The 56,426-nt window shown below is 62.7% G+C and carries 49 protein-coding genes, 3 tRNA genes, 3 pseudogenes and 1 riboswitch; of the genes and pseudogenes, 33 read left to right on the forward strand and 22 right to left on the reverse strand.

The features are described from left to right. The first annotated feature begins 247 nt into the window (after positions 1 to 247). Positions 248 to 1,501 carry a tyrosine--tRNA ligase gene (tyrS, locus tag IQ26_RS23885; RefSeq protein WP_145720779.1) on the forward strand — a complete coding sequence of 418 codons (1,254 nt, stop codon included), beginning with the start codon at positions 248 to 250 and terminating at the stop codon, positions 1,499 to 1,501. 90 nt (positions 1,502 to 1,591) lie between these two features. On the opposite strand, the gene IQ26_RS23890 is transcribed toward tyrS, so the two are convergent. After that, positions 1,592 to 4,969: a YhdP family protein gene (locus IQ26_RS23890; RefSeq protein ID WP_145720780.1), complete on the reverse strand. Its 3,378-nt coding sequence runs from the start codon at positions 4,967 to 4,969 to the stop codon at positions 1,592 to 1,594. Between the two features lie 95 nt (positions 4,970 to 5,064). On the opposite strand from IQ26_RS23890, the gene IQ26_RS23895 reads away from it, so the two are divergent. The 8 genes from IQ26_RS23895 to IQ26_RS23935 all read left to right on the forward strand — a co-directional run bounded on the left by IQ26_RS23895 (position 5,065) and on the right by IQ26_RS23935 (position 12,767). Further along, positions 5,065 to 5,532 carry a peroxiredoxin gene (locus tag IQ26_RS23895; protein ID WP_145720781.1) on the forward strand — a complete coding sequence of 156 codons (468 nt, stop codon included), beginning with the start codon at positions 5,065 to 5,067 and terminating at the stop codon, positions 5,530 to 5,532. Between the two features lie 189 nt (positions 5,533 to 5,721). Next, positions 5,722 to 7,008: a M23 family metallopeptidase gene (locus IQ26_RS23900; RefSeq protein WP_145720782.1), complete on the forward strand. Its 1,287-nt coding sequence runs from the start codon at positions 5,722 to 5,724 to the stop codon at positions 7,006 to 7,008. A gap of 194 nt (positions 7,009 to 7,202) precedes the next feature. Further along, positions 7,203 to 8,369 (forward strand): ROK family transcriptional regulator, encoded by a 1,167-nt coding sequence (locus tag IQ26_RS23905; RefSeq protein WP_145720783.1) that lies wholly within the window; start codon positions 7,203 to 7,205, stop codon positions 8,367 to 8,369. Further along, entirely contained in the window at positions 8,366 to 9,130 is a 765-nt protein-coding gene (locus IQ26_RS23910) for an ATP-binding cassette domain-containing protein (RefSeq protein WP_145720784.1), read from the forward strand. The genes IQ26_RS23905 and IQ26_RS23910 overlap by 4 nt, the downstream gene beginning before the upstream one ends. Positions 9,131 to 9,169: 39 nt before the next feature. Further along, positions 9,170 to 10,210 (forward strand): sugar ABC transporter substrate-binding protein, encoded by a 1,041-nt coding sequence (locus IQ26_RS23915; RefSeq protein ID WP_145720785.1) that lies wholly within the window; start codon positions 9,170 to 9,172, stop codon positions 10,208 to 10,210. Positions 10,211 to 10,367: 157 nt separating this feature from the next. Beyond that, on the forward strand, positions 10,368 to 11,363 hold the full coding sequence (locus IQ26_RS23920) for an ABC transporter permease (RefSeq protein WP_145720786.1): 996 nt from the start codon (positions 10,368 to 10,370) through the stop codon (positions 11,361 to 11,363). Further along, a complete protein-coding gene (locus IQ26_RS23925; RefSeq protein ID WP_145720787.1) occupies positions 11,360 to 12,130 on the forward strand; it encodes an SDR family NAD(P)-dependent oxidoreductase in 771 nt (256 codons plus the stop codon). The genes IQ26_RS23920 and IQ26_RS23925 overlap by 4 nt, the downstream gene beginning before the upstream one ends. 220 nt (positions 12,131 to 12,350) lie before the next feature. Then, on the forward strand, positions 12,351 to 12,767 hold the full coding sequence (locus tag IQ26_RS23935; protein WP_162458057.1) for a gamma-glutamylcyclotransferase: 417 nt from the start codon (positions 12,351 to 12,353) through the stop codon (positions 12,765 to 12,767). Positions 12,768 to 12,825: 58 nt separating this feature from the next. On the opposite strand, the gene IQ26_RS23940 is transcribed toward IQ26_RS23935, so the two are convergent. Then, a tRNA-Val gene (locus IQ26_RS23940) sits at positions 12,826 to 12,901 on the reverse strand. Between the two features lie 215 nt (positions 12,902 to 13,116). Here IQ26_RS23940 and IQ26_RS23945 point away from each other — a divergent pair. The 4 genes from IQ26_RS23945 (at position 13,117) to IQ26_RS23960 (ending at position 14,794) form a co-directional block, all read left to right on the forward strand. Continuing rightward, positions 13,117 to 13,193, forward strand: a tRNA-Asp gene (locus IQ26_RS23945). Positions 13,194 to 13,321: 128 nt separating this feature from the next. Continuing rightward, positions 13,322 to 13,383: riboswitch (Fluoride riboswitch) on the forward strand. Positions 13,384 to 13,571: 188 nt separating this feature from the next. Further along, on the forward strand, positions 13,572 to 13,973 hold the full coding sequence (gene crcB / locus IQ26_RS23950; protein WP_145720789.1) for a fluoride efflux transporter CrcB: 402 nt from the start codon (positions 13,572 to 13,574) through the stop codon (positions 13,971 to 13,973). Continuing rightward, on the forward strand, positions 13,970 to 14,452 hold the full coding sequence (gene crcB, locus IQ26_RS23955) for a fluoride efflux transporter CrcB (protein ID WP_145720790.1): 483 nt from the start codon (positions 13,970 to 13,972) through the stop codon (positions 14,450 to 14,452). The genes crcB (IQ26_RS23950) and crcB (IQ26_RS23955) overlap by 4 nt, the downstream gene beginning before the upstream one ends. A 3-nt stretch (positions 14,453 to 14,455) precedes the next feature. After that, positions 14,456 to 14,794: a DUF190 domain-containing protein gene (locus IQ26_RS23960; RefSeq protein ID WP_145720791.1), complete on the forward strand. Its 339-nt coding sequence runs from the start codon at positions 14,456 to 14,458 to the stop codon at positions 14,792 to 14,794. 103 nt (positions 14,795 to 14,897) lie between these two features. Here IQ26_RS23960 and rbsK read toward each other — a convergent pair whose 3' ends face one another. From rbsK to IQ26_RS23975, 3 genes are read right to left on the reverse strand one after another with little or no spacing between them, the layout of a single operon-like run. Further along, positions 14,898 to 15,827 carry a ribokinase gene (gene rbsK / locus IQ26_RS23965; RefSeq protein ID WP_145720792.1) on the reverse strand — a complete coding sequence of 310 codons (930 nt, stop codon included), beginning with the start codon at positions 15,825 to 15,827 and terminating at the stop codon, positions 14,898 to 14,900. A 4-nt stretch (positions 15,828 to 15,831) separates the two neighbouring features. After that, on the reverse strand, positions 15,832 to 16,284 hold the full coding sequence (locus IQ26_RS23970; RefSeq protein WP_145720793.1) for an RbsD/FucU family protein: 453 nt from the start codon (positions 16,282 to 16,284) through the stop codon (positions 15,832 to 15,834). A gap of 35 nt (positions 16,285 to 16,319) precedes the next feature. Beyond that, complete coding sequence (locus tag IQ26_RS23975) at positions 16,320 to 17,378, reverse strand: ABC transporter ATP-binding protein (RefSeq protein WP_145720794.1); 1,059 nt, start codon at positions 17,376 to 17,378, stop codon at positions 16,320 to 16,322. Between the two features lie 294 nt (positions 17,379 to 17,672). On the opposite strand from IQ26_RS23975, the gene IQ26_RS23980 reads away from it, so the two are divergent. From IQ26_RS23980 to IQ26_RS23990, 3 genes are all read left to right on the forward strand, one after another. Continuing rightward, positions 17,673 to 19,337 carry an ABC transporter substrate-binding protein gene (locus tag IQ26_RS23980; RefSeq protein WP_145720795.1) on the forward strand — a complete coding sequence of 555 codons (1,665 nt, stop codon included), beginning with the start codon at positions 17,673 to 17,675 and terminating at the stop codon, positions 19,335 to 19,337. Between the two features lie 101 nt (positions 19,338 to 19,438). Further along, on the forward strand, positions 19,439 to 20,560 hold the full coding sequence (locus IQ26_RS23985) for a carbohydrate ABC transporter permease (protein ID WP_145720796.1): 1,122 nt from the start codon (positions 19,439 to 19,441) through the stop codon (positions 20,558 to 20,560). A 13-nt stretch (positions 20,561 to 20,573) separates the two neighbouring features. Beyond that, the gene (locus IQ26_RS23990) at positions 20,574 to 21,491 is read left to right on the forward strand and encodes a carbohydrate ABC transporter permease (RefSeq protein WP_145720797.1); all 918 of its coding nucleotides are present in this window, start codon (positions 20,574 to 20,576) and stop codon (positions 21,489 to 21,491) included. A 42-nt stretch (positions 21,492 to 21,533) separates the two neighbouring features. Here IQ26_RS23990 and IQ26_RS23995 read toward each other — a convergent pair whose 3' ends face one another. Continuing rightward, complete coding sequence (locus IQ26_RS23995; protein ID WP_145720857.1) at positions 21,534 to 22,277, reverse strand: creatininase family protein; 744 nt, start codon at positions 22,275 to 22,277, stop codon at positions 21,534 to 21,536. A gap of 222 nt (positions 22,278 to 22,499) precedes the next feature. Between IQ26_RS23995 and IQ26_RS24000 the strand changes: the two genes are divergently transcribed. Next, positions 22,500 to 23,522, forward strand: coding sequence for an aldo/keto reductase (locus IQ26_RS24000; RefSeq protein WP_145720798.1), 1,023 nt, complete (start codon positions 22,500 to 22,502; stop codon positions 23,520 to 23,522). A 142-nt stretch (positions 23,523 to 23,664) separates the two neighbouring features. On the opposite strand, the gene IQ26_RS24005 is transcribed toward IQ26_RS24000, so the two are convergent. The 4 genes from IQ26_RS24005 to clpP all read right to left on the reverse strand — a co-directional run bounded on the left by IQ26_RS24005 (position 23,665) and on the right by clpP (position 29,135). After that, positions 23,665 to 23,937: an HU family DNA-binding protein gene (locus tag IQ26_RS24005; RefSeq protein WP_006201846.1), complete on the reverse strand. Its 273-nt coding sequence runs from the start codon at positions 23,935 to 23,937 to the stop codon at positions 23,665 to 23,667. 306 nt (positions 23,938 to 24,243) lie between these two features. Beyond that, the gene (gene lon, locus IQ26_RS24010; protein WP_145720799.1) at positions 24,244 to 26,655 is read right to left on the reverse strand and encodes an endopeptidase La; all 2,412 of its coding nucleotides are present in this window, start codon (positions 26,653 to 26,655) and stop codon (positions 24,244 to 24,246) included. A gap of 281 nt (positions 26,656 to 26,936) precedes the next feature. Next, entirely contained in the window at positions 26,937 to 28,211 is a 1,275-nt protein-coding gene (clpX, locus tag IQ26_RS24015) for an ATP-dependent Clp protease ATP-binding subunit ClpX (RefSeq protein WP_029353486.1), read from the reverse strand. Positions 28,212 to 28,505: 294 nt separating this feature from the next. Beyond that, positions 28,506 to 29,135 carry an ATP-dependent Clp endopeptidase proteolytic subunit ClpP gene (gene clpP / locus IQ26_RS24020; protein ID WP_145720800.1) on the reverse strand — a complete coding sequence of 210 codons (630 nt, stop codon included), beginning with the start codon at positions 29,133 to 29,135 and terminating at the stop codon, positions 28,506 to 28,508. A 333-nt stretch (positions 29,136 to 29,468) separates the two neighbouring features. On the opposite strand from clpP, the gene IQ26_RS24025 reads away from it, so the two are divergent. Next, entirely contained in the window at positions 29,469 to 30,059 is a 591-nt protein-coding gene (locus tag IQ26_RS24025) for a hypothetical protein (RefSeq protein ID WP_145720801.1), read from the forward strand. Position 30,060: 1 nt separating this feature from the next. Here IQ26_RS24025 and IQ26_RS24030 read toward each other — a convergent pair whose 3' ends face one another. Next, positions 30,061 to 31,164, reverse strand: a complete 1,104-nt coding sequence (locus tag IQ26_RS24030) for an NAD(P)/FAD-dependent oxidoreductase (RefSeq protein WP_145720858.1) — start codon at positions 31,162 to 31,164, stop codon at positions 30,061 to 30,063. Positions 31,165 to 31,269: 105 nt separating this feature from the next. Between IQ26_RS24030 and IQ26_RS24035 the strand changes: the two genes are divergently transcribed. Continuing rightward, positions 31,270 to 32,517, forward strand: coding sequence for a cytochrome P450 (locus IQ26_RS24035; RefSeq protein ID WP_145720802.1), 1,248 nt, complete (start codon positions 31,270 to 31,272; stop codon positions 32,515 to 32,517). 42 nt (positions 32,518 to 32,559) lie between these two features. Here the strand turns inward: IQ26_RS24035 and IQ26_RS24040 are convergent, their stop codons facing one another. The 6 genes from IQ26_RS24040 to IQ26_RS24065 all read right to left on the reverse strand — a co-directional run bounded on the left by IQ26_RS24040 (position 32,560) and on the right by IQ26_RS24065 (position 36,913). Beyond that, positions 32,560 to 32,910, reverse strand: a complete 351-nt coding sequence (locus IQ26_RS24040; protein ID WP_145720803.1) for a cupin domain-containing protein — start codon at positions 32,908 to 32,910, stop codon at positions 32,560 to 32,562. Positions 32,911 to 32,931: 21 nt separating this feature from the next. Next, complete coding sequence (locus IQ26_RS24045; RefSeq protein WP_145720804.1) at positions 32,932 to 34,212, reverse strand: O-acetylhomoserine aminocarboxypropyltransferase; 1,281 nt, start codon at positions 34,210 to 34,212, stop codon at positions 32,932 to 32,934. 146 nt (positions 34,213 to 34,358) lie between these two features. Further along, positions 34,359 to 34,880: a CoA-binding protein gene (locus IQ26_RS24050; protein WP_145720805.1), complete on the reverse strand. Its 522-nt coding sequence runs from the start codon at positions 34,878 to 34,880 to the stop codon at positions 34,359 to 34,361. Continuing rightward, positions 34,877 to 35,653, reverse strand: coding sequence for an AAA family ATPase (locus IQ26_RS24055; RefSeq protein ID WP_145720806.1), 777 nt, complete (start codon positions 35,651 to 35,653; stop codon positions 34,877 to 34,879). Before IQ26_RS24055 ends, IQ26_RS24050 begins: the two co-directional genes overlap by 4 nt. 13 nt (positions 35,654 to 35,666) lie before the next feature. Next, positions 35,667 to 36,089 carry a VOC family protein gene (locus tag IQ26_RS24060; protein ID WP_145720807.1) on the reverse strand — a complete coding sequence of 141 codons (423 nt, stop codon included), beginning with the start codon at positions 36,087 to 36,089 and terminating at the stop codon, positions 35,667 to 35,669. 2 nt (positions 36,090 to 36,091) lie between these two features. Beyond that, a complete protein-coding gene (locus IQ26_RS24065) occupies positions 36,092 to 36,913 on the reverse strand; it encodes an enoyl-CoA hydratase (protein ID WP_145720808.1) in 822 nt (273 codons plus the stop codon). 150 nt (positions 36,914 to 37,063) lie between these two features. Here IQ26_RS24065 and IQ26_RS24070 point away from each other — a divergent pair, with 150 nt between their 5' ends. From IQ26_RS24070 to rpsI, 3 genes are all read left to right on the forward strand, one after another. Next, the gene (locus IQ26_RS24070) at positions 37,064 to 37,558 is read left to right on the forward strand and encodes a PaaI family thioesterase (protein WP_145720809.1); all 495 of its coding nucleotides are present in this window, start codon (positions 37,064 to 37,066) and stop codon (positions 37,556 to 37,558) included. Positions 37,559 to 37,789: 231 nt separating this feature from the next. Further along, positions 37,790 to 38,254: a 50S ribosomal protein L13 gene (rplM, locus tag IQ26_RS24075; protein WP_145720810.1), complete on the forward strand. Its 465-nt coding sequence runs from the start codon at positions 37,790 to 37,792 to the stop codon at positions 38,252 to 38,254. 1 nt (position 38,255) lies between these two features. Next, positions 38,256 to 38,738, forward strand: coding sequence for a 30S ribosomal protein S9 (rpsI, locus tag IQ26_RS24080; RefSeq protein ID WP_145720811.1), 483 nt, complete (start codon positions 38,256 to 38,258; stop codon positions 38,736 to 38,738). Between the two features lie 103 nt (positions 38,739 to 38,841). On the opposite strand, the pseudogene IQ26_RS24085 reads toward rpsI, so the two are convergent. After that, positions 38,842 to 39,749 (reverse strand): annotated as a pseudogene (locus tag IQ26_RS24085) (LysR family transcriptional regulator). A 92-nt stretch (positions 39,750 to 39,841) separates the two neighbouring features. Between IQ26_RS24085 and IQ26_RS24090 the strand changes: the two are divergent. After that, a pseudogene (locus tag IQ26_RS24090) lies at positions 39,842 to 40,716 on the forward strand (aldo/keto reductase family oxidoreductase). Between the two features lie 106 nt (positions 40,717 to 40,822). Here the strand turns inward: IQ26_RS24090 and IQ26_RS24095 are convergent. Then, positions 40,823 to 41,872, reverse strand: coding sequence for a glycerophosphodiester phosphodiesterase family protein (locus IQ26_RS24095; protein WP_145720812.1), 1,050 nt, complete (start codon positions 41,870 to 41,872; stop codon positions 40,823 to 40,825). Between the two features lie 417 nt (positions 41,873 to 42,289). On the opposite strand from IQ26_RS24095, the gene speB reads away from it, so the two are divergent. The 3 genes and pseudogenes from speB to IQ26_RS24110 all read left to right on the forward strand — a co-directional run bounded on the left by speB (position 42,290) and on the right by IQ26_RS24110 (position 45,101). Next, on the forward strand, positions 42,290 to 43,297 hold the full coding sequence (gene speB / locus IQ26_RS24100) for an agmatinase (RefSeq protein WP_145720813.1): 1,008 nt from the start codon (positions 42,290 to 42,292) through the stop codon (positions 43,295 to 43,297). A gap of 30 nt (positions 43,298 to 43,327) precedes the next feature. Next, on the forward strand, positions 43,328 to 44,260 hold the full coding sequence (gene argC, locus IQ26_RS24105) for an N-acetyl-gamma-glutamyl-phosphate reductase (RefSeq protein ID WP_145720814.1): 933 nt from the start codon (positions 43,328 to 43,330) through the stop codon (positions 44,258 to 44,260). After that, a pseudogene (locus tag IQ26_RS24110) lies at positions 44,261 to 45,101 on the forward strand (aminoglycoside phosphotransferase family protein). On the opposite strand, the gene IQ26_RS24115 reads toward IQ26_RS24110, so the two are convergent. Next, a complete protein-coding gene (locus tag IQ26_RS24115; RefSeq protein WP_145720815.1) occupies positions 45,091 to 46,179 on the reverse strand; it encodes a COX15/CtaA family protein in 1,089 nt (362 codons plus the stop codon). The pseudogene IQ26_RS24110 and the gene IQ26_RS24115 overlap by 11 nt on opposite strands. A 152-nt stretch (positions 46,180 to 46,331) precedes the next feature. Here IQ26_RS24115 and IQ26_RS24120 point away from each other — a divergent pair, with 152 nt between their 5' ends. Then, entirely contained in the window at positions 46,332 to 46,550 is a 219-nt protein-coding gene (locus IQ26_RS24120) for a DUF2842 domain-containing protein (protein ID WP_145720816.1), read from the forward strand. 9 nt (positions 46,551 to 46,559) lie between these two features. Here the strand turns inward: IQ26_RS24120 and IQ26_RS24125 are convergent, their stop codons facing one another. Beyond that, positions 46,560 to 47,618 (reverse strand): polysaccharide deacetylase family protein, encoded by a 1,059-nt coding sequence (locus IQ26_RS24125; protein WP_145720817.1) that lies wholly within the window; start codon positions 47,616 to 47,618, stop codon positions 46,560 to 46,562. A 91-nt stretch (positions 47,619 to 47,709) separates the two neighbouring features. Here IQ26_RS24125 and IQ26_RS24130 point away from each other — a divergent pair, with 91 nt between their 5' ends. Continuing rightward, entirely contained in the window at positions 47,710 to 48,936 is a 1,227-nt protein-coding gene (locus IQ26_RS24130; RefSeq protein ID WP_145720818.1) for a GNAT family N-acetyltransferase, read from the forward strand. A gap of 41 nt (positions 48,937 to 48,977) precedes the next feature. Here the strand turns inward: IQ26_RS24130 and IQ26_RS24135 are convergent, their stop codons facing one another. Next, positions 48,978 to 51,209, reverse strand: coding sequence for a GumC family protein (locus IQ26_RS24135; protein WP_145720819.1), 2,232 nt, complete (start codon positions 51,207 to 51,209; stop codon positions 48,978 to 48,980). Between the two features lie 362 nt (positions 51,210 to 51,571). On the opposite strand from IQ26_RS24135, the gene IQ26_RS24140 reads away from it, so the two are divergent. The 5 genes from IQ26_RS24140 (at position 51,572) to IQ26_RS24160 (ending at position 56,295) form a co-directional block, all read left to right on the forward strand. Beyond that, entirely contained in the window at positions 51,572 to 52,135 is a 564-nt protein-coding gene (locus tag IQ26_RS24140; RefSeq protein ID WP_145720820.1) for a polysaccharide biosynthesis/export family protein, read from the forward strand. Between the two features lie 5 nt (positions 52,136 to 52,140). Continuing rightward, complete coding sequence (locus IQ26_RS24145; protein WP_145720821.1) at positions 52,141 to 53,271, forward strand: glycosyltransferase; 1,131 nt, start codon at positions 52,141 to 52,143, stop codon at positions 53,269 to 53,271. 89 nt (positions 53,272 to 53,360) lie between these two features. After that, complete coding sequence (locus tag IQ26_RS24150; protein ID WP_145720822.1) at positions 53,361 to 54,896, forward strand: undecaprenyl-phosphate glucose phosphotransferase; 1,536 nt, start codon at positions 53,361 to 53,363, stop codon at positions 54,894 to 54,896. Continuing rightward, the gene (locus IQ26_RS24155) at positions 54,893 to 56,182 is read left to right on the forward strand and encodes an O-antigen ligase family protein (protein ID WP_145720823.1); all 1,290 of its coding nucleotides are present in this window, start codon (positions 54,893 to 54,895) and stop codon (positions 56,180 to 56,182) included. The genes IQ26_RS24150 and IQ26_RS24155 overlap by 4 nt, the downstream gene beginning before the upstream one ends. A 36-nt stretch (positions 56,183 to 56,218) precedes the next feature. After that, positions 56,219 to 56,295: transfer RNA gene (locus tag IQ26_RS24160), tRNA-Pro, on the forward strand. Positions 56,296 to 56,426: the final 131 nt, after the last annotated feature.

A 56,426-nucleotide genomic window follows, 5' to 3' on the forward strand; every position in this document is an offset into this window, starting at 1 on the left:
GCGGCGCGTGGCAACATCTTCACTCATGGCTTCCTCCCGAATCTCCGGAAGCCTCTTGAATCACGCTAACCTACGTCGTGCCACAAATTACAACCCGCCGTTAACCTGAGCTCGTTGCCCTCGATCTCGTCCACGTTGGCCGCAAAACCGGATTCCCCTTTTGCTGATCGCGCTTGGATGCTAAACGCCCGCGTTCACGCATACCACGCCCTGGCAGCAGCCGCCGGGCGCTTTCGGGAAAGATAAAATGTCCGCCTTCAAATCCGATTTCCTGCGCGTCATGAGCGAGCGCGGCTTCATCCACCAAATTTCGGATGATGCCGGCCTCGACCAGCTTTTCGCCAAGGAAACGGTGACCGCCTATGTCGGCTACGACGCCACGGCGACCAGCCTGCATATCGGCAATCTGATTTCGGCGACCATGCTCTATTGGCTGCAGGAGACCGGCCACCGGCCGATTGCCCTGATGGGCGGCGGCACCTCGATGATCGGCGATCCTTCCTTCCGCGACGACCAGCGCCAGCTTTTGACGCCGGAGGCCATCGCCACCAACATCGAGGGCATCAAGCGCATCTTCGGCCGCATCCTGCATTTCGGCGACGGTGCGAGCGAGGCGATCATGGTCAACAATGCGGACTGGCTGATGAAGCTCAACTATGTCGAGTTCCTGCGCGATGTCGGCCGGCATTTTTCGGTCAACCGCATGCTGACCTTCGACAGCGTCAAGCTGAGGCTCGATCGCGAACAATCGCTGTCGTTCCTCGAATTCAACTACATGATCCTGCAGGGCTATGATTTCGTCGAGCTCAGCCGGCGATATGGCTGCCGCCTGCAGATGGGCGGATCCGACCAGTGGGGCAATATCATCAACGGCGTCGATCTCGGACACCGCATGGGCACGCCGCAGCTTTACGCCCTGACCACACCGCTGCTGACGACGTCGTCAGGCGCCAAGATGGGCAAATCGGCCAAGGGCGCGGTCTGGCTGAACGGCGATCTGTTCTCGCCTTATGATTTCTGGCAGTACTGGCGCAACACCGAGGACGCCGACGTCACGCGCTTCCTGAAGATTTTCACCCGCCTGCCGCTCACCGAGATCGCACGGCTCGCCGCCCTTGGCGGCTCGGAGATCAACGAGGCAAAGAAGGTCCTGGCCACGGAAACGACGGCCATCGTGCACGGCCGCGAGGCAGCCGAGCAAGCCGAGGAAACCGCGCGCAAGACGTTCGAGGAGGGCGCGCTGGCCGAAACGCTGCCAACCGTCGAGGTCGGCAAGGCCGATCTGGAAAGTGGCGTCGGCATATTGTCGCTGTTCGTCGCCGCCGGACTTGCCGCGTCCAATGGCGAGGCGCGGCGACTCGTCCAGGGCGGCGGCGTGCGCCTGAACGATCGGCCCGTGTCCGACGACCGCCAGGTGGTGACGCTTCAGGATTTGAGTCCGGAAAACGTCATAAAGCTTTCACTAGGCAAGAAAAAACACGTTCTGGTGCGGCCGGTCTGACCAGAGCCTGACCCATCCCGATAGAATCGGATGGGGTCCATCTTCTTGTTAACGATGATCTTTTCCGAACCGAAAGTTCGGGATCGTCGTCTACCGATACTCAAAGATCGACCTGAAAATTCCGGGCGCGATCACCGACAGCGGATTGACGTCCAGTTTCGGCTTGTTGGCGTCGCCCCTGAGCCGGTAGGTCACGCCGATCAGGCCGCGATCGCGGCCGTTGCCGAGCAGCGCCCCGAACAGCGGCAGCTCGCCGAAGATGCGGTTGAGGCCATAGGCCGGCATGAAGGTGCCGGTCATGTCCATGTTGTTGTTCTGGTCGTAAAGCGTGCCCTGGAAGGTGGTGCCGATGCGTGGGCCGCGCAGCACGCCATTGGCCAGCTTGAGGTAGCCGGTGCCCTTCTCGATCTGGGAAAAGCCGCGCTCAAACTTCACGCGCGACGTGTCGATGTCGGCTTTGACAGCTTCGTTGAGGCTGCGGCTGTCGCCCGCCGGCGTCGTCGAGACGAGCGAGGCGAGTTTCGGCTCGTTGACCACAAAGAAATCCCTTGAGTCGACCTGGCCCTTCATCGGCCCATCGCTTGGCCCGGCGAGCGCAAGCGTTATCGAACCGCCCTCCATATGCTCGTAGATGTTGAGGAACCGCAGGATGGCGCCGGCATCGGCCGACGTCATGTTGAGCGCGCGCCTGCCGGCGCCGGTCGTATTGCTGATGCTTATGGCAGCACCCTCACTTGCCGTGGCGCTCACCTTGAGCCCGTTCACCCTGGAGCCGGCGGCGCTGTAGTCGAGCTTCAGGCCCGACAGCGTCTCGTTGTGGAAGCCGGTCAGGGAATTGACATCGGCGCTGACGGAAATTGCGTCGGATCCGGTGGCCTTGGTGGCGGTGTCGACGTCGGATGTGAATTGCCTGATCAGCGAGCGCGCGTCCAGCGCGTTACCGCTGATGTCGATCGCGTAGCCCTTGCCCGATCGTTTCACCGTCACGGCGACGTCGTCTCCCCGGTTCAACCTGACCTTGCTGAACCGCGCCGAGGACAGGGCGCCGTTGACCAGCACCATGTCGCCGTCGATCGAAAAGGTCTTTCCCTTCAGGTCGAAGTCGGACAGCGTCGTGGTGCCGCCGGACTTGGTCATGGCAAATGTGACGTTGGCGGGAATGCCGGGTCCCTTGCTCCAGCCAGCCCAGGGAATGTTCAGCCTGGCATTGGTCAGGTCCGCCGAAACAGTCTCGCCGTTGCCGCCGCTCTTGTCGATCGCAACCTTGATGGTTCCGGAAAGCAGCGCCGACAGGCCAGGCATGGCGGTTGCACGCACCTTGTCGTCGAGCACCAGCGCCACTTTCCGGCTGCGTGGCGGCCCGGCCTTGTTGAGCGGCTCGATCAAGTCAAGCTCTGCTGGAATGCCGTTCAGCAGCGCCTTGGCGGAGATTCCGGCCCGATCGGGCTCGACGGTGATCGAACCGTCGGCGTCCGTCACCGCCTGGCCTTCGAACGGCTTGGCCAGCGACAGGCCCTTGTAATCGAGCGCCACCCGCCAATCGAGCTTCGAGGTATCGACGCCGGACTGCAGCGGAATGTCCGCTCTCACGTGGCCGGTCACCGTGCCGGACAGGTCGTCCGCCAGCAGGCCGACATGGCGCATGGCGTTGATCGGCTCATAGGAGGCGAGTTCGGCGATTGCGGATGCCTCGCCGGCGACATCGATATCGAGCGCGCCGATCACCGGCGGGCGGTTCGCCGCCTTGACTGTCATCGTGCCGTTGCTTGCCGCCACCGTACGGCCGCTGGTCATATAGACGCTGCCCGAGGACAAAGCGATGTCGACATCGTTGCCGTGGAATTCGACAACGCCCACGGCATCGCGTATCGGCGGAATGTGGCCGGCCGTATCGAAGCGCGAACCTTCGATCTGGAAACGGCCGAACACTTCATCGGCGGAAAGCGGAATCCCATTGCCCAGGCGCCCGGGCACGACCTGGAACTGCAGGCTGGCGTCGACGACGCGGCCGCCGAACAGGTTCTTCAGCACCCAAAGGCGGGCCTTGCCCGCAGAAAACCAGGGCCACAACTGCTTGACATGCGAGACCGGCATGTCGTGTACGTTGAAGGCAACAGATATGCCGGGCGCCTTTCCCTCGACGAACTCGACCGAAGCCGTACCCAGCGCCTCGCTGGCGGAGCCGGACCTGATCCCGATCTGCTCGGCCACGAGCTTATGGCTCCTGGTCTGGTAGACGCCGGCGACGCGGGCGATGAAATCGAGCGCGGGTTCGGACGATTCCGAAGGCGCCAGCGTCGAACGGTCGCTGGTCAGGTCATAACGGTAGGACGGCTCCTCGCCCGCTGTCCCAGTCGCCGGCTTCGGCCCGATCGAACCGGCGAAATCGAATGTCGAGCGACCGGTCTTCACCTGCAGCCGGTCCACTTGGATCTTGTTGGCGCCGGCGATAAGCGTCGCATCGAGATCGACGTCGGCCGAAAGCTCCCCGAAACGCGGGCCGAGATCGAGCACGGAACCGGCGAACGACAACGACGCCGTCAGCCGTGACGCGTTCTCGCCGGAGCCCTCCGATCCCGTCAGCTTCAAGGCAATCGCGCCCGTCTTGCCGCCTGAAGCGGCCGCATCGGCCTCGGCTATCTGGACGCTGGCATCCAACGCCGTTACGCGCCGCGTCGTATCGCGGGTGGCTGAGGCAGCGATGGTGAGCGTCCTGCCGTCGACATCCGCATCCGACGAGAACGTCATGCCGCCTGGCCCCGACTGGGCAACGGTGGCATCGGTGATCCTGACCAGTTCGACCAACCCGCCCTCGGGCAGAACGAGGTCGACATTGCGGAGATCGATCCGGCGCATCGAATCCTCCTGCACTGTGTCGAGCGCGTGATTGATGTTGCCGAAGATCGCATCGGCCAGTCTTTCCGGATCGACGAGGCCGTCTTCATTGCGCAGCGCCACCGTCCAGTCGCCACCCGACGGCATCGCCGCCATCACGATGCGCGCATCGGAAATCCTGGCGCTGGTGAGCCGCACCTCGCCCGAAAGCAGCGGTATCAGCCGCATGCCGAAGCGGACCCGTCCGGCATCGGCCATCGGCTTGCCATCGGCGGTCTTGAGGTTGACGTCGCTGACCTGCAGCGCGATGAAGCTCGATCCGTCGAGCGTGAGGCGGGCAGGCCCGACCGCAACATCGACGTCGACGCCGGCCAATTTCTCGATAGCCGTTTCCGCTTCGGCCCGCAGCCGCTCGGCGCCGAAACCTGACATGCCAATCGCATACACGGCGACGGCGACCAGCAGCACAAGAGCAACAAGGCCGACAACCAGCCGCGCAAGAATACGAACGCCGCGGCCAATCGACGCCTGGCCGAGCGGCGGTACGCGGCACGCGGACGGTAGGGCCCCCAGGTCGGTGATCTCGTCACGCCTGAATCTGATCTTCTCGTGCTGCGGCTGCTCCTGATCCACACAATTTTCCGTTGAACGAACTCGACCGTGGACGAATTCCAGTTTGACATTATATCGATGCGGCTTGGCGCGTAACCACAAACAAGGGCATCGATATGGCTGACCTCGACGTGGGCGATCTGGCGCCGCAATTCGACCTTCCCCGCGACGGCGGCGGATCGCTCAGCCTCGCGGCATCGCTGGGAAGGCCGGTCGTGCTTTACTTCTACCCGCAGGACGACACCACAGGCTGCACCAATGAGGCGATCGGCTTTTCGCAGCTGAAGCCGGAATTCGAGAAGGCCGGCGCCGTTGTGATCGGCCTGTCGCCGGACAGCGTTCGCAAGCACGACAAATTCAAATCGAAATATGGCCTCACCGTCGACCTTGTCGCCGACGAGGAGCGCAAGGTGATCGAAGCCTACGGTCTGTGGGTCGAGAAGAAGCTTTACGGCCGCCGCTATATGGGCGTCGAGCGCGCCACCTTCCTGATCGGCAGCGACGGACGGATTGCCAGGATTTGGCGGAACGTTCGCGTCAAGGGCCATGCCGAGGCGGTGCTGGAAGCCGTCCGCGCGCTTTGACGGTGACGCCCGCAGCATAGCCTGAAAGCCTCATGTGAATCGTGAGGCGCCGAAATCTGCACCTCGTGTCCTCACGCCAATTCGGCTGCAACCCATGGGCTGCAAGGGATTGAGCGCAAGCAACCGACCGTTAACCTTAATGATGTGTAATGAGGCTTGTCGTTGGTGTCGTAACGAAAGCTTGGTCCCGTGAACGCAGCCAGTCAGTCAACAGTCTTTGGCAGGCGCAAGGAGCCCCACACGGTCATTATCGCCCGGGGCAACGAGATAAGGCATTTCACGATACGGCCATGGGTGGCCGCGTTTTGCGGCTCCGCGCTGGCGGCGATGGCGATAGGCTATCTGCTGGCGACCTCCTACCTCGTGCTGCGCGACGACCTGATCGGCGCGACCACGGCACGGCAGGCGCGCATGCAGCAGGCCTATGAGGACCGCATCTCCGCGCTGCGAGCCCAGGTCGACCGGATCACCAGCCGCCAGTTGCTCGACCAGCAGCTCATGGAAACCAAGGTTGGCGAACTGCTGGAACGACAGAGCCAGCTCAGCCTGCGTCATGGCCGCCTCGCCCCGATCCTCGAACGCGCCGGGAGCGACGTCGGAACGACGCCTGCCGTGGGTGCCACTGCGTCCGCAAAGCCGGACCAACGCGCCGATGCGACCGAAGCCCAGCCGCAGGCCTATTCGGTTGCCAGCGTCGGCGCCCTTGGCTCACGCGATATCAAGCCGTTCTCCTTGTGGTCGACCCGCTCCGATCCGGCGCCGAGCGACACGGCGGCCGATCGTGCCGACAAGCTCTTCGTGTCGATCAACGAGTCGCTCAAAGCCATTGAAGGCCAGCAGCTCACCCGCATCACCGCGCTTGCCGACAACGCCTACAGAAACGCCGATGCGATTTCACAAGCGCTCGGTTCGGCGGGCTTGCCGGTCGACAGCGACTTCGGCAAGAGCGATGCTGGCGGCCCGCTGATACCGCTCGACAGTTCGATGGTGTTCGACAGCAAGGTGAGGGAACTCGACGAGGCGCTGGACGTGCTCGACCGCCTGAAGACGGAGGCGCGACGGTTGCCGCTCGCCAATCCCGCCCCCGGCCGCTCCGTCACCAGCCCGTTTGGCGTACGCACCGACCCGCTCCTCGGCACCGCCGCGTTGCATTCGGGGATGGATTTCAGGGCGCCAACCGGCATACCTGCCAAGGTCACGGCGCCTGGCGTCGTCGTCAAGGCCGGCTGGAACGGCGGCTATGGCCGCATGGTCGAGGTCGACCATGGCAATGGCTTTGCGACGCGCTACGGGCATCTCAGCAAAATCAGCGTGACCGTCGGCGAGAGGCTCAACGCCGGCGACGTCATCGGCAAGACCGGCAGCAGCGGCCGATCGACCGGCCCGCATCTGCATTACGAGGTCCGCCACAAAGGCGAAGCCATCGACCCCCTGCGCTTCCTGAGGGTCGGCAAGAAGGTCGCGCAGTATCTTTAATTCTAATTTCCCGGCATAGTTGCAGCCTATCGGCTGCACCTGCTTTTTGGCGCTGGCGGGACAGCGCCCCCTTCTGTCCTGCCGGACAGAGAGGGGGCACGAAGGATCGCTACAGAACGGCTTAATTTATTTTTGAATTCCATTTGACTGAATAAATCTTTGGTGCGAACCTATGTCTCCTAGGAGCGCGAGAGATGGCACTGCGGGGGACCAATCAGGAATTCGGGCGGCCTTACAACAGGCGCATCGTGCTCGAATCCATCCGCCTTCACGGACCGATCGCCCGTGGCGACATTGCCAGGCGGGTCGGGCTCACCGTGCAAACAGTATCGACCATCGTTCGCGAGTTGGAGGAGCACGGCTATGTCCTGTCCATGCGCGAAGAGCCGCGAGGGCGCGGGCTGCCTCCGGCGACCTTGCGGATCAACCCGGAGGGCGGCTATGCCGTCGGCATCCACGTCACTCCCCTCGGGATCAATGCAGCGCTGATCAATCTGAGCGGAGACGTGATCGAGAGCACCTACCGCGGAGCCCTCAACGCAACGCCCGATCATGCCTTCGAACTGATCGGCGCGATGGTGCTTGAGTTGACCGGACTGCGGCCTGGCGGTCGCGTTCTCGGCATCGGCATGGCGCTGCCCGGCCCTTTCGGCGTGGAATCGATGAGCTTTATCGGCCCGACGACGATGGCCGGCTGGAAAGACGTGGCGCTTCGGGAACGGCTGGAAGCCTCGACCGGGTTGCCGGCGTTTTTTGAAACCGACATGGCGGCTGCCGCCATGGGCGAGCGCCTGTATGGCCTCGGAGCGGGATATTCCGAATACTACTATCTCTATTTCGGGGTCGGCCTCGGCGGCGTCATGGTGCATGACGGAAGCGCCTTGCGCGGCGCCTGGGGAAATGCCGGCGAGATCGGGCACATTCCCGTCGTGCCAGGTGGCGAGCCTTGCCCCTGCGGCAATCGCGGCTGCCTCGAAAGATACCTCTCGCTCGAAGCGTTGCGGCGCCGGAACGTCAGCGACGCCGAATGGGTTGATGAGGTCGAGCCGATCTTCCGCAACGCCATCACCATCATCGAGAACCTGTTCGACCCCGAAACCATCATCCTCGGCGGACTGGCGTCCACCGACCTGCTTGAACGGCTGGCCGGCTCGGCCGCGAACCTTCCCAACTCGATCTCGGCGCGAGGAGACCGCACGACGCCCCGTGTCACCGTCGCACGTGGCGGGCAGCATGCGGTGCTGCGCGGGGCCGCAGCCCTCGTTGTTTCCGGCGTGCTTTCGCCGCGCTTCGGCCAGATATTCACGACCGAACGCGAACGCGGGCGCGATCTCCTGCATAGCAAGGGGATCGCAGCATGAGCGAACCTTTGCTGGTGCTCGACAACGTCACCAAGAACTATGGCGCGATCGAAGCGCTCAAGGGGATCAGCTTTTCAATCGGCAAGGGCGAGGTGGTGGCGCTTCTGGGCGACAACGGCGCCGGCAAATCCACATTGGTCAAGATCATCGCCGGCGGGCTGGAGCCGACCTCCGGCCGCATGCTGTTCGAGGGTAAGGAATTCCTGGCCAAGTCCCCTGCCGAGGCCAAGGCCGCGGGGATCGAAACCGTCTACCAGGACCTCTCGCTTTGCACCAATGTCGACGTGGTGGCCAATTTCTTCATGGGCCGCGAGATCACCAGGAAGTTTCTTGGCGTTCCCGTGCTCGACGAACCCGCCATGGAGGACGTGGTCAAAAAGGCCCTCGCCAGCGCCGGCACGCGCATTCCTTCGCTCAGAACCAATGTCGAGCACCTCTCGGGCGGCCAGCGGCAGGCGATCGAACTCAACCGCTTCGTGCATTTTGGCGGCAAGCTCGTGCTTCTCGATGAGCCGTTCGCGGCACTCGGCGTCGAGCAGACGCGGCGCGGCCTCGACATGATCCGCCAGGTGGCGAGCCAGGGCATCGGCGTCGTTATCATCACCCATATCATGCAGCAGGCCTTCCAGGTCGCCGACCGGATCGTGGTGATCCGGCAAGGCGTCGTGGCAGGCGATGTCGCGCGCAACAAGACAAGTCCCGACGCGGTGATCAGCATGATCACCGGCGAGACGCTCGCCGGTGCCGGACCGGCTGGCTGAGGGACAAATGAGGGGTCCGGCGCAAAAGGAGCGAACGACATGAAGAAAATACTTCTTGCTGTCTTCGGTATCCTGGCACTGGCCTTTGCCACGCTCACGCCGGCATTCGCCCAGTCCAAGGGCACCGTCTACTATATGGTGCCGACACTGCTCGACGAATTCCAGACCGGCTCGGTGAGCGCGCTGGAATTGTTCCTGAAGCAGGTCGGCTACGAGATGAAGACGCTGAACGCCGATAACAAGACCGACGCTCAGCAATCCCAGATGAACGACGTCATCGCGCTCAAGCCGTCGGCGATCATTCTTGCCGCCGTCGATTTCAATGCGCTCAAGCCGTCCATCGAGGCTGCCCGCGCCGCCGGCATTCCGGTTGTCGAATTCGACCGCCAGATCACCTCGACTCCCTCCGACTTCACCTCAGTGGCGGGAACCGTTGAGATCGGCTACGTCGCCGCCGACCAGACTGAGAAGCTCTTGAAGGCAAAGAACGGTTCTGTAAAAGGCAAGATACTCCAGGTACTCGGCGATCCCGGCGATCCCTACACGCTCGACATCCAGAAGGGTTTCGAGGAGAAGATGAAGGCGTTCCCGGACGTCAAGATCATCTCGGTTCCGGCCATGCAATGGGAAGCCAGCAATGCTGGTACCATCGTTGCCGACCAGATGCTCGCCAACCCGGATATCGACCTGATCTTCAGCCACGCCGCCCATCTCTCGGTCGCCGCCGTCGCCTCGCTCGAGGCCGCCGGCAAGAAGCCGGGCGACGTCATGCTGATGAGCTCGAACGGCGCCCCGGTCGGCCTCGACCTGATCCGCAAGGGTTGGCTCAATGTCGAAGTCGAGCAGCCGCTTTACGCTCAGGCCGCCGCCGTTGCCATGTTCATGGACAAGGTCGTCAACAAGCAGGAGATCAAACCGGGTGAGTACGACGTGCTCGGCCTGAAGTCGACCGTGACCAAGGAAGCCTGGGGGCCGAACATCAAGATTCCTGGCGCCGCGATCACCAAGGAAAACGTCGATAACCCGGCCTTCTGGGGCAATTTGAAGCCGCCCTCCGACACAGTGAAGCCGGTCGAATAGCCAAGTCCGAAGACTCCGGGCCGCGTTGGCCCGGAGCGCAACCTCTGCAGCCCGGCGCGTCCGAACGGACGCGCAAGGGACGCTGCAGCGATTTTCAATCCGCGCATGATCCCGAGAACCGAATTGGTTTCGGATCATGCGCCAGCCGGATCAGCACATGAATCCCCGCACGCGCCACGCCCTCGAGTTCGTCCTCGACAACCTCGTCTGGTTCATGCTGGTCTTCGTGCTGGTGATCTTCTCCATCTTCATTCCGAACTATTTCCAGCTCGGCATATTCGCCAACATCATAGAAGCGTCGAGCGTGCTTGGCGTCATGTCGATCGGCCTGGCGCTGGTCATCATCACCGGCCACATGGACCTGTCCGTCGAATCCGTGGCGGCGCTCGGTGCCATGGCGGTCGGTATCCTGTTCTGCTCAGCGGGTATCGGCCTTGGCGTTCAACTGCATCCCGAATGGCTGATGGTTCCGGTTTCGCTGCTGCTTGCCGTAGTTGTCGGCGGCATCATCGGCGTCATCAACGGCTACCTAGTCGTCAAGGTGAAGATGAGTGCTTTCATCATTACGCTGGCGTCCTACATCTGGGTGCGCGGCCTCGTGCTGGTTATTTCGGGAGGCCGCTCCGCACAGGATCTTGCGCCGGCAATCCGCTGGTTCGGCATTCAGCGCCTCTTTGGCCTGCCGCTCACCGCCTGGATCGCCATTTCGTGTTTCGTGGTCTTCTCGCTGATCATGGCCAAGACACCCTTCGGCAGACATCTGATCATGATCGGCGGCAACGAGACCGCAACCTTCCGTGCCGGCATCCGCGTGAACCGCAACCTCGTCATCGCCTTCGTTCTTGCGGGCGCCATCGCCGGCCTTGCCGGCTGGCTGCTGGCGATCCGCACCTCCGGCGCCACCGCCAATCTCGGCGTCGGCCTGCTGTTCAACGCCTTCGCCGCCGTCGTCATCGGCGGTGTCAGCCTCAAAGGCGGCGTCGGCACGTTGCCCGGCGTCTATGCCGGCGTGCTGTTGCTGTCGGCCATCAACACGGCGATCAACCTCATGGGCCTTCCGGCCAACTTCACTCAGGTGATCCACGGCCTGCTCGTGCTTGCCGCCGTGCTGCTCGACGCTTTCAAGCAAACCATCCGCCAGAGGCTGGCATGACTGGCCGCCTCGAAGACAAGGTCGCGCTGATCGTCGGCAGCGCGCGCGGCATCGGCAAGGGCATCGCACAACGCTTTGCTGAAGAGGGTGCGAAGCTGGTCCTCGCCGATACCGAGATCGACGCGGGGCAAGCCGCCGCGGACGAGTTCGGTGCCGCCTTCATCCGCACCGACATCTCGCAGATGGCCGATGCGGAGGCCGCCGTCGCGCTGGCGCTCGACCATCACGGCTGTCTCGACATCCTGGTCCAGAATGCCGGCATCTACCCCTGGCAGTTGCTGGAGAACACCAGCCCGGACGACTGGGACCGTGTCATGGCTGTCAATTTGCGCGGCAGCTTCAATGCCGCCCGTGCCGCGCTCGTTCCGATGAAGGCGCAGCACTCTGGCCGCATGCTCTTCACCTCCTCCATCACCGGCCCCCACGTAACCAGCCCCGGTCACGGCCATTATTCGGCGACCAAGGCCGGCATCAACGGCCTCATCCGTTCGGCGGCTCTCGAATTCTCGGGCTACGGCATCACGGTCAACGGCGTCGAGCCCGGCAATATCCTCACCGAAGCAATCCAGCTGCATCGCGGCCCGGCCTTCATCAAGAACATGGAAGACGCTATCCCGCTCGGCCGCCTCGGCAGTCCTCGCGACGTGGCCAATGCCTTCCTGTTCCTCGCCTCGGACGATGCCAGCTACATCACCGGCACGACCATCATCGTCGACGGCGGGCAGCTGCTACCCGAAGGCAAGGATTTTCGGCTGCTGCCGCCATGATCCTCGATTTCGGCGACGTTTTTTTCCCGCGCCAGGCAACAGCGGCCGATCATGCAGCGCTTGCCATGATCTGCCTCAAGAGGACGTGGCTTCGCAATCATTGGCATCATGAAATGGCTCGTCCGTAGCGACGAGTTGGGCGTTGACGAGGGTGAAAGGCATGGCGCGTGACCGAGACGTTTCTTTATTTCGCCTACCATCAAATTTGGACATTCGACAGATGACGGAGCGCTGTCCCGGCGCCGAAGTCGTGGGCACGGGCTATTTGCCAGGTCATGCCCTGTGTTTCCCCAGGATGTCTGTGAAACGCAATTGCGGAGTGTCATCGGTGGAACCTCAGGAAGGAGCCGAAGTCTGGGGCGCCGTCTGCCGCTTGACGGCCGTCGACTTGGCTCTGCTCGATCAGAAGGAAGGCTACCAGCCGGGCCGGAACAGGAACCTGAACAGCTACACTCGGCTCCCCGTAATGGTGACGATGAATGGCGTGGCAACCGAAATGCAGATCTACGTCGCCGAACCGCAAGCTGGAACGTTTTTGCCGGACACGGCCTACCTCAGGCATATTCGGGATGGCGCCAGACATCACCATCTGCCAGATGACTATTTGGCCCGGCTTGAGGCGCTGGCCTCAAGCTAAGAAGCTTGACTGCCGCGCAGGCGAACGACCAGAAGCAACGTCGGCCGCATATGGTAATTGGTGGGCGATGACGGGCTCGAACCGCCGACATCTTCGGTGTAAACGAAGCGCTCTACCAACTGAGCTAATCGCCCGCTCCGGGCCGGACCTTTAAGCAGTTAAAGCAGGCTTCGCAAGGCCAAATGAGCGCGCGATGCCCTCGCCGCTGACTGGTTTCGGCAACAAAATTCGGCTTGTCAAAAAACCTTCTCCTGTTTGCTGTTATGCTGCTTCGCTCCGCTTGACACCCGCAGGCTTACCCCTTATCCACCGCCCAACGACGAACACGGCAACATGTGCTCGTCTGTGCGCGGGTGTAGCTCAGTCGGTTAGAGTGCCGGCCTGTCACGCCGGAGGTCGCGGGTTCGAGCCCCGTCACTCGCGCCATTTCTCAATCACTTAGCCAGTCGGGTGGGTGAAGTCTGGATGCCGGATCGGCAGTTCAGAGTGCCGCTTTTGCCGATCGGCCTATGTTGCTGGTCCGCCTTGCCGATCGCGCACAACCTCCTTATGTCTAGCTGCAAGGGGATGGAGTCCCCCAAAACCGCCCGCAAGGGCTGATGACTCCTGCCGCGTGGAGATGCGCGGTGGGAGCCGGATGATTGGACCGACCCGCCGCGCCGCGGGTTTTTTGGTGCCCGAACTCCACGCACCCGAAATTGCCGGTCCGGCCGGAAGGAGTGTGCGATGGAGAAGGTCTGGCTGGTTTCGAAGTGCGGCGATGTGCCGCCAGCAAAACCATCGTAGCCATCGGTATTCCGGAGCATGAAGGAAATTCTCGAAGGCTTGGTGTGGGTCATTCTGGGCAGCGCCATCGGCGGCCCAGCCCGGTACTTCGTGTCCGGTTTGGTCGGGCGGCACATCGGCGAGACGTTTCCCTGGGGCACAATGGCGATCAATGTCAGCGGTGCCTTCGTCATCGGGCTGTTCGCCGCGGCGGCAATCGGCGGGACGTTGCCGACGCCTGCCGCCTGGCAATTCGCCGTTACCGGATTTCTTGGCAGCTACACCACGGTTTCCTCGTTCAGCGTGCAAACGCTGGCACTCGTTCGCGATGGCCAGTTCCTCCGGGCCGGCGGCAACGTGATCCTGTCTCTTGTTCTCTGCCTGTCTGCGGTGGCGCTCGGATATGCGGCCGGCTCCACCATGTTGGGTGCGGGCGTATGAAGCGAACCGAGGAAATCCAGGCCAAGTCCTTGCCATCATCGCACCCAGGCAAGGCCCGACGGTGGGCAGTCCCTGAGACCGTGAAGCTCTATCTGATCGTTTCGGCCGGCACCGTCATCGGCAGTGTTCTGCGCGCTCTTGCTTCGATCGGCACCCTTGCCTGGCTTGGTCCTGGTTTCCCCTGGGGCACCTTGCTCGTGAATGTCATCGGCTCGTTCGTCATCGGCTTCTATGCGACCCTGACCGGTCCGGGCGGACGTGTCTTCGCCGGGACGCGCCAGCGCCAGTTCGTCATGACCGGAATTTGCGGCGGGTTCACCACTTTTTCGATGTTCAGCTACGAAACGTTCCGTTTCGTACAGACAGGCAGCTGGCCGATGGCAGGACTGAACGTCGGCGTCTCGATCACGACCTGGCTCGTTGCAGTGTGGCTCGGCCACATGGTCGCATCGCGCCTCAACCGGTTGGGAGGAGTTTGAACCATGCAGATACCAAGACAGGCGGTGCTTTTGCGCATTTTCATTGGCGAGGATGACAGGGACGACGGTCATCCGCTCTACGAATCAATTGTGCTCAAGGCCCGCGAAATGGACCTGGCGGGCGCGACCGTGTTGCGGGGCGCCATGGGCTTCGGCCATTCGAGCCTGCTGCACACGGCAAAAATCCTCAGGCTTTCGGAAGACCTGCCGCTGATTGTCGAGATCGTCGACAGCGAGGACAAGATCAATGGCTTCCTGCCGGTGCTCGAAACGATCATGAGCAGCGGCCTGGTGACGCTGGAGAAGGTCCAGGTGCTGCAATATGGTGTAGATCAAAATTGACATACTCCATCTCCGGCACCTGCGGACGTATCCTCGGGGCCGATAGACACGGATGCGTTTCCGACCGGACGGGTTCCGTGCGGCTTCAAGTCCGGGACCGATCTCACCCCCTGGCGAGCAAAGCCTCGACCTCCTCCAGCGTTGGCATCGACGGCGCCGTGCCGGGCCGCGTCACCGAGATGCCAGCGACGGCGCAGGCGAAGCGGACCGCCTGCAACGGTTCTACCCCTCTTGCAAGTGCTGCGGCCAGGCCGCCATTGAAGGCGTCGCCTGCTCCGGTTGTCTCGACCACAGGGCCGGCATTGATCGCGCCGACATGGTCGGAACGATCGGCCGTATGCAGAAGGGCGCCGTTTTCGCCGAGCGTCACGATGACCGCGCCGACACCCTTTTTCAGCAGATTATCGGCAGCGCGACGGGCGTCGTCGATGGAGGAAACCTCGATGCCGGTCAGTTCCTCGGCCTCGGTCTCGTTGGGCGTGACATAGTCGCAGAGCGCATAGATGCGGTCAGGCAGGCTTGCCGCCGGCGCCGGGTTGAGGATGGTCGTCACCCCTGCCCCACGCGCCATTTCCAACGCCCGCAGCGCCGCCTCGATCGGCTGTTCGAGCTGGGTGACGAAGACGTCGGCCGAGCGGATCAGGCCGGCATGGGCCTCGATGTCCTCGGGCGAAATCAGCATGGCGGCGCCGGGGCTGACGATGATGGCGTTGTTGCCGCTCGTCTCCTCGACGAAGATGTAGGCTGCCCCCGTGTAACTTTCCGGCGTGTCGATGACGGCGCTCTTCACGCCGGCCTGCGCCCACGTCTGCCTGGCCATCTCGGCAAAGGGATCGACGCCGAGGCGCGTCAGGAAGGTGATGTCGGCGCCGAGCCGGCCGGCCGCGACCGCCTGGTTGGAGCCCTTGCCGCCCGGGCCGAGCGTGAAGGACGTGCCGAGGATGGTTTCGCCCATGCGCGGCTGACGGGCGGCGCGGTAGGCGGTGTCGGCGACGAAGACGCCCAGTATGACGACAGGCTTGCCGGACGCCACGCGCCTACTCCGCATCCGGTGGCACGACGCCCTTGCGGAACGCAAAACAGCCATAGAAGCGGCGCTCGCCGGTCTGGATGACGCAATAAGCCTTCTTGGCACGCTCGTAGAAGGCGTAGCGCTCGACCGAGATCATCGGCCAGGCCTTGCCCTCCGCGGCGTCGATCTCTCTTTGCACTTCCGTCTGTACGGGTGGAATCTCATCCGGCTTGCCGACGATCTCCATGCGGGCGGCCGCGTCGTCAACGAAATTATCCAGCGGATAGAGCGACAGCACTGCCTTGACCACATCCGCCGCCGGCGCATCGATGCGCAGCAGCCGGCCGAGTACGGTCTGGCGCGCCACCGAATCGGAGGGAAAGTTGGTGTCGGCGATGATCAAATCGTCGCCGTGGCCCATCGCCCGCAGCGCCTGGAGCACGTCGGCATTGAGCAGCGGATCGATTCCTTTGAGCATGGCATACCTCCCGAACGGGTTCTTTTGATGAAAAATTAGAGACGGCGGCCGGTCTCTGCGTCGAAGAGATGGACCTGGTCAAGTCGGGGTTTCAGGTGCAGCGTGTCGCCGGGCTTGAAGTCGTGGCGCTCACGGAACAGCGCCACCATCTCGCCATCGCCGAAGCGCAGGAACACCAGCGTTTCAGAGCCGGTCGGCTCGACCACCGAAATCTTCGCAGGCACGCCGTCGGGGTGGATTTCGAGATGCTCGGGCCGCACGCCGTAGACGACATTGCGGCCATCCTCCACCTTGCTGTTCGCGGCAATCGGGAACGGCGTTCCCGATATCTCGACGACGGGCTTGTCGCCCTTGCGCACGACGCCCTTGAGCAGGTTCATCGACGGCGAGCCGATGAAGCCGGCGACGAACAGATTGGCCGGCCGGTCGAACAGTTCCAGCGGGGCGCCGATCTGTTCGATGCGGCCATCGCGCATCACCACGATCTTGTCGGCCATGGTCATGGCTTCGATCTGGTCGTGCGTGACATAGATGGTGGTGGTCTTTAGCCGCTGGTGCAGTTCCTTGATCTCGGTGCGCATCTGGACGCGCAGCTTTGCGTCGAGATTCGACAGCGGCTCGTCGAACAGGAACACCTGCGGGTTGCGCACGATGGCGCGGCCCATGGCGACGCGCTGGCGCTGGCCACCCGAGAGCTGGCGCGGATAGCGCTTGAGATAGGGGTTGAGGTCGAGGATGTCGGCGGCGCGCTTGACCCGCTCTTTGACCACCGCCGGATCGGTTTTCCGCAGCTTCAGCGCAAAGGCCATGTTCTGCTCGACCGTCTTGTGCGGATAGAGTGCGTAATTCTGGAACACCATGGCGATGTCGCGCTTGGCAGGCGGCAGATGGTTGACGACACGGTCGCCGATGGCGATCGTGCCGCCCGAAACGGTCTCCAGCCCCGCCACCATCCTGAGCAGCGTGGACTTGCCGCACCCTGATGGACCGACCAGCACCACGAACTGCCCGTCGGCGATGTCGACGCTGACATCGTGCAGGACCTTGACGGTTCCGAACGCCTTGGCCACATTGCTGATCGCGACTTGAGCCATCGGCCCCCCTTTCGTTGCGGTGAAGCTAACTAACGCAAACGGCGAGGGCAAGTCGGTCTCTTATAGATAAAAAACCCATTCTCGTTGACACCGCACTTGGTTGTGAGAATAGTGAAAGGCGCCCGGCTTATGACCCTGTTCCGGGCGCTCTGGCACGCTTGCCGGGATCACGGAAGTTGAAGCGTCGCGGGAGGAAGTTTGGGCCGCTATTTTTGGGAGTCGCTGTTGTTGGGGAACAAGTCCAGCGCTCCAGCATCCGAAACAACCCACAACTGAAGTACTGGGAGGAATGAGATGAAAATCAGCCTTTACAACCAACTTGTCCGCGCGGGTGCAACCCGGCGCGACATCCTCAAGGGAGCGGCCAGCATGGCCGCGATCGCAGCGACATCCGGCGCCGGGCTTGGCGCGCTGACGCGCCCGGCTTCCGCCGCAAGCGAGCTGCGCGCGCAGATCCTGCAGATCCCCGGTGTCGGCAAGGGCCAGCCGACCGATGCCGACTTCCAGCAGGTCGGCGAGCTTTGCCTGGAGGCGACCAAGGCCAACGTCAAGGAAGGCGAATTCGCCGGCGTCCAGCTCACCTTCATGGGGCTCAACAACCAGAACCTGCACAATGTGCTGTTTCGCGGCTTCCTGAAGCCGTGGGAGACCTATACCGGCGCCAAGATCAACTGGATCGACCTGGCACAGGCGGACTACAACGCCCGCCTGCAGCAGTCGATCGCCACCGGCACCGTCGATTTCGACATCATCGAGATGGGCGCGCCGTTCGAAGGCGACGTCTGCGGCAAGGGGCTGACCTCCGAAATGCCGGACTGGGTCAAGGACCAGATCGACATGAAAGACGTCGTGGCCTATCTGCAGCCGCCCGTCGGCACCTGGGACGGCAAGCAGTACCGCGTGACCGTCGACGGCGACGCGCATAACTTCAACTACCGCACCGACGTGTTCGCCGATGCCGACCTCGCCGCGGCGTGGAAGGACGCCGGCGGTGGAGGAGAATGGGGCGTGCCGAAGACCTGGCAGCAGGTGCAGGCCGTAACCAAGTTCCTCAAGGGCAAGCAGTTCCAGGGCCAGGACGTCTTCGGCTATCTCGACGCGCCCAAGGCGTGGGGCGGCTTCGGCTTCTACTTCCTCGGCAGCCGCGCCAGCGCCTATGCCAAGCATCCCGATGACAAGGCCTGGCTGTTCGACGCCGATACGATGAAGCCGCGCATCAACAATCCAGCCTGGGTGCGGGCGATCCAGGACGTGATCGACGCGCTGCCTTCGGAGCCTGCCGACCAGATCAATGCCGACCCGAACACCACGGCTTTCCAGCAATTCCTGGCCGGTACCGGTTCGATGGTCACCTGGTGGGGCGACGTCGGTTCCAACGTCAAGACCAACGACTCGTCGGTCGTCGGCGACCTCACCGGCTTCTCGATCCTGCCGGGCTCGGACGACGTCTACAATTCCAAGACCGGCCAGTGGGACAAGCTCGCCAGCGGCCCGAACTATGCGCCGAACTGCGCCTATCTCGGCTGGGGCGTCTACGTCATGGCGCGCGTCGACAGCGACGAAAAGAAGAAGAAGGCGGCATGGTCCGCCGCGGCCCATCTCGGCGGCAAGGACCTGTCGCTCTGGTGCGCGGCATATCCGTCCGGCTTCCAACCCTACCGCAACTCGCATTTCGACATTCCGGAATGGGTGGCGGCCGGTTACGACGAGGCGTTCATCACCTCGTATCTGAAGTCGGAGGCCGACAGCTACAACCATCCGAACGCCGCGATCGAGCCGCGCATCCCCGGCATCTTCCAATATTACAGCGCCGCCGAGGACATCCTTGCCAACACATTCGCCGGCAAGATGACGGCGCAGGAAGGCGCCGACGCCATCGCAGCCGCCTGGGAGAAGCTGACCGACCAGATCGGTCGCGACAACCAGATCAAGCTCTACAAGGCCTCGCTGGGCATGTAGGCTGAAACCGCAGTGAACCGTGATCCGGCGACGCGAAGCCGCCGGACCGCAGCTTGACCGGCCAGCCGGTCATATAAGCCTTAAGTGAACGGACGAGACGCGTGGCTGACCAGACCTTGCCCACGAATGCATGGCCGGCAAACGCCGCTCCATCCGACCTGATATCACCGGGCCGCAAGCGGCTCGGCCGGGCGTTGATGGCTATTGCGACGCTCGGCCTGCTGGCGGTGATCGCAGTTCAGATCCTGTACAAGACAGAGGTCGACACCATTGGCTTCGAGACCTGGCGGCCGGTCGTCTATGCCTATGTGCTGTGGGGCGTTGCGCTCGGCGTTGGCCAGGTGCTGACGCGCGGCGAAGACGGCCAGCGCGCGCTGTTCCTGCTGCCGGCGCTGCTGTTCACCATCGCCATGGTGATCTTCCCGACACTGTTCGGCTTCTACATCGCGCTCACTGACTGGAACCTCAGTTCCTTCAGTGGCCGGAAGTTCAACGGCCTCGACAATTTCTGGCAGATGCTGGCCGATCCCTACTACCGCAACGCGCTGTTCAACATGGTGCTCTATGTACTCGCCGTGCTGGTCGAGTACGTCATAGCCTTTGGCCTCGCACTGCTTCTCAATGCACAGATCCGGGCGCGGAAATTCTTCCGCGTGGTCTTCCTCATGCCGTTGATGCTGTCGCCGGTCGCCGTGTCGTGGATGATCGGCAAGTCGCTGATGGAATACCGGTTCGGGCCGGCAGCGGCGCTGGCGCGCCAACTCGGCTGGGAAAACCCGGCCTTCTTCTCGAATCCAATCACCGCACGCATCTCGATCATGGTGCTGGATGCCTGGACCTTCATCCCGTTCATGATGATCATGCTGCTCGCCGGCCTTCAGGCGATGTCGCGCGAAGTGCTCGAGGCCGCCAGGGTGGACGGCGCCAATGCCTGGCAGACCTTCTGGCAGGTCACCTTTCCGCTGATGCTGCCAGTGTCGGTGACGGCGATCATCCTGCGCATCATCTTCAAGCTGAAGCTTGCCGACATCATCATCACCGTCACCTCCGGCGGCCCGGGCGGCGCGACCGATTCCGTGTCGAGCTTCATTTACCGCGAGTACCGCGACCGTTCGAATGTCGGCTACGGCACCATGCTGGCGATGGCCTACCTCATCATCATCATCGTGTTCGTGACGTGGCTGTTGAAAGCCGCCAACCGCTTCGTGCGTAACGTCAATTGATTGGGGCGGCGACATGAGCGTTCAGACCACCGACTATGCCGCTTCCGAAATCCGCTCGCCGGCGAGCTTTGTCGCCAACCGCGTCTTCATCTATGGCGCGCTGGTCTTCTGGGCCTTCATCTGCCTGTTCCCGATCTACTGGACGATAACCACCTCGTTCAAGACCGCGGTCGACGTCACCCAGGGCCATCTCATCCCGTTCGTCGACTTCCAGCCAGACTGGAAAGGCTGGCGTTCGCTCGGCCTGTCGCCGGACTCGATCCTCAGGACCTCGACGGTGCGCGACGAGTTCATCAAACGCTTCATGAACTCGGTCATCACCTCGATCGGCGCATCGAGCCTCGCCATCATCATCGGCAGCCTCGCCGCCTACGGCCTCACCCGCTACCGCTATCAATTCGGCTGGTTCAAGAACCAGGATATTTCCTTCTTCTTCCTGTCGCAGTTGATCCTGCCGCCGGTCGTGCTCGCCCTGCCCTTTCTCGTGCTGTACCGCGAAGTCGGCATGCTCGACACGCGTGTCGGGCTGATCTTGCTCTACACGCTGATGGTGCTGCCGATCGTCATCTGGATCATGCGCGACCAGTTCAATTCGATCCCTGTCGAACTGGAGGAAGCCGCCCTCGTCGACGGCCTGTCGATCTGGGGCGCATTCTTCCGCATCGTCATGCCGATTGCGTTGCCGGGCATGGTCGCCGCCTTCATCCTGGCAATGGTGCTGTGCTGGAACGAGTATTTCTTCGCCGCACTGCTGACCTCGACCGACGCCAAGACCATTCCCGTCATGGTGGCGAGCCAGACCGGCTCGCAAGGCATCAACTGGTGGTCGATGGCCGCCCTTGCCACCGCCGCCATCACGCCGCTCGCCGTCATCGGCATCGCACTGGAGCGATATCTGATCATGGGCATGACTGCGGGCGCAGTGAAGTAACAGGGCCGCCCTCCCTTATCCCACGGGGAGAAGGAAGAAGTGTTAGCGCGACAATATCGCCCGCAGATGGTCGAGGATCATGGCAATGCCCTTTTGGCCCAACTCCGCCGAGGCGTTGGCGGCGGTGGCCGTGTACCAGCTCTTGTTGTCTGCGAAATGACCGGCATCCACCGCTTCGGGGCATAGCGCCAGCATCAGCGACGTCTCGCCGATGCCGGCATGGTCAAACGGATATTGGCCGTTCATCGTAGCCGGCATCAATGGATGCACCTGCACCCAGTTGAAGAAATTAGCGCCTTCAGCATGTTCGGCGTAGTAGCCGGCCATCGTCTCCGAGCCCCACCAGCCCTCGCCGCGTTCCTTCTCGAGGAAGCGGAAGATCGCCTGCCGGCCGGCGGTCTTGAAGGCGAGATCGGTCGGCATGCCGGCGGCAAAATTCTCGGTCTGGTGGTGGATAATGGCGTGGATGTTGCGAAAACCGATGCGCAGCAGGCTGTAGAACAGCTCTTCCCCGAACGGCGCCAACGCATTGCCGCCGACCTGCACCGAGCCATTGCCTTCCGGCGCCGCCACCGCGTAGCTCGCCGCGCCGTAGTGGAAGGGCGGCAGGATGACGATGTCGGCTTGCTTTTCGAACAGCTCCAGCATCTTGACCACCGCCAGCGTGTCCATGCCGACGGCCATGTGCTCGCCGTGGTATTCGAGTACGCCGAGCGGGAGCACGACCGGCCAGTTCTCGGCGATCGCCTTGCGGATCTGGTGCGGCAGCATCAGTTCGTAACGCATGGCATAACCCTGAATAGACTTGTGCTGGTATTCGTCATGGCGGGCCACCAGCTTGCCGGCATCAAAATCCGTCTGGATTTTTTGGTCACATCTTCCCCCGAACAGCTTGTTTTTGCTCATGCTATCACCGCGAAAATCCGTGTCCAACGGTCGTGAATGCTTTTGAAGTACCACAGGCATGATAGTGTCGGGGCAAATGCAAAAATGAGGAAACGGCAGGACATGAAGACACGGCATTTCGACCGCATCGGCAACGGCGGCATCGCGTTCACGGAGCTCGGTTTCGGCACGGCGCCGCTCGGCAACCTCTACCGCGCCGTCTCCGATGAGGATGCCAATGCTACGCTGGAGGCGGCATGGCAGGTCGGCTGCCGTTACTACGACACCGCGCCGCTCTATGGGCTCGGCCTGTCGGAAACGCGGCTCAACCCATTCCTGCGTTCGAAGAAGCGCGACGACTATGTGTTGTCGAGCAAGGTCGGCCGCATCATGCGCGCATGCTCACCGGACCAACGCACCGGCATCGGCAAATTCTTCGACACGCCGTCGCGCCGCGAGGTCTACGACTACAGCTATGATGGCGTCATGCGCTCCTTCGAAGCTTCGCTGGAACGCCTTGGCGTCGACCGCATCGACATCCTTTTCGTGCATGACGTCGACATCTTCACCCATGGCAGCAAGGAGGCCTCGGACCAACGCATAGAGGAGTTCATGCGCTCGGGCTATTACGGGCTGCTGGCCCTGCGCGACCAGGGCGTCATCAAGGCGTTCGGCGGCGGCATCAACGAATGGCCGGTTGCCCAGACGCTGGCCGAGCGCGGCGACTTCGACCTTTTCCTGCTTGCAGGACGCTATACGCTGCTGGAGCAGGAAGCGCTGCAATCCTTCCTGCCGCTATGCCAGAAGCGCGGCATCGGCATCGTTCTCGGCGGGCCATATAATTCCGGCATCCTGGCAACCGGGCCGAAGCCCGGCGCCTACTACAATTATTCCGAGGCGCCGCAGGACATCATCGACCGCGTCACGCGCATCGAGGCCACCTGCAAACGCCACGGCGTGCGCCTGATCGAGGCGGCACTACAATTTCCGTTGCTGCACCCTTCGGTGGTGTCGGTGATCCCTGGCGGCCAGCGGCGGAGCGAGGTCGAAAGCAACCGGTCGCTGCTCGACGCGAGGCTGCCATCGGAACTCTGGGCCGATCTCAAGAAGGAAGGGCTGATGCGCGCGGATGCGCCGACGGCATAACGCATGTCGCCCAAAAGCATGCCCTCGGTCTTGGGTGCGCAGCGTTTTGGGATATCGACGATACCCGCCCACCCAAAACGGGACGCAAAGAAAAGCCGGGCAGGCCCGGCTTTCCTGATCTCTGAAAAGGGTAAGAAGGCGCTTAGTTTACTGCGTCCTTGAGGCCCTTGCCAGCCGAAAACTTCGGCACGGTGCGCGCCGGAATCTTCACTTCCGCACCGGTCTGCGGGTTGCGGCCGGTCGACGCGGCGCGTTTTGACACGGTGAAATTTCCGAAGCCGACAAGCCGGACATCGCCGCCCTTCTTCAGTTCGCCGGTGATCACGGAAAACACGGCATCGACCGCCGACTGCGCGTCACCCTTCGAGATACTCGCGGCATCGGCGACAGCGGACACCAGTTCGTTCTTATTCATAAAAATTCCCTTCCATGAGAAAACCGGAACGTACGACTCATCCGGCAGGAAACGGACTTTAGAAAGAAGCGCTTCTGCAACCAAGTCGAAAAGCGCCAAAAAAAACGAAAAAACCCCGGAATTCCGGGGTTTTTCACATGAAAAGGCCGGGCTCGGGGCCCGGCTCTCTCTTTGTGCATTGCAACTTTAGCAATAGCTAACGCATGACCCCGAAAACCGGTTTCGGTTTTCGGGAAGGATCATGGCAGACTCAAAGGCGTTAGAGCGTCCTTTGCGTCCAATTGGACACGCAGCGCTCTAATGAGTCTAATGAGCAAGCGACTTGCCGGCGTCATCTCCGGCATCCACGGTAGCCGGCGCATTGACCGGTTCGACCCACTCGATCGGCTCCGGCATACGCACCAGCGCATGGCGTAGCACCTCGCCAACTCGCGAGACCGGAATGATCTCCATGCCGCTCTTCACGTTGTCTGGAATCTCCGCCAGGTCCTTGGCGTTCTCTTCCGGGATCAGCACCTTCTTGATGCCGCCGCGAAGTGCCGCAAGCAGCTTCTCCTTGAGCCCGCCGATCGGCAGCACCCTGCCGCGCAGCGTGATCTCGCCGGTCATCGCCACATCGGCCTTGACCGGGATCCCGGTCAGCACCGAGACGATCGCCGTCGCCATCGCCACACCCGCCGACGGTCCGTCTTTGGGGGTAGCCCCCTCCGGCACGTGGACGTGGATGTCGCGCTTGTCGAACAGCGGCGGCTCGACGCCGAAATCGATAGCCCGCGAGCGGACATAGGAGGCCGCCGCCGAGATCGATTCCTTCATCACGTCGCGCAGATTGCCGGTCACCGTCATGCGGCCCTTGCCGGGCATCATGACGCCTTCCACCGTCAGCAACTCGCCGCCGACTTCCGTCCAGGCAAGCCCGGTGACGACGCCGACCTGATCATCCGCCTCGACCTGACCGAAGCGGAAGCGCGGAACACCAAGGTAATCGGCGAGATTGTCCGCCGTGATGTTGATCGTCTTCTTCTTCGTCTTCAGGATCTCGGTCACCGCCTTGCGGCCGAGCTTCATCAGCTCGCGCTCCAAGCTCCTGACCCCCGCTTCACGGGTGTAGGTCTGGATGATGCCGCGGATCGCGTCCTCGCCGACGGAGAACTCCTTCGGCTGCAGCGCGTGATCGCGGATCACCTTGGGCATCAGGTGGCGCTTGGCGATCTCGACCTTCTCGTCCTCGGTGTAGCCGGCGATACGGATGATCTCCATGCGGTCCATCAAGGGCGCAGGGATGTTCAACGTGTTCGCCGTCGTCACGAACATCACGCTCGACAGGTCGTACTCGACCTCGAGGTAATGGTCCATGAACGTCGAGTTCTGCTCGGGATCGAGCACCTCGAGCAAGGCCGATGACGGGTCGCCGCGGAAATCCTGGCCCATCTTGTCGATCTCGTCGAGCAGGAAGAGCGGGTTGGACTTCTTCGCCTTCTTCATCGACTGGATGACCTTGCCGGGCATCGAGCCGATATAGGTGCGCCGGTGACCGCGGATCTCGGCCTCGTCGCGCACGCCGCCCAGCGCCATGCGGATGAACTCGCGGCCGGTCGCCTTGGCGATCGACTTGCCGAGCGAGGTCTTGCCGACGCCGGGAGGTCCGACGAGGCACAGGATCGGCCCCTTCAGCTTCTTCTGGCGGCTCTGCACGGCGAGGTATTCGACGATGCGGTCCTTGACCTTGTCGAGGCCGAAATGGTCGGCGTCGAGCACGTTCTGCGCGTAGGCTAGATCCTGCTTGACCTTGGAGTTCTTGCCCCACGGTATCGACAGGATCCAGTCGAGATAGTTGCGCACGACGGTCGATTCAGCCGACATCGGCGACATCGTCCGCAGCTTCTTCAGTTCGGCTTCCGCCTTTTCGCGGGCCTCCTTGGAGAGCTTGGTCTTCTTGATGCGCGCCTCGATCTCGGCGGCCTCGTCGCGGCCGTCCTCGCCCTCGCCGAGCTCCTTCTGGATCGCCTTCATCTGCTCGTTGAGGTAGTATTCGCGCTGCGTCTTCTCCATCTGGCGCTTGACGCGCGAACGGATGCGCTTCTCAACCTGCAGGACGGAGATTTCGGCTTCCATGAAGCCCATCGCCTTTTCCAGCCGCTCCTTGACCGAAAGCGTGGCCAGCATCTCCTGCTTCTCGGGGATCTTGATGGCAAGATGCGAGGCAACCGTATCGGCGAGCTTGGAATAGTCGTCGATCTGGCTGGCGGCACCCACCACTTCGGGCGAGATCTTCTTGTTCAGCTTGACGTAGTTCTCGAAGTCGGTGACGACGGAACGGGCCAGAGCCTCGACCTCGACCTCTTCCTCCTCCGGTTCGACCAGCGCCGTGGCGCGGGCTTCGTGGAAGTCGGGACGGTCGGTGAACGAGACGATTTTCGCGCGCGAGGCGCCTTCGACCAGCACCTTCACGGTGCCGTCCGGCAGTTTCAGCAGTTGCAGCACGTTGGCGAGCGTGCCGATGTCAAAGATGGCATCGGACTCGGGATCGTCATCGGCGGCATTCATCTGGGTCGCGAGCAGTATCTGCTTTTCCTGACCCATCACCTCTTCCAGCGCCTTGATCGACTTTTCACGCCCGACAAAGAGCGGAACGATCATGTGCGGGAACACGACGATGTCCCGCAATGGGAGGACTGCAAAGACGCCGTCGCTGGCAGCCTTGGATATTTTGGCCATTGTCCAACCTTTCATCTCGCGGCCGCCAATCGGCCAGCCGCGAATCTCATATTAACGACCGAGGATCGTTCCGCCTACCACCGTTTGTGACGGGAGTTTTACAGCACAGAATTCGGCACCACGGCCTTCCCCCGTTAGTTGGAGGCACGGGGGGCAAAGATCAAGGGTCAACACGAATCCGTTCATCCAATCGCCGTATCCGTTCATCATAACGCGGCACCTCCGCAACAGCAAAACGGCGCCTCGCGGCGCCGTTTAACATAGTCCATTGCCGGCTCACGTCAGGCGCTGACGTTGCCCTTCTTTTCCTTCTGCTCGGAATAGATGTAGAGCGGCCTGGCGTTGCCGGACACCACCTCTTCCGAAATAACCACTTCGCGCACGCCCTCCAGCGCCGGCAGCTCGAACATCGTGTCGAGCAGGATCGCTTCCATGATCGAACGCAGGCCACGCGCGCCGGTCTTGCGCTCGATGGCGCGCTTGGCGATCGCCGACAGCGCGTTCTCGTGGAAGGTCAGGTCGACATTCTCCATCTCGAACAGCCGCTGATACTGCTTGACCAGCGCGTTCTTCGGCTCGGTCAGGATCTGGATCAGCGCCGGCTCGTCGAGATCCTCCAGCGTCGCCAGGACAGGCAGACGGCCGACGAACTCGGGAATGAGGCCGAATTTCAACAGATCCTCAGGCTCGACCAGGCGAAAAACGTCGCCCGTGCGGCGATCCTCGGGCGAGGCGACGGTGGCGCCGAAGCCTATCGAGGTCTTGCGGCCGCGGTCCGAGATGATCTTGTCCAGCCCGGCGAAGGCGCCGCCACAGATGAACAGGATGTTGGCGGTGTCGACCTGCAGGAATTCCTGCTGGGGATGCTTCCTGCCGCCCTGCGGCGGTACGGAAGCGACGGTGCCTTCCATGATCTTCAACAGCGCCTGCTGCACGCCCTCGCCCGACACGTCGCGGGTGATCGAAGGATTGTCGGACTTGCGTGAAATCTTGTCGATCTCGTCAATGTAGACGATGCCGCGCTGGGCGCGCTCGACATTGTAGTCGGCAGACTGCAGGAGCTTCAGGATGATGTTCTCGACGTCCTCGCCGACATAGCCTGCCTCGGTCAGCGTCGTCGCATCGGCCATGGTGAACGGCACGTCGATGATGCGGGCCAGCGTCTGCGCAAGCAGCGTCTTGCCGCAACCGGTCGGGCCGATCAGCAAAATGTTGGACTTCGCCAGTTCGACGTCGTTGTTCTTGCCGGCATGCGCGAGGCGCTTGTAGTGGTTGTGGACGGCCACCGACAGCACGCGCTTGGCGTAGGGCTGGCCGATGACGTAGTCGTCGAGAACCTTGAGGATCTCCTGCGGGGTCGGCACACCCTCGCGCGACTTCACCATCGAGGTCTTGTTCTCCTCGCGGATGATGTCCATGCAGAGCTCGACGCATTCGTCGCAGATGAACACCGTCGGGCCGGCGATCAGCTTGCGCACCTCGTGCTGGCTTTTGCCGCAAAACGAGCAATAAAGCGTGTTCTTGGAATCACCGCCGTTGTTGCCGACCTTGCTCATTTCCATGTCCTTTCATAGCCGCCCGCCGATGGTCTGGTTGAAAGGGCGCATATTCAATCTATCGCGGGAAATCGCCGCCGCCAGTACCCGGCTCCCACAACGCATTCTGTACGAAACACATATCAGAAAACGTCGCAATGATTCGCATCAACCCCAAACAAAGCTAAGCCGTCGAAAATCAACATAGGCTTAACGTAGGCAATTGCTCCCGTCGAGGGAACAGCCAATTGTGGCCGAAATGCCGCAAGCCGCGCCAAAAGCGTGTTTTCCCGCCATCCAGCTGCCGACGCAGGCTTATGCGGCGGCAACCTCAGCCGGCTCGCGCGACGAAATGACCTTGTCGATGAGACCAAAATCCTTTGCCTCGTCAGCGGTCATGAAGTGGTCGCGGTCGAGCGTCTTCTCGATCTCCTCGTAGCTCTTGCCGGTGTGCTTGACGTAGACCTCGTTGAGACGGCGCTTCAGCTTGATGATGTCCTGTGCGTGGCGCTCGATGTCGGAAGCCTGGCCCTGGAAGCCACCGGAAGGCTGGTGGACCATGATGCGGGCGTTCGGCGTGGCGAAGCGCATGCCCTTCTCGCCTGCGGTGAGAAGCAGCGAACCCATCGAAGCCGCCTGGCCGATGCACAACGTCGACACCGCCGGCTTGATGAACTGCATGGTGTCGTAGATCGCCATGCCCGAGGTGACGACGCCACCGGGCGAATTGATGTAGAGGTTGATTTCCTTCTTCGGATTCTCCGCCTCGAGGAACAGGAGCTGCGCGCAAACCAGCGTCGCCATGCCGTCCTCGACCGGACCGGTGATGAAAATGATGCGCTCCTTCAGGAGCCGCGAGAAAATGTCGTAGGCCCGCTCGCCCCGATTGGTCTGTTCGACCACCATCGGAACGAGGTTCATGTAGGTTTCGACGGGGTTCTTCATGGACTATCCCTTATTGAAGATGGGATTCCGGCGCCGGAGATGAGCAAGTCGGGCAGAATCGGTTCTGGATCGTTGTCCTGTAAATAGGATGCCGGCTCACCCTAGCGCAAGGCCGCCCCTCCTAGCCATCCGGTTAAGTCGAATCAAGGTTTCTGCACAGGATTCGCCCGAAGCGGTACCGGCTGCTGTTGAAGCGGCGTGGCCGCGCCGTCGAGTAGCAGTTTCTTAACCGCGTCGCTTAACGAAATGTATCGAAATCGCTTTCCCCCGATCCGGCTTCCCTTACAATTCAACGTTGAACTTGTGTTTTGAAGTTCAAACAGGGGGAGTGCCATGATCAGGAAAACCGCTTCCTTGACCGTCGCCGGCATTGCCGTTCTCGGCATAGCGTCAGAAACGGCGGCCGGCGGCCGCGCCGTCGAGTGCTACCAGCAGGTCAACAGGCCGGCTGTGTATGAGACCGTCTACGAAAATGTGCTCGTCAGCCCGGCCGGCCAGCAGGTGAAGTATGATCCCGCGATCTACGGGACGCGCGAGCGCGTGGTGCAGATCGCGCCCCAGCGCGTCAGCTACGAGATCGTGCCTGCAGTCACCCGCACCATCTACCGCACGGTGAAGATCGATGACGGCGGCTATTCCTGGGAATGGCGCGTCATCCGTGGCCGCAAGGTGCTGTGCAAGATCAGGCACAAGGCGCGCTATGAACGCGTGGCCGAGACCGTAGTGGTGCAGCCGGAGCGTCAACGGCGCGTCGTCCTCCCCGCCGAGTATGAGAGCGTGGCCGAAGAGGTTTTGGTAAAGCCGGGACAGCGGCGGATCATCGACGTTCCCGCCTCCTACCAGACAGTGGCGCGCCGGGTGGTGGTCCGGGAAGGCTCGTCCGGCTGGCGGCGCGTGCACATGCCGAGGCATTGCCGGTATTAGGTCAGGCCGTTTCGGCCCGCAGCCACGCCTTCAAGCTCGCGACATCGCCATTACCGATGGACGCTGCAACGCGTCTGCCGACCGCCGCCCCGAACTTGTAGCCGTGACCGGAGCAGGCCGAGACAACAAGGCATTTGGCCTTCTCATGCGCCAGGAACTTCTCGTCGGCGGTGAAGGTGTAGGCGCAGGTGACGACCTCAGTCACCCCATACTCTTCAATACGGGCGATTGGCGGTGAAAACAGGTTGCGGATCGCCTCGCCCTCGCCCGCCACCGGCTGGCGGTTCCAGTCGGCGTCGCTGGTCGGCACCCTGTGCAGCCCTGAGCCGAATTTCATGCCGGCGCCGCCGGAGGGCGGGATCGCGTAGCCGTCGACGGCTCCGCCGACATCGAGGATGACCGGGGCCGCCGCCCATGCCGCTTTCATATCCGCCGGCGGTTCGACATAGGCAAGCGCGGTGCGATACGTCTTCAATTCGCCGCCCAGTTCCGGAAACAGTTTCAGCACCCAGGCGCCTGATGTGACGACGATGCGGTCGGCCTGCATCGTCTCGCCGCCTTCAAGCACGACCCGGCCGGCCTCGGCGTCGACCTCCGTCACCTTGCTGTTTTCGTAGACATTGGCGCCGTTCGCCCGCAGCCATTCGGCGAGGCCGAAGGCGATCTTGCGGCAATGCAGCGCCCCGCCGTCGGGCGAAAAATAAGCGTAGCGGAACGAGCCGGCTTCCAGGAACGGCCAGCGTTCGACCGCGGCGTCCGGCTCGAAAAGGTCGAACGGATAGTTCCCGGCTTCCATGCCTTCGCGATATTCCTCCGCCTCATCTCCCGGTTCGCGCGAAATGCAGAGGAAGCCACGTGGATCGAGATGGTTTTCACCGAGATCGGCCCACATCTCGTCCCAGGCTTCGTAGGCTTCGGTGATCAGGCGGCCATAGCCCGCCGCTGCGCCATAAGCGCGGCGGATGATGCGATGATGGTCGCCCGAAGCCGCGAGCGGATTGGGAATCGGTCCCTGCTCGACGATCGAGACCTGGTGCCCGGCCTTGACCAGCGACCAGGCCGTCGAAAGCCCTGCAATGCCTGCGCCAACCACGATCACATTCATCAAGTCAGTCTTTCCGCAGCCGCTTCGGCTGGCTCAACTCATTGGACATTCGGCGGCCAACATACGGTCTGGCACCAAGCTGGCAAGCCGCGCTAATTGTCTGGCATGAGCAAATTGATGCCGCCCTACATTGTCTTTGATCCAGCCACCCGCCGCCTGCGACTCGACCCGCACGAGCCGGCTTTTTTCCAGAACCCTTATGAAGCCTATGCCTTCATGCATGGCGCATCGAACGCCTTCTTCTGGGAGGAGTTCGGCTTCTGGTGCTTTGGCGGCTTCGACGACGTCAACCGGCTGCTGCGCGACCGCCGCTTTGGCCGCCAGAACCCGGCCGGCATCCCCGACAGCCGGGGCATTGGCCAGGACCGCACGCATGTCAAGGCGTTCGACGGCGTCGAGGCCAATTCAATGCTGGAGCTGGAACCGCCCGTGCACACCAGGCTCAGGACGCTGGTCAACCGCGCCTTCGTCTCGCGTCAGGTCGAGCGGCTGCGGCCGCGCGTCGAGGCGCTCGCCAATGAGCTGATCGACCGTTTCGAACCGGGCGAGGTCGACCTGCTGCCAGCTTTCGCCTCGCCTCTGCCGATCACCATCATTGCCGAAATGCTCGGCGTGCCGGTCGAGATGGGGCCGCAATTGCTCGACTGGTCGCATCGGATGGTCGCCATGTACATGCATGGCCGCACACGCGAATCCGAAGAGACGGCCAATCGCGCAGCACAGGATTTCTCGGACTTCCTGCGTGGCTATGTCGCCGAGCGGCGCAAAAGACCCGGCGATGATCTTTTGTCGCTGCTGATCGCGGCGCAGGAGGACGGCCAGAAGCTCTCCGAGGACGAGTTGGTGTCCTCGGCCATCCTGCTGCTCAATGCCGGCCACGAGGCGACAGTCCACCAAACCGGTAACGCCGTGCGCTCGATCCTCGCGCAAGGCGGCGACCCGCGCCGTTTCTTCACCTCGCCGGAAACGACAGCGGCGACCGTCGAGGAGTGCCTGCGTTTCGACGCGCCGCTGCACATGTTCACCCGCTATGCCTATGAAGAGATCGAGGTCGGGCCTGGGATCGTCCTGCACCCCGGCGAGACGGTCGGCTTGCTGCTCGGCATGGCCAACCGCGACCCGGCGGCTTTTGCCGACCCCCTCGCCTTCTGGCCGGATCGCGCGGACCAGAAGAACGTCTCGTTCGGTGCCGGCATTCATTTCTGCATCGGCGCGCCGCTCGCCCGGCTCGAATTGCAGGTATCGCTGAAGACCCTGTTCGGCCGGCTGCCGCAGCTCCGACTTGCCGAACAGCCGCGCTTCCGCGACACCTATCATTTCCACGGGCTGGAAACGCTTGCCGTGCACGTTTGAGAACGGATTATTTCCGCCGACAGGCAGGAGACCGGAGGACGATCAGAGCTTGATCACATACTCCTTGCGAGTCGTTTCAAGCACTTCCCAGCTTCCCTTGAAGCCCGGCCTGAGCACGAAACTGTCACCCGCCCTGACGGTGCGCGCCTCGCCGCCATCTTCTGATATCACCGAGACGCCCGACAGGATGTGGCAGAACTCCCACTCGTCATACTCGATGTGCCATTTGCCCGGCGTCGCCTCCCAGATGCCGGCATAGAGCCCGCCGTCGCGTTCCTCGACATTCCAGGTGCGGAACTTCGGATCGCCCGAAATCAGACGATCCGGTGCCGGTGCGCCAAGTTCCGGCTCGACGCTGTCGACATCGACGAAGAGAAATCTTGGCGCGGTCATGGAAGCTCCATTCAGCAGGGATCAAACCTTGGCGAGGGCCTGTTCCAGATCGGCGACGATGTCGTTGACATCCTCGATGCCGACCGAAAGCCTGACCGTATCCGGCCCAGCGCCGGCCGCGACCTTCTGCTCGTCGGAGAGTTGCCGGTGCGTGGTCGATGCCGGGTGGATGACCAGCGACTTGGTGTCGCCGACATTGGCGAGGTGGGAGAACAGTTCGAGCGCCTCGACGAATTTGACACCCGCCGCATAGCCGCCCTTAAGGCCGAAGGTGAACACCGCACCGGCGCCAAGTGGCGAGTACTTCTTCTGCAGCGCGTTGTTCTTGTCGCTGGGCAGGCCGGGATAGGACACCCAGGCGACCTTGGAGTGGTTGGACAGCCAGGCGGCGACGGTAACCGCATTGTCGCAGTGGCGCTGCATCCTGAGCGGCAGGGTTTCCAGCCCGGTCAGGATCAGGAACGCATTGAAGGGCGAGATCGCCGGGCCCATGTCGCGCAGGCCGAGCACGCGCGCGGCAATGGCGAAGGCGAAATTGCCGAAGGTCTCGTGCAGGACGAGGCCGCCATATTCGGGACGCGGCTCCGACAGCATCGGATATTTGCCGGATTTCGACCAGTCGAAGGTGCCGCCGTCGACAATGGCACCGCCGATCGAATTGCCGTGGCCGCCGATGAACTTGGTCAGCGAATGCACGACGATGTCGGCGCCATGCTCGATCGGCCGCACCAGATAGGGCGAGGCCAGCGTGTTGTCGACGATCAGCGGCAGACCGTGCTTGCGGGCGATGTCGCCAATCTTCTCGATGTCGACGAAGACGCCGCCCGGATTGGCCAGGCTCTCTATGAAGATCGCCTTGGTCTTTTCGTCGATCTGGCTTTCGAAGGTCGAGATATCATTGGTGTCGGCCCAGCGCACCTGCCAGCCAAAATTTTTGAAGGCGTGGCCGAACTGATTGATCGAACCGCCGTAAAGCCTAGTCGCAGCGACGAAATTGTCGCCGGGCTGCATCAGATTGTGGAAGACGAGCACCTGCGCGGCATGGCCCGACGCCACGGCCAGTGCTGCCGTGCCGCCTTCGAGTGCCGCGATGCGCTCTTCCAGCACCGCCTGCGTCGGGTTCATGATGCGGGTGTAGATGTTGCCGAAGGCTTTCAGCCCGAACAGCGAGGCGGCATGGTCGGTATCATCGAAGACAAAGGAGGTCGTCTGGTAGATCGGCGTGGCACGCGCGCCGGTCGCCGGATCGGGCTTGGCGCCGGCATGGACGGCGAGCGTGTTGAAACCGGGCGTACGGGTCATCGAATACCTCCCTTTATGAACCTTCTGGAAATCGCCGGGCATTCTTGGCGAAGCCCGGTTGCGAATGCAAAGAAGAAAATGCCGTTCGGTGCACGATCTGTGATCAGGAGGCGAGAAAATGCACGATTACCGGAATAACTTTCCGTCTACTTCTGGCGAACGCCGAAACTCTGGAATCCCGGCCGCATCAGCGGCTTCTTCGACGACAGCACGCCGGAATTAACGCCGGTCCAGCCGATCTCGCCCGACAGCTTGCCATATTCGATCTTGGGGCAGCGGTTCATCACCACCTTGATGCCGGCAGCTTCGGCGCGCGCGGCGGCCTCGTCATGGCGCACGCCAAGCTGCATCCAGATGACTTTCGGCAGCGGATCGAGCCGCAAAGCCTCCTCGACGATGGCCGGCGCTGCTGCAGGATTGCGAAAGACATCGACCATGTCGATCGGCTCGGGAACATCGGCGAGCCGGGCATAGGTCATCCGGCCGAGGATTTCCTTGCCGGCCTGGCCGGGGTTGATCGGGAACACCGAAAATCCCTTGCCCAGCAGGTACTTCAGCACGAAGTAGCTCGGCCGCACATCGTTGGCGGATGCGCCGACCATGGCGATGGTCTTCACCGAATTGAGGATGCCGGCGATATAGGCATTGTCGTAGGCGTCGTGATTCATGCCTCGTCCTCATACAGCGCTTCGGCGAGAAAACCATCCGGATCGCTGCAGAAATTGCGCATCATGCGGAAATGATCGGTGTCATGGAAACCGGTCGGGTCGAGCCCGAACCGGCTGATGCGAAACAGCCGCGCGCCGGGACAGGCCATCAGCAGCGGCGAATGCGTCGCCATGATCACTTGCGCCGTGCCTGATAGATCCATCCGCCGCAGCATCTTGAGAAGCTCGATCTGGCGCGTCGGCGACAAGGCGCTTTCGGGTTCGTCCAGAATGTAAATGCCCTGCTTGCGGCAGCGCTCCTCGAAGAAGCGGATGAAGCCCTCGCCATGCGACCAGGACAGGAAATCGGGCGGCGCCTCGTGAGCGTCCAGTGCCGCCTGATCGAGGTAGCGCGCCACGGAGTAAAAAGATTCGGCCCGGAAGAACCAGCCGGCGGTGACCTTCGGCAGCCAGTGGCCGCGCAGCGTTTCCGCCAGTGCCGCGCCGCTCTTGTCGATGGCGCGGGAGTGGTCGATGGGCATGTAGCCCTTGCCGCCGCCGGCCTCATCGTATCCGGCCAGAGCGCCGATCGCCTCGAGCAATGTCGACTTTCCGGTACCGTTCTCACCGACGATGATGGTGATCGGCGTGGTGAATTCGAGCTCGAAATCGTGGCTCCGGAAGATCGGCAGATTCCACGGGTATTTTTCCCAATCGGCGACCCGCGCCGGCTCGATCAGGATGCGCTTGAGGTAGGGAGCCTTCAGTCGCGTCAGTTGCTTGCGATATGCCATCTGGAAAGAAGGATCAGTCCGGCAGCGAGATGCTGCCGTCTTCCGCGATCGGAAAAGCCGGATTGTGCGCCACTTCCCAGATATGCCCCTCGGTGTCGGCGAAATAGCCGTACCAGCCGCCCCAGAAGGCGCGGCCGGCCGGCTTGACGATACGACCGCCGGCCTTCTCGGCCATCGCGAGCACGTCATCGACCTCCCTGTCGGAGCGGGTGTTGTAGGCAAGGTAGACGGCAGACGGCGCCGTGCCGAAGGTGATGCCTGAATCCGCTTCGGCGCTTTCGCGCGGAAACAGCCCTAGAATGACGCCGCCCATCTGGAAAAAGGCGACGCCGTCGGTGATCCCGGCATGGCGGGTCAGGCCCATCGCCTCGTAGAAGCGTGTGGCGCGGTCGAGATCGTCGACGGCGATGGTGATGATGGAGACGCGGGGCTCCATGTCTATTCCTCCGTCCATTTCGGCTTGCGCTTGCCGATGAAGGCGCCGATGCCTTCTTCCGCGTCGCGCGCCAGCATGTTGTCGACCATGACGCGGCCGGTGTAGGCATAGGCCTCGGCCAGCCCCATTTCGGCCTGCGCGTAGAAGGCTTCCTTGCCGGTCTTGACGACCAAAGACGATTTGGAGGCAATGGTTTGCGCGTATTTGGTGACAATCTGATTCAGATATTCGCGCGGCACCACACGATTGATGAGGCCGAATTCCTTGGCCGTCGCCGCATCGATCGTCTCGCCGGTCAAAAGCATCTCCATCGCATGCTTGCGCGAGACGTTGCGCGACAGCGCCACCATCGGCGTCGAGCAGAACAGGCCGATATTGACGCCCGGCGTGCAGAAGGTCGCCTCATGCGAGGCGATCGCCAGATCGCAGCTCGCGACCAGTTGCGCCCCGGCCGCCGTCGCCAGACCCTCGACCTCGGCGATCACCGGCCTGGGATGGCGCACGATCGCCTGCATCAGTGCCGCGCAAGCGGAAAACGTCTCCTCGAAGAACGCCTTGCCGCGATCGGCGTCGGCGCGGCGCGCGGTCATTTCCTTGAGGTCGTGTCCGGCGCAAAACACCTTTCCGGCCGCCGCCAGGATGATGACGCGGACGGATCTGTCCGATTTCGCGCGGTCGAGTTCCGCCATCAGCGCCGCCATGACCGCCAGCGACAGGGCATTGGCCGGCGGATTGGCGAGCGTCAGGCGCAGGACGCCCTCGTCCAGTCTCGCGACGACCGGACCTTCGGCAACAGCCGGCTTGATGGCGACGATTTCGGCCATGTTCTCCAACCTCTTCATCGGCCGGCGGCATCGGATTTGCAGGCCATGGAACAAAAGAACTAGCACGCTACCGATTGAAGAACAGCCTTGGGACGTGTTTTCTCGGCGGCGCGACCTCGTCCAAGCGCCTCGTCCTGAGACCGCTGGTCCATGCCGGCGCCATATACAGGAACCGCCTATGCCCGCGCCCAAGACAATCTCAAGCCGGTGCTGACCGCAGCGCAAGTCAACGCGCTGATGGAGACCGTCTACCCGCAGCTCAACGACCGGTTCACCTATTACGAGGCGATCGACGTGTTTCCGGGCGGCTGCACGGTGCGCCTGAATGCCGACGAGCGGCATTTGCGCCCCGGCGGAACGGTGTCTGGCCCGTCGCTGTTCACACTCGCCGACATTGGCGGCTATGTCTGCGTGCTTTCGCATGCCGGGCCGGATGCGCTTTCGGTCACCACCAATCTCAACATCAATTTTGTCCGCAAGGCCGAGGCCGGGCCGATCGACGGCCATTGCCGCATCCTGAAGCTGGGCAAGAGCCTGATGGTGTTCGACATCGACATCGTCGCCGGACCGGACGGACATACCGTAGCGCACGCGACGGGGACCTATTCGATTCCGCCGAGGCGAACCACCGATGTGGTAAAATAATACCTTTTATCTAAAGCTTTGTTTTTACTATATTTTACCTGTCATCTGGCTTTTCTCCAGCCTTGACGCCATAACCGCCCTCGCCTATAAGCCCTCACGAAGCAGCGGCCCGCAAAGGCCGCCGTTTTGTTATTGGCGGCGGGCAAGCGCTCTCCCTCAATCCAAGCAACAAGAAACGCCTTTCTCCTATTGTTCGAAAATGGGGAAGGTCCGAACCGAAAGCAGAAATCCATGGCAACCTTTTCGCAGAAGCCTGCGGATGTGGTGAAGAAGTGGGTGCTGATCGACGCCGAGGGTCTCGTCGTCGGCCGTCTCGCCACTGTCATCGCCAATCATCTTCGCGGCAAGCACAAGCCCACCTTCACCCCGCATGTCGACGACGGCGACAACGTCATCGTCATCAACGCCGACAAAGTGGTGTTCACCGGCAAGAAGTTCACCGACAAGGTCTATTACTGGCATACCGGCCACCCCGGCGGCATCAAGCAGCGCACCGCGCGCCAGCTGCTCGAGGGCCGTTTCCCCGAGCGTGTCGTCGAGAAGGCCGTCGAACGCATGATCCCGCGTGGCCCGCTCGGCCGTCGCCAGATGAAGAATCTCCGCGTCTATGCAGGCACGGAACATCCGCATGTCGCCCAGCAGCCCGTCACGCTCGACGTGGCCAAGCTGAACGCCAAGAACAAGAAGGTTTCGTAAGATGGCTGAGCTTTCCTCGCTCGCAGAACTCGGAACTGCTACCGGCAACACCAACACGCAGCCGGCTGCACCCGTCCATGTCCAGAAGCTCGACAAGTCGGGCCGCGCCTATGCCACCGGCAAGCGCAAGAACGCCATCGCCCGCGTCTGGGTGAAGCCCGGCTCCGGCAAGATCGTCGTCAACGACAAGGTGTTTGCCGAATATTTCGCGCGTCCGGTCCTGCAGATGATCCTCAATCAGCCGATCATCGCCACCAACCGCGCCGGCCAGTACGACATCGTCGCCACCGTCATCGGCGGCGGCCTTTCCGGCCAGGCCGGTGCCGTGCGCCACGGCATCTCCAAGGCGCTGACCTACTACGAACCGGCCCTGCGCGCCGTGCTCAAGAAGGGCGGCTTCCTGACCCGCGACAGCCGCGTCGTCGAACGCAAGAAGTACGGCAAGGCGAAGGCCCGCCGCTCATTCCAGTTCTCGAAGCGCTAAGGAGCGCTTGGGGCCAAGTTCCCGAAGCGCTACACAACTGCTCACTATCGAAAAGGCCGCCTCCGGGTGGCTTTTTCTTTTTTGCGAGACCAATCTGGCCCAATCACGATCGATCGGCCCGTGCCCTGATGAAGTCGATGAATGCGCGCAGTGGGGCCGGCACGAGGCGCCGGCCGGATAATAGAGGAACGGTCCCGAGAAGCTCTGCCACCAAGGTTCGAGCACGGGTTCGAGCGCACCGCTCTCGAAGTGCGGGCGAAGCCAGTCCTCGAACAGGCTGACGATGCCGGTACCGGCGATGGCTGCATCGACGGCGAGATCGGCCGCCCCGCCCAGGGTCACGAGAAGCGGGCCCGTCGGATCGACCAGCACAACCTCGCCGTCGCGCTCGAATTCCCACGGCGGCGGCGTACGGCCGGAGAAGCGGCCGCGCAGGCAGGCGTGGCCGAGCAGATCGCGCGGATGTTGAGGCCGGCCATGGCGATCCAGGTATGCAAGGCTGGCGGCGGTGGCGAAGCGCTGCACGCGCGGTCCGATCGGCACCGCGATCATGTCCTGCTCCAGCCGCTCGTCGTAGCGGATGCCAGCGTCGCACCCTTCCGCCAGCACATCGACAAAGCTCTCCTCGGCGATCACCTCCAGCCGGATGCCGGGATAGGCGGCGAGGAAGCGCGGAACGATACCGGGCAGCACCAGCCGCGCCGCGCTGACCGGCACGTTGAGGCGCAATGTACCTGCCGGCCGGTCGCGGAAGCCGTTCACCATGTCAAGTGCTGCCTCGACTTCGGTCAAAGCTGGGCCGAGCCGGGCCAGCAAGCTCGCGCCCGCTTCGGTCGGAGAGACACTACGCGTCGTCCGGTTGAGCAGCCTGACACCGAGCCGAGTCTCGAGGCGGCGCACCGCCTCGCTCAAGCCCGACGCGCTGCCGCCGCTCGCGCGGGCGCCTTCGCGAAAGCCGCCGGCACGCGCCACCGCCAGGAATGCGTTGAGATCACCCAGTTCGACGCTCACTGTTCGCTATCCTGCACAACTGTGCAGATAATAGCGGGTTATCGGGACAGCGGACAGCGTCTATTTCTTCCCCATCATTCAGGAGAAACATCATGTCCAGCATCGACCAGTCCGGCACGTTCACTCTCGGCGACCGCACCGTGAAGCGGCTCGGCTACGGCGCCATGCAACTCGCGGGGGCTGGCGTCTTCGGCCCACCCAAGGATCATGACGCAGCCTTGGCCGTGCTGCGCGAAGCCGTTGCCCACCGGGGTGAACCACATCGACACCAGCGACTTCTACGGCCCACACGTCACCAATCAGGTCATTCGTGAAGCGCTCGCGCCCTATCCCGACGACCTCACCATCGTCACCAAGATCGGCGCCCGCCGCGGCGCCGATGGCTCCTGGCTCCCAGCCTTCTCTCCTGAAGAGCTGACCCAGGCGGTGCACGACAATTTGAGCAATCTCGGGCTCGACGTGCTGGACGTGGTCAACCTCAGGATCATATTCGACGTGCATGAACCCGCCGAAGGGTCGATCGAAGAACAGGTCGCCACGCTGGCCGCTATACAACAAAAAGGCCTGGTGCGTCACATCGGGCTGAGCAACGCCACGTCAACGCAGATAAGAGAAGCACGGCGGATCGCCGAGATCGTCTGCGTGCAGAACCAATACAATCTGGCGCACAGAAGCGACGATGCCTTGATCGACAAACTCGCCCGCGACGGCATCGCCTATGTGCCGTTCTTTCCACTCGGCGGCTTCAACCCGCTGCAAGTCGTCTACCCTATCCGGCGTCGCTCAGCGCCTCGGCGTCACGCCAATGCAGGTCGCGCTGGCCTGGCTGCTCCACCGTGCGCCCAACATCCTTTTGATCCCCGGCACCTCGTCCGTCGAGCATCTCAGGGAGAACCTTGCGGCAGCTGACCTCGATCTGCCGGACGACGCCGTCAAGGAATTGGACGGCGTGGCGATGGCTGCCTGACGGCGCGACACAGGCGCCATACCTAGCGGGTGCTGGGAGATTGGCGAAAGCGGCGACGAGCCGATCTCCCCCACGTGGGGGAGATCGACGGTTTCCGCCGTCGCCTCTAGTTGATACTCGCCGTGTTCGCCGGCCGCGCCTCATCAGGATAGGGCACGCGGTAGCTGTTCGCCGCCAGCCAGTCGATGGCCAATTTCGGCTCGTCGGTCTGGATGATGGTGGCGCCTCGCTCGGCCCAGAAGCCATAGGTCTCGCGCGGTAGACTGGCGAGCACCGCCAACTCGTCGCCGCGACCGCCGGCAATGAAGCCGCCCGGCTTGTTGACGATGGCGTAGGTATTGGCCCAGATGTGCCAGTCGCCCCTTATCGCCGCCGCGCGCATGCGGGGGCTGAACAGCGGCCCGCCGGTCTCGGTCAGCGTCTCCGCGCCGGCCCGCCAGTTGATCAGTTCGATCGCGGGCGCCGAAAAAGCTCCGCTGACTTTCTCGGCGAAACCGGCGTCGCGCACCGCATCGTCGGCGATGATCGGCATGAACTGGAAGCCGCTGCCAATCGCGCTCATGGCGGCCTTGACTGCGGTGATCCTGGCTGGGTTCCACAGATTCTCCTTGACGATCACCTGTTCGGCCATGCCGAGGTCGCGCGCTACCGCGATCATACCGGCCAGACTATCGACGTCGAGCTTGTTGTCGATGTTGACGAGGATCCTGTCTTTGGTCGCCGTCAGCATCTCACGCAGTGTCGAAACCGGCTCTTCGGTGACGGCGCCGGTACCTTCGATCACCAGCCTGCAGGTCTTGAGTTCGGCCAGCGTGCGCTTGACCACCTCGCCCTTGCAATTCGTCGTGCGGTCGAGCCAGCTGTCATGCATGACGACGTACTGGCCGTCCTTCGACCGCCTGACGTCAACCTCGACGATTTCGGCACCAAGCGCGATCGATGCCTCGACGGCGGCGATCGAGTTCTCCGCATAGAGCGTCTTGCCGGCTTGCATGCTGCCGGCGCGGTGTGCCACCACCATCACATGGTCGCGCCACTGGTTGGCGTGTTCGAAACGGTCGAGAATCTGTCTGGCGCGTGTTTCGCCTGCCGATGCATGGCCAACGGAAACCGTCAGCGCGGCGAAAAGCAGAAGGCTCAGCCAGGTCGTTCGCATGAGAATCGCTCCGTACCGGATCGACACCCGGTTAAGCGACGCACGTGACAGCCCAGTGAACGAAGCCGGCTTCGTAAACGCTGGAAAGTCAGATCACTGCGGCCATTCCTGAACCTCATACGATAATGGCAATCGGCAGGTTGCCGGCAATCGATGCCGCTGTAGCGATCGACGTGGCCGACCTGGCGCCCATATCTGTTCCGCTCCACGGCCGACGCCCGGTCCCGATGATGGGACCGCCGGCTACTTTCGGTTGTATTCGTGCATATCTGCGCAATTGCTGGGCCAGCCGCGTGGGCTCACCCGGCGAGCAAGAATTTGTGACCGGGCTCGAATGGCCATGCTCCCCGGAAGGGGGTCGCATTTCTGAGAATTATGTCCAATAAGGTTGCGCGTCGACGCACAGGAGATCGCTTCATGCCGAACAGGAACATCGACCACGCCTTCACCGCCCGCTCCAGGACGGGCGCTTCCTTCGAGCCGACCTATGCCGGCGCGCTGTCGTTCATGCGGCGCAAATACACGAAGGACGTGAAGGGCGCGGATGCGGTGGTCTGGGGCATCCCGTTCGACGCCGCGGTCACCAATCGGCCGGGTGCGCGCTTCGGGCCGCAGGCGATTCGCCGCGCCTCGACCATCCTCGACAACGATCCGCAATATCCGTTTTCGCGCGATCTGTTCGAACATCTCGCCGTGGTCGACTATGGCGATTGTCTGCTCGACAGCGGCAATCACCAGAAGACGCCCGGGACAATCCAGCGCGAGGCGGCAAGGATCCTGAAGTCAGGCGCCTTCCTGCTGTCGCTCGGCGGCGACCATTTCGTCACCTGGCCACTGCTCAAGGCGCATGCCGCCATCCATGGGCCGCTGGCCCTGGTGCAGTTCGACGCCCACCAGGACACTTGGCCGGACGACGGCAAGCGCATCGATCACGGCTCCTTCGTCGGCCGCGCGGTCAAGGAGGGCTTAATCGACCCCGACCGTTCGATCCAGATCGGCATCCGCACCCATGCGCCTGACACGTTCGGCATCAAGATCATCTATGGCCACGAAGTGGAGGAAATGCGCACGTCGGATATCGCCTATGCCATCGTCGACCGCACCGGCGGCAGGAAGACTTATGTCACCTTCGACATCGATTGCCTGGACCCGGCCTTCGCGCCCGGCACCGGCACGCCGGTCGCCGGTGGGCCGTCCTCGGCAAAGATCCTGTCGGTGCTGCGCCAGCTTACCCAAATCGACATCGTCGGCGCCGACATCGTCGAGGTTGCACCCGCCTATGATCACGCCGATATAACGGCAATTGCCGGCTCGATGGTCGCCATGCACTATCTCGGGCTTCTGGCGGAACGAAAGGCCCGGCTCGAAGAGCTGAACAACAGCAATCACAGTGCTGCTGGATTGAATCAGGCAAGCGGCATATAGATTTGAAATACCAGGGAATTCAGGCAGGCAATGAAACCGAAAATCTTCATCGACGGCGAACACGGCACCACCGGCCTCCAGATCAGGACGCTGCTTGCCGAGCGTGGCGACGTGGAGATCATCTCCATTCCGACCGAGCGCCGCAAGGAAACGGCAGCCAGAGCCGAATTCCTCAACGCCGCCGATATCGCGATCCTGTGCCTGCCGGACGCAGCCGCGAAAGAAAGCGTTTCGCTGATCACCAACGACACCACCAAGGTCATCGACGCCTCGACTGCGCATCGCGTGGCCGAAGGCTGGGAATATGGTTTCGCCGAAATGGACAAGGACCAGGCGAAGGCAATCGCCAAGGCGAAGCGCGTCGCCAATCCGGGCTGCTGGCCGCAAGGTCCGATCGCGACGCTCAGGCCGCTGGTGACGGCGGGTCTGTTGCCGCCGGATTTTCCGGTCACCGTCAACGGCATTTCGGGCTATTCGGGCGGCGGCCGGCCGATGATCGAGGACTATGTCGCCAAGGGCGAGGATGCGTCGGAATTCCTGCCCTACGGGCTGACCCTGCAGCACAAGCATGTGCCGGAGCTCAGGACCTATGCGAAGCTGTCGCATGATCCGATCATGCAGCCGGCGGTCGGCAATTTCGCGCAAGGCATGATCACGGTGGTGCCGCTGCAGCTCGGCGGCCTCGACTATGTGCCGACCGGCGCCGAACTTCATGCGGCGATCGCCGACCATTTCGCTGCGATCGAAGGCGGCGTGGTCGAGGTAGCGCCCTATGCGCATCTGGAGCGCGTGCCGGAGATCGATCCCGAAATCTACAACGGCACCAACCGGATGAAGGTCTATGTTTTCGCCAATGACGACAGGGCCCAGGCGCTGCTCCTCGCCGTCTACGACAATCTCGGCAAGGGCGCCTCGGGTGCAGCCGTACAGAACATGGATTTGATGCTCGGCCTCAAGCCCTGACTGGACGCTCCGGCATTTCCAAAACGCTGGAAAGTCAGCGCGCCAGAACTGATTGCAGAGACATTCAGCAGCCGCATCTGGAAGGTTTTTCAAGACGACGGCTCGCCGGCGATCGTCAAGGCGCTCAAACCTTTCGACGACGTCGAAGACGAATCGCGCGGCGAGCATTTTCTCGCCTGGCGGCGCGGCGAAGGCCGCGGTGCGGCTGCTCGGCCGCGATGGCCACCGCATGCTGCTCGAATATGCCGGCGACAGGATGCTGTCGCACGACCTTGCCGAGCATGGCGACGCCGCCGCGACCGAGATCGCGGCCGAGGTGATGGCAAAGCTGTTTTCGCCGTCGAAGCACCCTGCCCCATCGGATCTTCAGCCGCTGCGGACACGGTTTTCCAGCCTGTTCAAGAAAGCGAAGGCCGATCGCGACGCCAGCGAAAAGAGCCTCTATGTCGAAGCGGCTGCGACGGCGGAACGGCTGTTGGCCGAACCTGTCGACGTGCGGCCGCTCCACGGCGACCTGCATCACGACAACATCATGCAGGGACCGCGCGGCTGGTTGGCGATCGACCCGAAGGGCGTTCTCGGCGATCCCGGCTTCGATGCGGCGAACATGTTCTACAATCCGCTCGACCGCGACGACCTTTGCCGTGATCCGCTGCGGATTGCCAACATGGCCGAGATGTTCTCCAAGACGCTCGGCCAGACGCCGTCCGCCATTCTCGACCACGCCATCGCCTATGGCTGCCTGTCAGCCTCATGGCATCATGAAGATGCCAACGCGGTTGAGGAAAGCCGCGAATTGTCCATCGCCATGGCGATCCGGACGGTGCGGTTCAGTCTCTGACGGCGATCTCGTTGGGCAGCGGATAGGGGCCTCGTGTGGCTCGCCAATGCGCCGCGGCAAAACCCAGCAGGACAAGCGCGAATGCCTGATGCGTCAGCGCCATGTGCAGCGGCACGTGCATCAGCAGCGTGCCGATGCCGATCACGGCCTGCACCAGCACCAGCAGAAACAGCAACGTCGCGCGGCGCGCATGCGTTGTTTGGGGCAGGCGGCGGCGTGTCGCGATCATGTGCCAAAGTGCAGCGACGAAGATGATGTAGGCGCCGAGCCGGTGGATGAACTGAACCGTCTTCGGGCTCTCGAAGAAGTTGCGCCATGCCGGCTCTAGGATCAACAAATCGCCAGGGATGAGCTTGTCGTCCATCAGCGGCCAGGTGTTGTAGCTCAGGCCGGCATCGAGCCCGGCGACCAGCCCGCCGAGATAGATCTGGATCAGCGCCAGCAACACTAGAAAGCCGGCCAGACGCTGCGTCGAACGATCGGCGGCGGGCTCGGAATGAGGCGCGAGCCCTCGCGCGACCACCATGATCGCGGTGAAGATCAGCGCGGCCAGCGTCAGATGCGTCGCCAGCCGGTACTGGCTGACGGAGACCCGGTCGACCAGCCCAGACGCCACCATCCACCAGCCGATTGCGCCCTGCAGGCCGCCGAGAACGAGGATACCGGCCAGCTTTGGGCCAAGCCCGCGTTCGATGCGGCGCGTCGCCCAGAAAAACGCCAGCGGCACGGCAAAAACCACGCCGATACCACGCGCCAGGATCCGGTGTACCCATTCCCACCAGAAGATCGACTTGAACGCTTCGATGCTCATGCCCTTGTTGAGCTCGGCATATTGCGGGATCTGCTGGTAGCGCTGGAACTCCTCCTGCCATTCGGCGTCGTTGAGCGGCGGGACGATGCCGTGGATCGGCTTCCATTCGGTGATCGACAGGCCGGACTCGGTGAGCCTGGTGGCGCCGCCGACCAGCACCAGCGCAACCAGCACCAGAAGCACGACGTAGAGCCAGCCGCGCACCAGCGCCCGGTTGTGCAGGTCGCGGTCGCGGGCCATATAAGGCGCAGCTGATATGACAGCCATGGGTTCGTCCCGGCAGGTTGGTGTCGCGGATTGGTGAACCATCGCAACCCAACTGGCAAGACCAGACAGCGCGGCACGCCGTCGCGCCGCGTCTGGCGGGTTGCGTGCCTCTTCCGTTGGGCCTAAGCGGTAGGGATCAACGAGATAGCGAAATGCCCATTCGCCTGAAGAAGCTGATCGGAACATTCCTGCTGGTGGCGCTGGTCATTGTCTATGCGCTGGTCGCATCGATCGTGGCGGTTGCGCAACTGGCGGAGTCAGGACCGTGGACGCATTTCCTATTCTTCCTGCTCAGCGGCATGCTCTGGGTGCTGCCGGCTATGGGCATCATCAAATGGCTGATCCTGGAGCCCCCGCGGTCGGAGGACTGAAGTCCGCCTTCAAATGGTGACGACCATCTTACCGGCGTTGACCAGTGGCGTCGTCACACCCGACAGCATCGTGCGAATATAGGCAACGCTCTGATAGCGGCCGTTGACCGAAATGCGCGGCAGCGCATGCAGGAAGCCGGCGTGTTCGGCGCGCAGCACGCCGTGGCGTGTCGTCACCGCCGAGGCATAGCCGGCGTCGCGGGCAAAGCCGACTTCGCGGCCGCCGACGGCGCTGGCATAGCCATAGGGATAGGCGAAATGGCGCGGCTCCTGGCCGAGTTCCACCTGCAATATGCGCCTGACGTCGTCGACCTCATGACGTGCATCGGCTTCGGGAAGCCGCTTCAGATTGCGATGGTTTACCGTATGCGCGCCGATCGTCACCAGCGGATGCCCGGCGATAGTGCGGATCTCGTCCCAGTTCATCAGCGTACTCCGGCGCGGCCCGTCCAGCTCGATGCCGTTCGACCGCGCCAACTCACGCAGCGCCGCGCGCTGGTCTTCCTCGCGGACCTCCAGCGTCAGATAGGCCTGCAGGCGCGCAATGGCCTGGAGTTTCTTGCCCGGGGTCGAGCAGTCGATCTTCCTGCGGCCTTGCGGTGTCGGCAGGGTCAATTGATCGCGTGCGTTGACGATGTCCTCGACCGCCTCCCACCAGAGATCGGCGGCGCCGTTTATCAGCCCCGGCGCGACATAGATGGTGACCGGCGCGCCGTGCTTTTCCAGCACCGGCAGCGCTTCGGTCATGTTGTCGCGATATGCGTCGTCTGCGGTGATCGCTGCGAACTGGCCGCCCTTCCCGCCAACCTTGATGCGTTCGATCGCCTCGTCCAGCGTGACGAATGCATAGCCGTTCGCCTTCATGTCGGCGATCACAGCGTCTAGGAACTCAGGCGCGATGTTGAGATGCCGGTTGACGCTATCAGGCTTTTCCGGCGTGGCGGTGACCCGGTGCAGCATCAGGATGGCGCCGATGCCGCCGACAAACGGCTTTGCCAGCGGGGCAAGGCCGGTATAGCGGACGACGTTGAGCGCCAGTTTCCGGATTGCCTCGCCCCCGTCGATCATTCATTCACCTTTTGCGCCTAGGCTCATTCGAGCACGGAATGCGCCTACGCGAGCCCCCAATCGCGGTGAATACGCCCTAAAGGATTGAGGTATGGTTGACGCCATCGCGTCATTTGACGGCAATCAGCTGGAAGCCATGGAGGAGCCTCGCGCGTTGCCTGCGGGTCATGCGGGCCTGTCGGTCTCGGTCGCCGACGGCACGGCAGTTGCCGCCTATGCCGAGTTCTGCCGTTCGGCGCTGTTCGCGCCCGCGCAGAGCCCGGCCTGGATCCTGAACTGGGGCAAATATGCCGAAGCGGACACTGTTTTGGCGACACTGAACGCCGAAGGCCGACCGGTTTTTTCGCTGGCGCTGGAAGTCACCCGCAGCGGCCCGTTCCGCGTCGCCCGTTTCATGGGCGGCCGCCATGCCAACGGCAATTTCGCCGCCGCCGATCCGTATTGGCTGACCAAAGCGGATGGTGCGGCAATCTGCTCGACCCTGGCGGCGATCGCGAAGGCGCGGCCGGACATCGACCTCGTCGCACTGGAACGGCTGCTGCCCGAGCTCGACGGGATCGCCAATCCGCTTGCCTCGCTTCCGCATTTTCCGAGCCCCAATCTGTCGCTGGCCGTCGACTTGGCGGGAGGTTTCGATGCGCTGCTGTCGCGCGCGAGCGGCAAGCGCAAGCGCAAGAAGCACCGCTCGCAGATGCGCAAGTTCGAGGCCGTCGGCAGCCATCGCCGCATCGAGGCCCGGACGGCGGACGAGGTGAACCGACTGCTCGATGCGTTTTTCGAGATGAAGGAATCCCGCTTCCGCAAGATGGGCATCGCCAATGTCTTCGGCGAGCCGGAGGTTCGTGCTTTCTTCCGCGCGTTGTTCGTCGAAGCGCTTTCCGACGACAGGCCGCCCTTCGTGCTGCATGGGCTTGAGGTCGCCGGCAAGCTTCGCGCCGTCACCGGATCGAGCCGCTCCGGCAAGCGTCTGATCTGCGAGTTCGGGGCGATCGCCGAGGATGACCTCACCCATACCAGCCCCGGCGACTTCCTGTTCTTCGACAACATCCAGGAGGCCTGCGACAAGGGGTTCGATGTCTACGATTTCTCGGTCGGCGACGAACCCTACAAACGGCTGTGGTGCGATATCGAGACCCGGCATTTGGAGGTCCTGGTTTCGCTGACGATGAAGGGCCGCGCGCTGGCGCTTGTCCTGCGCCAAGGCGCGCGCCTGAAAACCTTCATCAAGAACAGCCCGACGATCTGGAAGCTGACCAAGATGCTGCGCCGCAAGACGGCCGGACAGGCAGCACCTGCCGCGGGCCAAGACGACAGCTGACAGTAGCCGCGATTCCGGGGCCTCAGGGCTATCGAGCCACCTCAGGCGGCGGAGCGCCGCCCAGGTACCGGCGTTCCTGGCGTCTCATGGCTGGCCGGCGTCACCAGCGTCAGGTCGGGATAGCCGCTCTCGATCAGCTCGATCGCGGCTTGCGTCACCTCGTCGTCCGGCTCCAGCATCGACAGGAAGACCTCGGTGCCCTCGCCCACCAGGCGGCTGATGCCTTGCGCGTCGGTGGGTCCGCACTCGACCACGACCAGATCATAGGCGGTGGTCAACGACTGCATGATGATCGGCAGCCGGTCGGCGGCGCGCATGGCGCGGACCGGATCGGCGGTGCCGACGGGAATGACGTGGCAATCCGAATAGAGATCGGGATGGATCACGTCGCTGAACACCGCTTCGGAGGCGAGCAGATTGGTGATGCCCGGGAAGAGCCGGCTGTCCAGCATCGGCCGTGAGGCAGCTCCGGAGGCGGTAAGATCGAGCAACAGCACGCGCAGGCCGGCGTCGGAGACTTCGCGGGCCACCAGAACCGCCGAGGCGGCCGCCTCGTCGCCTTCCGGCGAGACGAATATGGCGCGTGCGGCGCCATTGGCGATCAGTTTTTCAGCGGCGTTCTCGATGTCGATCTCGCCCAAGGTGGCTCGCGTTGGTTCGGGCTCGGCGACCTCCTGCTCTTCGGTCGGCTCTTCGGGGGCCGCCTCTTCGGGTGTCGCGACCATATCGGGCGCCGCTGCAGTATAGCGCATCGCGGCGGTATAGGGCTTCGCGTCTGCTTCCGCCTGACGCTCCTCCGTCTCCTGGAGGACGGCGGGCTCCTGTCGGACGACCGGCATCGCGACCTGTTCGATCCGCTCGAAGCTCGCGCCGGCGGCCGGCCGCATAGCGCGACCCGAAAACAGCTCTTGCAGAAGCGTCACGATCGCCATGAGCAGCAACGAGCCGACGAAGGCCGCACCGGTGATCGGCAGGATCTTCGGAAAGTAGGGCTCCGACGGCGCCACCGCGCGGGAAAAGACACGGGCGTCGACCGGCAGATAGTTGCTGTCCTTGCGCGAGGACGCTTCACGGTAGCGGGTCAGGTAGGATTCGAGCAGCTGGCGCTGGGCGGTCGCTTCGCGCTGCAGCGCGTCCAGTTCGACCTGCTGGTCGCCGGCGCGCGCCGATGCGGCCTTCAGCGTGTTGACGTCGGCGACGAGCTGGTTTTCGCGGGCCTGGGCGGTCTGCGCCTGCGTCATCAGCCCTTTCATGATCTTCTCCGCCTCGTTGCGGATCTGGCGGTCGAGATCGGCAAGCTGCGACTTCAGCGCCCGGATGCGCGGATGGTTGTCGAGCAAGGAGGTCGAAAGATCGGCGATGCTGGTATTGAGCTCGACCTGCCGCTCGCGCAGGCGCTGGATGAGTTCGGAAGACAGCACTTCCGGGACCGCATCCAGCGAGCCGCCATTCTGCAGCGCTCTACGCACGCTGTCGGAAGTCGCTTCCGCCGAGGCGCGATTGGCGCGCACCCGCGACAGTTCGCTCGACAGTTCGGAAAGCTGTTGCGTGGCGAGCACCGAATTGTTGCCGCCCATCAAGAGATCGGACTGGGCGCGGTAACTTGCCACCTTGGCCTCGGCATCCTTCACCCGCTTCGAAAGGTCGGCGATCTCAGGCGCCAGCCAGTCGGTTGCGGCGGAATTCGATTCGATGTTGGCATTGCCCTGGACGGAGATGTAGGCGTCGGCGATGGCGTTCGGAATTTCGGCTGCGAGCCTGGGGTTTTCCGAGGAGAATTCGATGACGATAACGCGGGACTTTTCAACGCGGTAGACGTTGAGCTTCTCGCGCATCGTCTTCAGCACGCGTTCTTCCGGCGGAATCTCGTTGGGGTCGCTTTTCAGACCGGCGACGACCAGCAGACGGCTCAGCACCGGCATGTCAGCCGTCTCGTCGAACTCGGGAAGCCGTGACAAATTGAGCTTCTGCGCCACTTGCTTGAGGATGTCGGTCGAGGAAATGACCTCGACCTGACTGGTCACGCCTTCCTCGTCCAGAATCGGCTTGTCGTTGTCGTTGGTGCCGTCGGGGCGCGTGTAAACCGATTCACGCGTTTCGATCAAAAGCCGTGTTTCGGCCTTGTAATGCGGCGTGGCGAGCCAGGCGAGCGCCAACGCCAGGCCGGTTACAACCAGCGCGACGACAAGAATGCGAAGCCAGTTCCTCGCAAGGCTCGCGAAGAGCTGCCTGAGATCGACGTCGACATCTGCGGCCGCGGATTGAACGGACATGCATCCTGCTCCGGTACTTAAAGCGCGTCGCGTTTGAACAGATTCATGCGACGCGCTTTAAGTTCTTGTTTTCCTGCATGTCGTTGTCCCAAAACCGCTATGCACTTTTGGGCGACATGCATTGGTCAGGACGGACCGTAAACAACTATGGTAACTCAGCCGTTAATATCGCGGTAAGCACCCGTTAGGGTTTATTCGCAAGCGGCAACAAAAGCATGAGAACCGGCCGTCTTTTGTCCGTTACCGCCAGTTCGGCAGCGCGCCTTTACCGGCCATTAACCCTAACGGGATGATAACGGGCCTCGATCCCCTCAGCGTTTGCCGTGGTGTAACGGCGGCCAGTCGAAGGTACGTGTCCGGTCATGAAAAGCACTGCTTCCCTCTTCTTTGCGCTGCTCGCCGTGTCGTTGCTTGCCGGCTGCTCCAGCTACCGGCCGGCGCCGGCCGCCTTTCATAAAACGCTCGACCAGCCCTATCGCCTCGGCGCCGGCGACCGGGTCCGCGTCACCGTGTTCGAGCAGGAAGGATTGACCAACATCTACAGCGTCGACCAGTCCGGCTACCTGTCCATCCCGCTCGTCGGCGCCGTGCCGGCGCGCGGCCACACCGCCCAGCAACTCGAAGGCGAGATCGCCGACAAATTGCGCCAAGGTTACCTGCGCGATCCCGACGTTTCGGTCGAGATCGACCGCTACCGGCCGATCTTCGTCATGGGCGAGGTCGGTGCCGCGGGCCAGTACTCCTATGTTCCCGGCCTGACCGTGCAAAAGGCGATTGCCATCGCTGGCGGTTTCAGCCCGCGCGCCAACCAGGAAAGCGTCGACATCACCCGCGACATCAACGGCAAGGTCATGACCGGTCGTGTGCCCACCTCCGACCCGCTTCTGCCTGGCGATACGATCTACGTCCGCGAACGCCTGTTTTAGACCACGTGGCGGACACACTCAGGATCGTCCACTGCTTTCGCTCACCTGTCGGAGGGATTTTCCGTCACGTGCGCGACCTGACCGAGGCGCAGGTCGCCGCCGGGCATTCCGTCGGCATCGTCTGCGATTCGACGACGGGCGGCGACTTCGAGGAGCATCTGTTCGAACAGATGAAAGGCAGAATGGCGCTCGGCATCCATCGCACGCCGATGCAGCGACATGTCGGGCCGGGCGACCTCGCCTCGGCCTGGCGCACCTTTGGGATCATCAAGGAATTGCGGCCGGACGTGCTCCACGGGCACGGCGCCAAGGGTGGCGCCTATGCTCGCCTGTTCGGCTCATTGTTGCGGGTATCTAGGTCTCGCGTAGCCCGCCTTTATTCACCTCATGGCGGCTCTCTTCATTATGACGAGACGACCGCCATGGGGAAGCTGTTCTTCGCGCTCGAACGGTTCATGGCGCGTTTCACCGACTATCTTTTGTTTGTCTCCGATTATGAAAGGCAGACATATCGCAGGAAGGTCGGCGAACCGCCCATCCCGAACAACCTTGTCCACAACGGCCTGCGCGCCGCCGAGTTCGAGCCGGTGCGGGTCGAGCAGAATGCGGCCGATGTCCTCTATATCGGCATGATGCGCGACCTCAAGGGACCGGACATCTTCATCGATGCGCTGGTTCTTGCCGGAACGCGCCTTGGCCGTCCGTTGAAAGCGGTGATGGTCGGAGACGGCGAGGACCTGCCGCGCTACCATGCACAGGTGAAGCGGCTCGGGCTCGAAGGCCATATGCGCTTCCTGCCGCCGATGCCGGCGCGCGAAGCCTTCGCGCTGGCCGAGCTGGTCGTCGTTCCCTCGCGCGCGGAAGCCATGCCCTACATCGTGCTGGAGGCGCTCGCCGCCGGCAAATCGATGATCGCCACCGCCGTCGGCGGCATACCGGAAATCCTGGGCGCCGGTTCTCCTGCGCTGATCCGGCCCGATCCGCGCGAACTCGCCGACAAGATGAGTGCGGCGCTGGCCGACCTCAAGGGTTACGGCAACCTGATGCCCGATACCATCGACCTCAAGGCACGATTCGGCGCCGACGTGATGGCCGGCGCGATCGAGACGGCTTATTTCGCCGCGCTCACGCGCTAACCCCAAAGCCGCTCCAAAGCCACCCGTTGTTTCAAGGGTTTCTTAGCTCTCTTTTGCTACTCACCTGAGGGAAGCTTTGCGGATACACCATGAACGAGATCGACCCCGCGCGCCGCTTTTCGAGAGACGCGGTGCGCAAATTCGACGGTCCTGGCGAGAGCCCGACGTCCGGCGGCATGAATGACGTCGCCCGTCAGGTCGCGACGCAGTACCGGCGCGATACCATGTCGCCGATCATGGTCAGCGGCGTCTTGCGCATGGTCGAATTCGCACTGCTGTTCCTGTCCGGTCTCAGCCTCTATTTCCATTATGTCGGCTTCTTCAACCATCTCGCCTGGCAATATCCGCTGACGATCGCCGCCGCCTCGTTGCTCGCCGTGGTGCTGTTCGACGTCACCGACTGCTACCAGATCGTCTCGCTGATGCGGCCGATCGCCAATTTCGGCCGTCTCCTGCTGGTCTGGGCCGGCACCTTTGCCTTGATGGCGCTGACGGCATTCGTCATGAAGATGTCGGAGGATTACTCGCGCCTGCTTTTCGGCACCTGGTTCGTCGTCGGCTTCGTGCTGATCTTCGGTCTCAGGCTCGTGATGTCCAAGCTGATCCGGCGCTGGGCGCGCGACGGGCGCATGGAGCGTCGCGCCGTCATCGTCGGCGGCGGCACGGCGGCGGAAGTCCTGATCCGCTCCGTCGAAAAGCAGCCCTACAACGACATCCGCATCTGCGGCATCTTCGACGACCGCGGCGACAAGCGCTCGCCACCCATCGTTGCCGGCTATCCGAAGCTCGGCACCGTTTCCGAGCTCATCGAGTTCGCCCGCATCGCCCGCATCGATATGCTGATCGTGTCGCTGCCGCTGACCGCCGAATCGCGCGTCCTGCAGCTTTTGAAGAAGCTGTGGGTGCTGCCGGTCGATATCCGGCTCTCGGCGCATTCGAACGCGCTGCAGTTCCGGCCGCGCTCCTATTCCTACATCGGCTCCGTGCCGATGCTCGATATCTTCGACAAGCCGATCAACGACTGGGATTCGGTCGCCAAGCGCGCCTTCGACATCGTCTTCTCGATCATCGGCATCATCGTGTTCTCGCCGGTCATGCTGGTGACCGCGATCGCAATCAAGCTCGACAGCAAGGGACCGGTGCTGTTCCGCCAGAAGCGGCATGGCTTCAACAACGAGATCATCGAGGTCTACAAGTTCCGCTCGATGTATACGGACAAGGCGGACCCGACGGCCAAGCAGACGGTGACCAAGAACGACCCGCGCGTCACCCGTGTCGGCCGCTTCATCCGCAAGACCTCGATCGACGAGTTGCCGCAGTTCTTCAATTCGCTTTTCGGTTCGCTGTCGCTGGTCGGCCCGCGTCCGCACGCCATTGCCGCCCAGTCGCACAACCTCCTCTACAATGAGGTGGTCGACGGCTATTTCGCACGCCACAAGGTCAAGCCCGGCGTCACCGGCTGGGCGCAGATCAATGGCTGGCGCGGCGAGATGGACACCAACGAGAAGATCCGCATGCGAACGGAATACGACCTCTACTATATCGAGAACTGGTCGCTGCTGTTCGATCTGAGGATCCTGCTCCTGACACCGATCCGGCTGCTCAACACGGAAAATGCCTATTGAGCGCCGTCACGCGCGAGCTGCCGCCGGCCGCGGTCAACGCCAAGCTGATCGCGCTGATTGCGTCGGGCGCGGTTTTCCTCGGCGTCTTCCTGTCCGGCTTCGTCATCGACGAGCCGGCGCCGTACGATCTCTACATGGCCGGGCTGATGGCGGTGTGGGCCTTGTTCGGCCTGCGCATATCACGCGCCGCAGCGCCGCTGCTGGTGCTGCTGGTGATCATGAATATCGGCGGCATGATCGCGATGACCCAGATGTCGGATATTGCCAGCACCCCGCTCTATCTCTCCGTGTCGCTGTTCCTTGCCTTCACCGCTGTGTTCTTCGCCTCGGTGACATCAGTCCAGCCCAGTCTCTACCGGCTGATCTTCCTGGCTTATGTGATGTCGGCGGTGCTGACCTCGCTGCTCGGCATAGCGGGCTATTTCCACGCCTTCCCGGGGGCGGAGATCTTCACCAAATACCACCGTGCCGCCGGCGCCTTCCAGGATCCGAACGTGTTCGGACCGTTCCTGGTGCTGCCTGGCATCTACCTGCTCTATCTCCTGCTGACAGGTCCTGTCTCACGCATGCCCTTGCTGGCGGTGCCGCTGCTGATCATCGCGGCCGGCATTTTCTTCTCCTTCTCGCGTGGCGCCTGGGGCATGTTCGGCGTTGCGGCGATCCTGCTCACCGGCGCCCTGTTCCTGCAGAGCGCCAGCGGCATGTTCCGGTTGCGCGTCGTCGTCATGACCATCGCCGCCATCTCGCTGCTGGTCATCGCGATGCTCGTCATCCTGCAGCTGCCGGGCGTCTCGGAGATGTTTTCCAGCCGCGCCCAGTTGGAGCAGAGCTATGACACGGCCCGCCTCGGTCGCTTCGCCCGCTACACGATCGGTTTCCAGATGGCGCTGGAGCATCCGCTTGGCATCGGCCCGCTCGTCTTCGGCACGATCTTCGGCGAGGACACGCACGACATCTGGCTGAAGTTGCTGATGGACTATGGCTGGCTCGGCTTCGTGTCGTTCCTGACGCTGACCTGCTGGACGATATCAGCTGGTTTTCGCATTCTGCTGCGCGACAGGCCGTGGCAGCCCTACCTTCTGTGCGCCTATGTCGCCTTCATCGGCAATATCGGGCTGGGCACCTTCATCGATATCGATCACTGGCGCCATGTCTATCTGCTGCTCGGACTGATCTGGGGCGCCATCGCGCTCGAATACCGCCATCAGCGGCAGTTGCGGCCGGCGGCGCAGCCCATGCCAGCGGCTGCAATTCCATCTGGCAGAAAAGCCGCCGAATTCGGTTGACCGGAACCGGGTTATCACGATACATCGCGACCGGTCCGGAGTGTAGCGCAGCCCGGTAGCGCACTTGACTGGGGGTCAAGGGGTCGTCGGTTCGAATCCGGCCACTCCGACCAAATAAAACAAAGACTTAGCCAGCATCCCCAAGCTGGCTATACGAAAAATAGCCACATTGTAGCCGGCGCCGCCCAAGTCACCTGCAATTTCGCCTGTCATCGTGGTCGACTGTCTCTTGCCTCAAAGGCGA

This window comes from Mesorhizobium tianshanense, assembly GCF_007830515.1.
Classification (GTDB): Bacteria; Pseudomonadota; Alphaproteobacteria; order Rhizobiales; family Rhizobiaceae; genus Mesorhizobium; species Mesorhizobium tianshanense.

Bases quoted from the DNA above. Each gene is read 5' to 3' on its own strand.
- clpX (WP_029353486.1), bottom strand. From the start codon at position 28,211: ATGAGCAAGGTCGGCAACAACGGCGGTGATTCCAAGAACACGCTTTAT.
- rpsI (WP_145720811.1), top strand. From the start codon at position 38,256: ATGGCTGAGCTTTCCTCGCTCGCAGAACTCGGAACTGCTACCGGCAAC.
- IQ26_RS24125 (WP_145720817.1), bottom strand. From the start codon at position 47,618: ATGATCGACGGGGGCGAGGCAATCCGGAAACTGGCGCTCAACGTCGTC.
- IQ26_RS23925 (WP_145720787.1), top strand. From the start codon at position 11,360: ATGACTGGCCGCCTCGAAGACAAGGTCGCGCTGATCGTCGGCAGCGCG.
- IQ26_RS24130 (WP_145720818.1), top strand. From the start codon at position 47,710: ATGGTTGACGCCATCGCGTCATTTGACGGCAATCAGCTGGAAGCCATG.
- IQ26_RS23960 (WP_145720791.1), top strand. From the start codon at position 14,456: ATGCAGATACCAAGACAGGCGGTGCTTTTGCGCATTTTCATTGGCGAG.
- IQ26_RS24140 (WP_145720820.1), top strand. From the start codon at position 51,572: ATGAAAAGCACTGCTTCCCTCTTCTTTGCGCTGCTCGCCGTGTCGTTG.
- crcB (WP_145720789.1), top strand. From the start codon at position 13,572: ATGAAGGAAATTCTCGAAGGCTTGGTGTGGGTCATTCTGGGCAGCGCC.
- IQ26_RS24120 (WP_145720816.1), top strand. From the start codon at position 46,332: ATGCCCATTCGCCTGAAGAAGCTGATCGGAACATTCCTGCTGGTGGCG.
- IQ26_RS23895 (WP_145720781.1), top strand. From the start codon at position 5,065: ATGGCTGACCTCGACGTGGGCGATCTGGCGCCGCAATTCGACCTTCCC.
- IQ26_RS24030 (WP_145720858.1), bottom strand. From the start codon at position 31,164: ATGAATGTGATCGTGGTTGGCGCAGGCATTGCAGGGCTTTCGACGGCC.
- IQ26_RS24000 (WP_145720798.1), top strand. From the start codon at position 22,500: ATGAAGACACGGCATTTCGACCGCATCGGCAACGGCGGCATCGCGTTC.
- lon (WP_145720799.1), bottom strand. From the start codon at position 26,655: ATGGCCAAAATATCCAAGGCTGCCAGCGACGGCGTCTTTGCAGTCCTC.
- IQ26_RS23935 (WP_162458057.1), top strand. From the start codon at position 12,351: ATGACGGAGCGCTGTCCCGGCGCCGAAGTCGTGGGCACGGGCTATTTG.
- IQ26_RS23905 (WP_145720783.1), top strand. From the start codon at position 7,203: ATGGCACTGCGGGGGACCAATCAGGAATTCGGGCGGCCTTACAACAGG.
- IQ26_RS23915 (WP_145720785.1), top strand. From the start codon at position 9,170: ATGAAGAAAATACTTCTTGCTGTCTTCGGTATCCTGGCACTGGCCTTT.
- IQ26_RS24060 (WP_145720807.1), bottom strand. From the start codon at position 36,089: ATGGAGCCCCGCGTCTCCATCATCACCATCGCCGTCGACGATCTCGAC.
- IQ26_RS23990 (WP_145720797.1), top strand. From the start codon at position 20,574: ATGAGCGTTCAGACCACCGACTATGCCGCTTCCGAAATCCGCTCGCCG.
- IQ26_RS24135 (WP_145720819.1), bottom strand. From the start codon at position 51,209: ATGTCCGTTCAATCCGCGGCCGCAGATGTCGACGTCGATCTCAGGCAG.
- IQ26_RS24065 (WP_145720808.1), bottom strand. From the start codon at position 36,913: ATGGCCGAAATCGTCGCCATCAAGCCGGCTGTTGCCGAAGGTCCGGTC.
- tyrS (WP_145720779.1), top strand. From the start codon at position 248: ATGTCCGCCTTCAAATCCGATTTCCTGCGCGTCATGAGCGAGCGCGGC.
- rplM (WP_145720810.1), top strand. From the start codon at position 37,790: ATGGCAACCTTTTCGCAGAAGCCTGCGGATGTGGTGAAGAAGTGGGTG.
- IQ26_RS23920 (WP_145720786.1), top strand. From the start codon at position 10,368: ATGAATCCCCGCACGCGCCACGCCCTCGAGTTCGTCCTCGACAACCTC.
- IQ26_RS24055 (WP_145720806.1), bottom strand. From the start codon at position 35,653: ATGGCATATCGCAAGCAACTGACGCGACTGAAGGCTCCCTACCTCAAG.
- IQ26_RS24045 (WP_145720804.1), bottom strand. From the start codon at position 34,212: ATGACCCGTACGCCCGGTTTCAACACGCTCGCCGTCCATGCCGGCGCC.
- IQ26_RS23975 (WP_145720794.1), bottom strand. From the start codon at position 17,378: ATGGCTCAAGTCGCGATCAGCAATGTGGCCAAGGCGTTCGGAACCGTC.
- crcB (WP_145720790.1), top strand. From the start codon at position 13,970: ATGAAGCGAACCGAGGAAATCCAGGCCAAGTCCTTGCCATCATCGCAC.
- argC (WP_145720814.1), top strand. From the start codon at position 43,328: ATGAAACCGAAAATCTTCATCGACGGCGAACACGGCACCACCGGCCTC.
- IQ26_RS24050 (WP_145720805.1), bottom strand. From the start codon at position 34,880: ATGAATCACGACGCCTACGACAATGCCTATATCGCCGGCATCCTCAAT.
- IQ26_RS24035 (WP_145720802.1), top strand. From the start codon at position 31,270: ATGAGCAAATTGATGCCGCCCTACATTGTCTTTGATCCAGCCACCCGC.
- IQ26_RS24150 (WP_145720822.1), top strand. From the start codon at position 53,361: ATGAACGAGATCGACCCCGCGCGCCGCTTTTCGAGAGACGCGGTGCGC.
- speB (WP_145720813.1), top strand. From the start codon at position 42,290: ATGCCGAACAGGAACATCGACCACGCCTTCACCGCCCGCTCCAGGACG.
- IQ26_RS24005 (WP_006201846.1), bottom strand. From the start codon at position 23,937: ATGAATAAGAACGAACTGGTGTCCGCTGTCGCCGATGCCGCGAGTATC.
- IQ26_RS23995 (WP_145720857.1), bottom strand. From the start codon at position 22,277: ATGCGTTACGAACTGATGCTGCCGCACCAGATCCGCAAGGCGATCGCC.
- IQ26_RS24040 (WP_145720803.1), bottom strand. From the start codon at position 32,910: ATGACCGCGCCAAGATTTCTCTTCGTCGATGTCGACAGCGTCGAGCCG.
- IQ26_RS23910 (WP_145720784.1), top strand. From the start codon at position 8,366: ATGAGCGAACCTTTGCTGGTGCTCGACAACGTCACCAAGAACTATGGC.
- IQ26_RS24115 (WP_145720815.1), bottom strand. From the start codon at position 46,179: ATGGCTGTCATATCAGCTGCGCCTTATATGGCCCGCGACCGCGACCTG.
- IQ26_RS24070 (WP_145720809.1), top strand. From the start codon at position 37,064: ATGCCGGCGCCATATACAGGAACCGCCTATGCCCGCGCCCAAGACAAT.
- IQ26_RS24025 (WP_145720801.1), top strand. From the start codon at position 29,469: ATGATCAGGAAAACCGCTTCCTTGACCGTCGCCGGCATTGCCGTTCTC.
- clpP (WP_145720800.1), bottom strand. From the start codon at position 29,135: ATGAAGAACCCCGTCGAAACCTACATGAACCTCGTTCCGATGGTGGTC.
- IQ26_RS24095 (WP_145720812.1), bottom strand. From the start codon at position 41,872: ATGCGAACGACCTGGCTGAGCCTTCTGCTTTTCGCCGCGCTGACGGTT.
- IQ26_RS23970 (WP_145720793.1), bottom strand. From the start codon at position 16,284: ATGCTCAAAGGAATCGATCCGCTGCTCAATGCCGACGTGCTCCAGGCG.
- IQ26_RS23980 (WP_145720795.1), top strand. From the start codon at position 17,673: ATGAAAATCAGCCTTTACAACCAACTTGTCCGCGCGGGTGCAACCCGG.